The organism is Cellulophaga sp. BC115SP, from assembly GCF_009905545.1.
In the GTDB taxonomy this organism is placed as follows: domain Bacteria; phylum Bacteroidota; class Bacteroidia; order Cytophagales; family Spirosomataceae; genus Flectobacillus; species Flectobacillus rivi.
Genome location: NZ_JAAALB010000033.1, coordinates 1 through 57,671, shown reverse-complemented (window position 1 = coordinate 57,671; position 57,671 = coordinate 1). Strand labels below are relative to the sequence as shown.

At 37.2% G+C, this 57,671-nt stretch carries 35 protein-coding genes (1 of these 35 running past the window's edge); 18 read left to right on the top strand and 17 right to left on the bottom strand.

Annotated features, from left to right (window positions below; genetic code table 11):
- The 5 genes from GVN22_RS19650 to GVN22_RS19630 form a co-directional block, all read left to right on the top strand.
- Window positions 1-2,265, top strand: the 3' portion of a protein-coding gene (locus tag GVN22_RS19650) for an outer membrane beta-barrel family protein (protein ID WP_166552714.1). 153 nt of this gene lie to the left of the window's left edge; 2,265 of the gene's 2,418 nt are visible here — the last part of the coding sequence; its start codon lies off the left edge, out of view; it ends in the stop codon at window positions 2,263-2,265.
- Between the two features lie 69 nt (window positions 2,266-2,334).
- On the top strand, window positions 2,335-3,165 hold the full coding sequence (locus GVN22_RS19645) for an endonuclease/exonuclease/phosphatase family protein (RefSeq protein WP_166552713.1): 831 nt from the start codon (window positions 2,335-2,337) through the stop codon (window positions 3,163-3,165).
- 1,444 nt (window positions 3,166-4,609) lie between these two features.
- The gene (locus GVN22_RS19640; RefSeq protein ID WP_166552712.1) at window positions 4,610-6,070 is read left to right on the top strand and encodes a replication initiation protein; all 1,461 of its coding nucleotides are present in this window, start codon (window positions 4,610-4,612) and stop codon (window positions 6,068-6,070) included.
- Window positions 6,071-6,120: 50 nt separating this feature from the next.
- Window positions 6,121-7,098 (top strand): ParA family protein, encoded by a 978-nt coding sequence (locus GVN22_RS19635; protein WP_095163861.1) that lies wholly within the window; start codon window positions 6,121-6,123, stop codon window positions 7,096-7,098.
- Between the two features lie 8 nt (window positions 7,099-7,106).
- Entirely contained in the window at window positions 7,107-8,078 is a 972-nt protein-coding gene (locus GVN22_RS19630; RefSeq protein WP_166552711.1) for a hypothetical protein, read from the top strand.
- A 195-nt stretch (window positions 8,079-8,273) separates the two neighbouring features.
- On the opposite strand, the gene GVN22_RS19625 is transcribed toward GVN22_RS19630, so the two are convergent.
- Complete coding sequence (locus GVN22_RS19625) at window positions 8,274-9,902, bottom strand: carboxylesterase/lipase family protein (RefSeq protein WP_166552710.1); 1,629 nt, start codon at window positions 9,900-9,902, stop codon at window positions 8,274-8,276.
- 103 nt (window positions 9,903-10,005) lie between these two features.
- Here GVN22_RS19625 and GVN22_RS19620 point away from each other — a divergent pair, with 103 nt between their 5' ends.
- On the top strand, window positions 10,006-10,737 hold the full coding sequence (locus GVN22_RS19620) for an NUDIX domain-containing protein (protein WP_166552709.1): 732 nt from the start codon (window positions 10,006-10,008) through the stop codon (window positions 10,735-10,737).
- 866 nt (window positions 10,738-11,603) lie between these two features.
- On the opposite strand, the gene GVN22_RS19615 is transcribed toward GVN22_RS19620, so the two are convergent.
- The 4 genes from GVN22_RS19615 to GVN22_RS19600 all read right to left on the bottom strand — a co-directional run bounded on the left by GVN22_RS19615 (window position 11,604) and on the right by GVN22_RS19600 (window position 15,037).
- The gene (locus tag GVN22_RS19615; protein ID WP_166552708.1) at window positions 11,604-11,972 is read right to left on the bottom strand and encodes a hypothetical protein; all 369 of its coding nucleotides are present in this window, start codon (window positions 11,970-11,972) and stop codon (window positions 11,604-11,606) included.
- A gap of 92 nt (window positions 11,973-12,064) precedes the next feature.
- Entirely contained in the window at window positions 12,065-13,438 is a 1,374-nt protein-coding gene (locus GVN22_RS19610) for a HAMP domain-containing sensor histidine kinase (RefSeq protein WP_166552707.1), read from the bottom strand.
- A gap of 2 nt (window positions 13,439-13,440) precedes the next feature.
- Window positions 13,441-14,130 (bottom strand): response regulator transcription factor, encoded by a 690-nt coding sequence (locus tag GVN22_RS19605; RefSeq protein WP_166552706.1) that lies wholly within the window; start codon window positions 14,128-14,130, stop codon window positions 13,441-13,443.
- Between the two features lie 286 nt (window positions 14,131-14,416).
- Entirely contained in the window at window positions 14,417-15,037 is a 621-nt protein-coding gene (locus GVN22_RS19600) for a recombinase family protein (RefSeq protein WP_166552705.1), read from the bottom strand.
- 335 nt (window positions 15,038-15,372) lie between these two features.
- On the opposite strand from GVN22_RS19600, the gene GVN22_RS19595 reads away from it, so the two are divergent.
- The 7 genes from GVN22_RS19595 (at window position 15,373) to GVN22_RS19565 (ending at window position 24,125) form a co-directional block, all read left to right on the top strand.
- The gene (locus GVN22_RS19595) at window positions 15,373-16,623 is read left to right on the top strand and encodes an efflux RND transporter periplasmic adaptor subunit (protein ID WP_166552704.1); all 1,251 of its coding nucleotides are present in this window, start codon (window positions 15,373-15,375) and stop codon (window positions 16,621-16,623) included.
- A complete protein-coding gene (locus tag GVN22_RS19590) occupies window positions 16,620-18,059 on the top strand; it encodes a TolC family protein (protein WP_166552703.1) in 1,440 nt (479 codons plus the stop codon). The genes GVN22_RS19595 and GVN22_RS19590 overlap by 4 nt, the downstream gene beginning before the upstream one ends.
- Before the next feature lie 47 nt (window positions 18,060-18,106).
- Window positions 18,107-18,769, top strand: a complete 663-nt coding sequence (locus GVN22_RS19585; RefSeq protein ID WP_166552702.1) for an ABC transporter ATP-binding protein — start codon at window positions 18,107-18,109, stop codon at window positions 18,767-18,769.
- Window positions 18,770-18,892: 123 nt separating this feature from the next.
- The gene (locus GVN22_RS19580; protein ID WP_166552701.1) at window positions 18,893-20,137 is read left to right on the top strand and encodes an ABC transporter permease; all 1,245 of its coding nucleotides are present in this window, start codon (window positions 18,893-18,895) and stop codon (window positions 20,135-20,137) included.
- A 42-nt stretch (window positions 20,138-20,179) separates the two neighbouring features.
- Window positions 20,180-21,331 carry an ABC transporter permease gene (locus tag GVN22_RS19575; RefSeq protein WP_166552700.1) on the top strand — a complete coding sequence of 384 codons (1,152 nt, stop codon included), beginning with the start codon at window positions 20,180-20,182 and terminating at the stop codon, window positions 21,329-21,331.
- Window positions 21,332-21,436: 105 nt separating this feature from the next.
- A complete protein-coding gene (locus GVN22_RS19570; protein ID WP_166552699.1) occupies window positions 21,437-22,807 on the top strand; it encodes a sigma-54 dependent transcriptional regulator in 1,371 nt (456 codons plus the stop codon).
- A 40-nt stretch (window positions 22,808-22,847) separates the two neighbouring features.
- Window positions 22,848-24,125, top strand: a complete 1,278-nt coding sequence (locus GVN22_RS19565) for a PAS domain-containing sensor histidine kinase (protein ID WP_166552698.1) — start codon at window positions 22,848-22,850, stop codon at window positions 24,123-24,125.
- A 146-nt stretch (window positions 24,126-24,271) separates the two neighbouring features.
- On the opposite strand, the gene GVN22_RS19560 is transcribed toward GVN22_RS19565, so the two are convergent.
- The 4 genes from GVN22_RS19560 to GVN22_RS19545 form a co-directional block, all read right to left on the bottom strand.
- Window positions 24,272-26,836, bottom strand: a complete 2,565-nt coding sequence (locus GVN22_RS19560) for a TonB-dependent receptor (RefSeq protein WP_166552697.1) — start codon at window positions 26,834-26,836, stop codon at window positions 24,272-24,274.
- 325 nt (window positions 26,837-27,161) lie between these two features.
- Entirely contained in the window at window positions 27,162-28,037 is an 876-nt protein-coding gene (locus GVN22_RS19555; RefSeq protein ID WP_370520452.1) for a sulfite exporter TauE/SafE family protein, read from the bottom strand.
- A gap of 254 nt (window positions 28,038-28,291) precedes the next feature.
- Window positions 28,292-28,882: a redoxin domain-containing protein gene (locus tag GVN22_RS19550; RefSeq protein WP_166552696.1), complete on the bottom strand. Its 591-nt coding sequence runs from the start codon at window positions 28,880-28,882 to the stop codon at window positions 28,292-28,294.
- 354 nt (window positions 28,883-29,236) lie between these two features.
- Entirely contained in the window at window positions 29,237-31,690 is a 2,454-nt protein-coding gene (locus tag GVN22_RS19545) for a TonB-dependent receptor domain-containing protein (protein WP_166552695.1), read from the bottom strand.
- 258 nt (window positions 31,691-31,948) lie between these two features.
- Between GVN22_RS19545 and GVN22_RS19540 the strand changes: the two genes are divergently transcribed.
- The 4 genes from GVN22_RS19540 (at window position 31,949) to GVN22_RS19525 (ending at window position 36,780) form a co-directional block, all read left to right on the top strand.
- Window positions 31,949-32,686 carry a hypothetical protein gene (locus GVN22_RS19540; protein WP_370520451.1) on the top strand — a complete coding sequence of 246 codons (738 nt, stop codon included), beginning with the start codon at window positions 31,949-31,951 and terminating at the stop codon, window positions 32,684-32,686.
- Between the two features lie 106 nt (window positions 32,687-32,792).
- A complete protein-coding gene (gene ric / locus GVN22_RS19535) occupies window positions 32,793-33,524 on the top strand; it encodes an iron-sulfur cluster repair di-iron protein (protein ID WP_166552694.1) in 732 nt (243 codons plus the stop codon).
- A gap of 319 nt (window positions 33,525-33,843) precedes the next feature.
- Window positions 33,844-35,775: a family 43 glycosylhydrolase gene (locus GVN22_RS19530; protein WP_166552693.1), complete on the top strand. Its 1,932-nt coding sequence runs from the start codon at window positions 33,844-33,846 to the stop codon at window positions 35,773-35,775.
- 150 nt (window positions 35,776-35,925) lie between these two features.
- Window positions 35,926-36,780 (top strand): sialate O-acetylesterase, encoded by an 855-nt coding sequence (locus GVN22_RS19525; protein ID WP_166552692.1) that lies wholly within the window; start codon window positions 35,926-35,928, stop codon window positions 36,778-36,780.
- Between the two features lie 369 nt (window positions 36,781-37,149).
- Here GVN22_RS19525 and GVN22_RS19520 read toward each other — a convergent pair whose 3' ends face one another.
- The 8 genes from GVN22_RS19520 to GVN22_RS19485 all read right to left on the bottom strand — a co-directional run bounded on the left by GVN22_RS19520 (window position 37,150) and on the right by GVN22_RS19485 (window position 56,127).
- Complete coding sequence (locus tag GVN22_RS19520) at window positions 37,150-38,265, bottom strand: endo-1,4-beta-xylanase (protein WP_240915714.1); 1,116 nt, start codon at window positions 38,263-38,265, stop codon at window positions 37,150-37,152.
- Window positions 38,266-38,417: 152 nt separating this feature from the next.
- Window positions 38,418-42,506, bottom strand: coding sequence for a hybrid sensor histidine kinase/response regulator transcription factor (locus GVN22_RS19515; RefSeq protein WP_166552691.1), 4,089 nt, complete (start codon window positions 42,504-42,506; stop codon window positions 38,418-38,420).
- Between the two features lie 424 nt (window positions 42,507-42,930).
- Window positions 42,931-45,090 carry an endo-1,4-beta-xylanase gene (locus GVN22_RS19510; RefSeq protein ID WP_166552690.1) on the bottom strand — a complete coding sequence of 720 codons (2,160 nt, stop codon included), beginning with the start codon at window positions 45,088-45,090 and terminating at the stop codon, window positions 42,931-42,933.
- A 24-nt stretch (window positions 45,091-45,114) separates the two neighbouring features.
- Window positions 45,115-46,074, bottom strand: a complete 960-nt coding sequence (locus GVN22_RS19505) for a DUF5627 domain-containing protein (RefSeq protein WP_166552689.1) — start codon at window positions 46,072-46,074, stop codon at window positions 45,115-45,117.
- Window positions 46,075-46,193: 119 nt separating this feature from the next.
- The gene (locus GVN22_RS19500) at window positions 46,194-47,981 is read right to left on the bottom strand and encodes a RagB/SusD family nutrient uptake outer membrane protein (protein ID WP_166552688.1); all 1,788 of its coding nucleotides are present in this window, start codon (window positions 47,979-47,981) and stop codon (window positions 46,194-46,196) included.
- Between the two features lie 39 nt (window positions 47,982-48,020).
- Window positions 48,021-51,047, bottom strand: coding sequence for a SusC/RagA family TonB-linked outer membrane protein (locus GVN22_RS19495; protein ID WP_166552687.1), 3,027 nt, complete (start codon window positions 51,045-51,047; stop codon window positions 48,021-48,023).
- A 48-nt stretch (window positions 51,048-51,095) separates the two neighbouring features.
- On the bottom strand, window positions 51,096-52,985 hold the full coding sequence (locus tag GVN22_RS19490) for a RagB/SusD family nutrient uptake outer membrane protein (RefSeq protein ID WP_166552686.1): 1,890 nt from the start codon (window positions 52,983-52,985) through the stop codon (window positions 51,096-51,098).
- Between the two features lie 13 nt (window positions 52,986-52,998).
- Window positions 52,999-56,127 carry a SusC/RagA family TonB-linked outer membrane protein gene (locus tag GVN22_RS19485; protein ID WP_166552685.1) on the bottom strand — a complete coding sequence of 1,043 codons (3,129 nt, stop codon included), beginning with the start codon at window positions 56,125-56,127 and terminating at the stop codon, window positions 52,999-53,001.
- A gap of 518 nt (window positions 56,128-56,645) precedes the next feature.
- Here GVN22_RS19485 and GVN22_RS19480 point away from each other — a divergent pair.
- Window positions 56,646-57,569, top strand: a complete 924-nt coding sequence (locus GVN22_RS19480) for a LysR family transcriptional regulator (RefSeq protein ID WP_166552684.1) — start codon at window positions 56,646-56,648, stop codon at window positions 57,567-57,569.
- Window positions 57,570-57,671: the final 102 nt, after the last annotated feature.

The window sequence follows — 57,671 nt, the reverse complement described above, 5'->3', positions numbered from 1 at the left end:
AAAACTGATAAACTAATTACAGGAGGAATTACCACCGAAAAAGGCACATTCTCACTCCAAGTTCCCTATGGAATTTATGTTGTAGCTACTGAATTTATGGGCTACAAAATCTGGAAATCCGATATACTATCCCTTGATAAATCAAATGCAGCGATTAATCTTGGTACTATTCTTCTCCAAACACAAAGTCAACAACTTACGGAAGTCGAAGTCCGTGCAGAAAAAAGTACGATGGAAATGGCGCTAGATAAACGTGTATTCAACGTCGGAAAAGATTTAGCTAATGCAGGTGGTACAGCCAGTGACATTCTTACTAATATTCCTTCGGTATCTGTTGAGCCAGATGGCGGTATCAAACTTCGTGGAAGCGATAATGTCCGTATCTTGATTGATGGTAAACCATCAGGATTGGTAAGTTTCAAAGGTGGTGCGGGACTACAATCATTACAAGCAAGCATGATTGAGCGGGTAGAAGTAATCACGAATCCTTCGGCACGATATGAAGCAGAAGGTATGGCTGGCATTATTAATATTGTTTTGAAAAAAGATAAAAAACAGGGTTTCAATGGTTCTTTTGATGTGATTACGGGTTATCCTGTCAATGAAGGCTTAGGTATAAATATGAACTACCGTCATCAAAAGCTAAACTTTTTTCTCAATTATGGCATTGCTTATCGTATTACGCCCAATATTGCCCATAATTTTCAACAAGTATTTAATGGTGACACAACCGTTATTTCGGATCAAGATAGGAATGGTAACCTTAAGGGCTTTAACAACAACATTCAGGGAGGTTTGGATTATTTCTTTTCTGAAAAAAGCTATTTGACTGCATCCTATTTATTTCGTCGCTCAGATGCTCGTAGAATTACAGATTTAACTTACAGAGATTATTATAATTCATTAAGTAATCTCATCAGAACAACATATCGTCAACAAGACGAAAAAGAAACCGAACCAAACTCGGAATACGCATTAACCTATCGTCGAGATTTTGATAAGAAAAACCATAGCTTTTCTGCTGAAGTACGCTATATCGATAATTGGGAGCGCTCTGACCAATTATTTACTCAAAATGCGTTTATGCCAAATGGTTCAATTGATAAAGCCCAGACTTTGCTACAAAACTCCTTGAATGATGAATATGAAAAGCAATGGCTATTTCAAACGGATTACTCAAAACCAATCCACAAGGATGGAAAAGTTGAAGTAGGAGCAAGAGCCAATTTTAGAGATATGGTCAATGATTATGTGGTAAATCAACAAAATGAGAATGGTGTCTTTGTACCATTACCAGGGTTGAAAAACTATTTTATTTATACCGAGAACATCAATGCAGTGTATGGAATCGTAGGTGACAAATACAAAAAACTATCTTACCAGATTGGTTTGAGAGCTGAATGGACGAATGTAAAAACTACTCTACGAGAAACCAATGAAGTAAATCCTAGAAATTACTCAAATCTATTCCCAAGTGCCCATATTGCTTGGGAGATGCCCAACGAAAACTCTCTACAACTTAGCTTTAGTCGTAGGGTAAGAAGACCTTTTTATAATGATTTAAGTCCTTTTGCTACGTTCTCGGATAGTCGCAACTTTTTTGGAGGTAATCCAAATCTTAATCCAGAGTTTACAAATGCTTTTGAAATTGGTCATATCAAATACTTTAAATTTGGGTCTTTAAGTTCATCTTTGTTCTACAGAGATACCAAAGACAAAATTCAAACGATTAGAAGCGTGAATGATTTGGGGTTTGCTACAACAAGACCTGAAAACTTAACAGGAGAAAAATCATTTGGCTTAGACATCGCTTCACAAGTCAATTTTTACCAATGGTGGAAAAGCGATTTTAGTTTTAGTATTTTCAATGCCGACATGGATGGAAGTAATATCGACGAAAATTATAAACGAAATACGCAAAGCTGGTTTGCAAGACATACCTCAAAATTTAGCTTGCCCAACCGCCTAGATATTCAGGTAAGAGCCAATTATGAAGCGCCGCAAAAAACGGTACAAGGCCGACGACTCTCCATGTATTATATCGATTTTTCAGTAAGTAAGGAGGTCTTTCAAGGAAAAGGAACGCTTAATTTGAATATTATGGACATTTTCAACACAAGAGTTTCTCGCTTTGTGACGGAAGGAGCCAATTTTATCACCGACGGAAGCTCTCAATTTAGAAGACGACAAATTAATCTTACTCTCAATTATAGAATCAAAAATGCGAAAAAAGTAAAAAGTATCATCAGTGACGAAACCAACTAGGCAAAAGCTCATTGTGATACTTTGCCCCAAACACTCAATTTTTATATCAACTAAAACAAATCTCATCTTATGAAAAAAATCCTCGGACTTATCGCGGGCTTGCTTTTAATGCAAGAGGCTTCATCTCAAACACTCAATGTTGCCACTTATAATTTAAGACTCAACACGGCTGGTGATGGTATCAATGCTTGGCCAAACCGAAAAGAGGAAGTAAAAAAACTAATTCGTTATCATGAATTCGATATTTTCGGAACGCAAGAAGGCTTTGCAGGTCAATTAAAAGACTTGGTCGAAATGCCTGAATATACTTACACAGGCGTAGGACGTGATGATGGTAAAGAAGCGGGAGAGCATTCTGCCATCGTGTATAGAAAAGATAAATTTAAGCTATTAGAACATGGGGATTTTTGGTTGAGCCAAACACCAGATAAACCCTCAAAAGGCTGGGATGCTACCTGTTGCAATCGTATTTGTTCTTGGGGAAAATTTAAAGAAATTAAGTCAGGCAAAACATTTTATTTCTTCAGCGTGCATTTTGACCACCAAGGCGTTGAGGCTCGCCGTCAATCAGGTTTCTTGATGGTTCAGAAAATTAAGGAGATTGCTAAAAACACGCCTGCAATTTGTGTGGGGGACTTCAACTCTACTCCTGATACAGAGCAAATCAAAATCATGCAAGCTTCATTGGGCGATTCATACTTAGTGGCAAAAATGCCTCCTTATGGTCCTGTGGGTACGTTTAATGGTTTCAAACATGATGCTCCGCTCAAAGATAGAATCGATTATATTTTCGTAGATAAGCATTTTGAAGTATTAAAATATGCTGTATTAACAGATGCTTACGACAACAAATATCCCTCTGATCATCAACCTGTGGTGATAAAAACAGTGTTCAAATAATTTCAAATCCCATCAAAAATAGACCTTTGATGGGATTTTTTTTGACTAATGTCAGTACCAAAACCTTAGATAATTTAGCCATTTTGTTCCACAAAAATCAATCAAATTTTCTAAAATCACACTTCAAAAGTTATATTATTGAGGCTTCTAAATATAACTTTTGAAGTGTGAAAGAGGGGCAAAGTATCACTGTGACACTTTGCTTTTCTGCTTAATTTTCTTGAAAACGCACTTTTTATGAAGTATCCAATTTTGCTACTTTTGAAAATTTCAAAATAATTTATTATTAATTATACTTCATCTTACCAAGTTTTCTTATGCGCTTCAAAGCATAATTGTTTGAGAACCTATTTGTTAAATGTAATCCGTTCAAGACTAGAACATCAACAGCTGAAACTCTTACCTTTCAACTCGCTCATAAATTCAGTATTCTTTCCTAAATTTTCAAAGCATACACAAACAACCACCTAAAACCGACACAATAAGTTTACTCGTTTGTGCATTGACCAAGAACTCAACCTTGAATCCTTCACCAACACTCATCTTTTCACATTCATCAGGTTCGTTACGTTAGAGCAAAGTATCATCGTGATACTTTGCTCTAAGGAATGAGGATATTGATATGAAGATTAAAATCCTCAGAAAATTTTGATTCAACTTGCTTTCTAAGATTTTTATTCAAGTCATTTGAGTAAAACCTCCATAAACCACGTTTTTTAGCAACATTTTAAGTTTAAGTGAAGTATTTACACACAAGAACTATAAAAGTGTCTTAAATCGAAGATTTCAAGGCAAAAAAGCACTAATTATCTAGTGACTCTACAGACTAAACAAAATAGAGTACTTTTTAACCATAACTTTTAGAGTGTTGCCATAAAGGATTAAATTTCGCCAAAACATTTTAAATATAACTTTTGAAGTGTTGGCGCAAAAATTCTTATTTCACACAAAGTAGGAGTTTTACAAAAAAAAGTGGATTTTGACTTTAAAAGTATCCTTTATTTTTATCCAATTTTTTTTCTTCAAAAAACAATCAAAAAAATCTCACTTTTTACATTTGAGAGTATTTCTTTTTTATTTCCTTAAGTATTTCCTAATATTTCCTCCTGCGTAACTAATTGATTTTCAGTTTTTTACATAGTGTTAATATAACTTTTAGAGTGCTTAATATAACTTTTGAAGTGTCAAGTATAACTTTTAGAGTGTGTTAATATAACTTTTGGAGTGTGTTAATATAACTTTTGAAGTGCCAAGTATAACTTTTAGAGTGTTATTTGTAATATCGGAAAAATACAATTTCTAGGAGCATTTATAAATCTTACAATGATACAATTTTGAATCTATTTTACTTGCATTAATAAAATATTCTTGTAATTTTGATACAAAATTGAATCACTATTTTTGATATATATAAATTTTGAAAGAATATGATGAGAGATTAACTATGAAGCAAGGTATTAAAAAGAGAACTACCCAAGAAAACAAAGAAATAGAAGCATTGGAGCGAATCTCCAGTAGTTCTTACATGGTGGTGTTGGGAAATCCATTGCTCAATGCAAGGTTTGACTTAACAGCCTTTCAAATGAAGATTTTTCACTTTTTGGTTTTAAATACAGACCAGACTTCTTCTGGTTTTAAGGTGACCAAAGTGAAGGTTTCGGAAGTATCTCAGTTTCTAAAAACAAAAACTAGTGATTATCTCTACAACCTGTTGGAAAAGGAGTCACGGAAGTTGATGAAGAAAGAAATCTTCTTGGAAGATGAGCGAGGGTGGAAAGTGGCCAACATTTTAGCACAAATCGAATATCACAAAAAAGAGGGCGCGTTTAGTTTTTTGTTTCCGCCTATGTTGGATGCTTATTTGTTGCAACTCAAAAAGAATTTTACTTACATCGATGTGCGCAACATCGTGTCGATGGATAGTGTGTATGCTATTCGGTTTTATGGTTTTTGTAAAGAGTTTGAGCGTTTCGGCAAGTTTCAATTTACCGTAGAAGAAATGCGTCGGATGTTTAATCTCGAAAACAAATATGAGTTATACGGTTTGTTTAAGCAAAAAGTAGTTGTCAAAGCGCAAGACGAGCTGATTAAAAACTCTGATTTGATTTTTGATTTTAATGAAATCAAAGAAGGCAAAAAAGTAGTAGCTCTGCAATTTGTGATTCGGAAAAACCCTAACAAAACGCAAGCTCAGTTGGAAGTAGAGACTAATCCAACGAGTCAAGAAGCAGAAGATTCAAATTATGAAGTGGTCGAGTCAAATACCCAACCCAATTTTGAGTCAAGTACTTTGCAGAGACTTTCTGGAATTGTACAAGTTTGGGGGATAGACTCGTCGACGTTGCAGAATTGGCTTGAGCAATATCCTATCGAACAGGTGATTTTGGGTGTGGAATATGTACAAACAGAACTGGAGAAAGAGCCCAAGAAAATCAAGAATATTCCTGCATATCTCAAAACCATTGTTAGCTCATCGCAACTGGTAGAGCGCCAAAAGGCTGTAGAAGAAGAAAAGCGAGTACTGAAGGCGGTATTGAAGAAGTCGGAAAATGAAAAACTTCAACTTGAGCAACTTAAGCAACAGCAAGATGATTTTTTACATGAAGTGTACAAGCAAAAGAAAAAATTGGTGTTAGAGTCACTTCAACAGAATCATCAATTGTATCAAAGGGTTTTGAATTCGCTCAATACTTCTGCTTTTTCTGCGATTTATTATGACAGCTACGTATCCAAAGTAGGTACAGAAATTAGCCTTGATAGCTTTTTGGCCTATTTTAATGAAAACACGGGATTTGAAGCAATAGTCATTACAACGCTCGAACACTATCACGATTTGAATCTGTTTGAAGGTTTAGTGAAACATTACGGCGCCCAAGCCAAAGCATTAGGGTTAAATTATTTCTAGAAAATCAACACATTATTTGATCATAGTATCAAGTTTACGAAACAATATTTATGAGAAGCAACCTGACTTTAGAGAAAATAGTCTCTTTTTTTCGCCATAACCCATCCCTTAGTGTCAATGGAGTTAATGACGAAGCAGGATTACCCAAACGCAAATTAGATTTAGTTTTCAATTCGAATGGTTCTCGAAAACTCAGCGAAGATGATTTGGCCAAATTAGAACCTATTTTACGCAAGTATGGCTATAACGAATACCTCTATCAAAGTGCTCGCGTAATCTCGATTGTAAATCACAAAGGTGGAGTTGGAAAAACTACCACGACAGCCTGTTTGGGTGAAACATTAGTCAGAAAAGGCTTTAAAGTATTACTTATTGATTTTGACCCACAAGGTAATTTATCTCAAATTTTGGGCATAGAAAATCCTGAATTGCAAATTGCAGATTGCCTATTTACCGATATCCAATTACCTACAGTTCAGATTTTAGAAAACCTTTGGTTGGCACCATCCGATATTACTTTAGCAGAAATCGAGGTTGATTTGTTATCAAAAGTAGGTGGTGACGTTCGATTAAAGCATAAAATTGAGCCGCTTTTGGAGGAATACGACTATATTCTCATCGATTGCCCTCCAAGTTTGAGTAAGTTGACCGTATCAGCATTGAATGCATCCAACTCTACCCTCATTGCAATGCTTCCTGAGTCATCATCTTTGAAGGGACTAAACTCTTTGTTAAACCGTATCAGCGAAGTAAAAACACATACCAATCGTGACTTGACCTTGGATGGAATTGTTTTTACGATGGTCAAAAAGAATACCGTTCACGATGGCTTCAAAGAAGCGTTGAGAGCTAACATGGGAAGTGATTTTAGGGTGTTCAATACCGAAATTAGACACTTGATTGATTTTCAAAAATCTCAGGCTTTACAAGCTACCTTAGGAACATTGAATGCGTCGTCGGAAGCCTATAAATGTTACAAAGATTTTTGTGATGAATACGTTGAATATTTGCAAGTGATTAATAACTAACAAGGGGTATGAAAGGGATAGATTTTAAAAAACAGGTAGCTATTAATACTGCTAATACGCTCAAAAACAATAAGTTAATTTCATCTGAAAATGTAAAGAAGAACCTTTTGGTTTTACCAGAGCTCAAAGAATTTATTCCGAGTTTGAGCGCCGAAGAATATAAATCTTTAGAAGATAGCATTATTGCCAATGGCTGTCGTACACCATTGTTGGTTTGGGATACAACGCAAGGATTAATAAATCCAAGCCATCCTACGCCTAGTGAGCCTGCTTTCGTGTTGTTTGATGGCCATCACCGTTATGAAATTTGTCAGAAAAATAGAGTCGATTTTCAAATTGACTTGATGACTTTTCCTTCGATAGACGAAGTAAAAGATTTTATGATTGACTTTCAGGTAGGACGCCGAAATATGACTGTCGAGCAGCTTTCGTATTTTAGAGGTCTAAAGTATCAACGTATGAAAAACCGCCAAGGTGGTTTGCGTGGCACTTACACCGATATTGTAGATACAGCATCTGTGTTGGCTGAGGAATTTAAAGTAAGTCCTGCCACCATTAAACGTGATGCCGTTTTTGCGCAAGGAATTGACAAAATGCAAGGTGCCTTAAAACAGCAAGTTTTAGAAGGAAGCAAAAAAATTGAGAAAAAACTGATTCAACAATTAGCCAAGGCTACCGTAGAAAAACCCGTAGAATCACTAGAAGAGCTTCAGGCGGTAGTCTCAAATAAATCTCAAGAAATAGCTCAAACCAATTCTATTAAGCAAACAGAAGCATTGAAAAAAGTAAGTGCTAGCATGAAAAAAGCAAATGTAGCACACTTGAGTTTGATTGTAAGAGGTAGTTTTATACTAGAAAATGGACTAGAAGCGGAGTGGAGACATTTACGAGAACTAGGCGAAGGTGTTATTATTGAGCCAGATTTTCAAGATGAAATCTCTTTTCCTGAAGCAATAGCATTGGGTTTGATAAAATTGTAATAGAGTGAACAGGGACAAAGTGCTAGCGGCACAAAGTGAGTTTTATTCACTCACTTTGTGCCGCTAGCACTTTTTGGGGTTACTGGGTAAAATTCCAGCTTTAAGCTCTAGGCTTTGTACCGTATGCTAAAAACTTGTGGAGTATGGAAGCTTTTCTGCATAATGCCTACGGCCTAAAGCCAAATAATTAAGATATTATTTTTTCAGAAAATCTCTATCTAAAAAGAAATATCTCGCTTCATTTTCTGAACGAACTGCCTTGGTATTGGCATTAATGATTAACACTTCTGGCTTTTCTTCATTCTTGGCTGCTGGCCAATTCGGCAATTTTTCACCGTTTGGATTACCTGTTTTGATGAAATTTGCAAAATAGTTCATCATCGTTTCCGATACTTTATAATCGTCTTCTGTCCAAGCATATACCTTGTTGGTCGCTAAGTTTCCCATAGCATATTCAATTTCGGCAGAGTGAACAGCGCCTTTAGGCTTCGGAGCTTTTGGGGCATTTTTGTCTTTTTTGATTACGCCACCTGCTAAACCCGCTTCCAAATCGCTTTCACGCATATCTGGACGAGGTTGTGCGTAGAAATAACGATACACAGGCTGTTCGCTATTTTTTCTATGTAAATCAAACCATTTCCAAGTACTAAAACCAATAAAACGGTCACCAGCCAAATCTGTTGCAGATTGTTCAGTTACTTCTGGAGCTCCCGCTGGGTAAAGTCTTAAAACTTCTTCAGCTTTAGCACCGTATAATTCTTTTACACGCTGGGCATAATTTTCATTGTTCAACTCTTTGCCAGCCATAAGAGCACGGTAGTTCATTTCCTCCGAATTCCAGCCTAGCATCAATGGAACCATTGCTTGTTGTTTTGACTCAAAAATTTCGGTAAAAGTTTTTGGGAAAAAATACCCATCTAGCGTTGTTCTGAAACCAGCATTTTGTGCTCTATATTTTTGGTATAGCTCAAAAGTAGATAGCGCACGCAAATCTTTTAACGATTTAGCGCCTGCTTTTGTCGCAAAATCAACTCCGAGTTTTTCGGCATCAGCCAAAGGAGTTGCGGTTAATAACGAGCCACTTTCGCCAATAGCTCCTGCAATAAGGTTTTTGGATAGGGGAGAAGCCATTTGAGCACTTACCGATGCCGAACCAGCTGATTCGCCTGCAATAGTTACTCTTTTGGGATCGCCTCCAAATTTGGCAATATTAGCTTGTACCCATTTTAAGGCTGCGTTTTGGTCAAGCAAGCCATAATTACCTGAACCTTTATATGACGTTTCTTTACTTAATTCAGGGTGTGAGAAAAATCCGAAAATATTCAGACGATAATTGACAGTTACTGTTACAATTCCTTTTTTTGCCATATTTTCGCCATCATAACGATACTCTGAACCATCGCCAGCAGCGAAACCACCGCCATAGAAATATACCAAAACAGGTAATTTTTCGTCATTTGACTTGGCAGGTGACCATACATTTAGGTAAAGGCAGTCTTCGCTCATGCCGTCGCTGCGGAAACCCATGTCACCAAACAAAGCAGGTTGTACTGCTCTTGGACCAAATTTCTTAGTTTGGCGAACGCCCGACCATTTATCAGGTGCTTGTGGAGCTTTCCAGCGAAGGTCGCCAACAGGTGGTTTGGCAAAAGGAATACCTTTGTAGCTCTGAATATTGTTGCGAACGTCAAATTCGCCTTCAATGATTCCTTGTTCAACATTCACTTGAACAGGGAAAGCGTAAGCATTTTCGGCATGTTGTGCCATAGAGATGCTGGATGCGCACAAAGCAATCACAGCAATACTAGATTTGAGGATTTTCATTGGATATTGTTCTGAATGTTTTACTATTGTCTCATTCGCTGACAATAGTAGTTTGAAAAACTAAATAATACAATTATTTCATAGATTTTTTTTATATTCGACAATGGATAAAGTAAATATTACACAGGTGGTTTCGGCGAAGGAAGCGGGATATTTAGCACATATAGCTTATGATTCGGTAATTTTTGGCTTCGATGGCAAGCAATTAAAGATTCTTATTTCGGAGTATCATAATACTAAATTGTTTGCCTTACCAGGTGGTTTTGTCAAAATTAATGAGAGTCTCGACGATGCCGTTCGTCGTGGACTTCGAGAGCGTACAGGCCTAGACAATATCTATTTGGAGCAGTTTCATGTTTTTGGAAGCCTCGAAAGATATATTCCTGAGGCGATGGAAATGATTATGAATGGGGGTGGAAATAGCCCTGTAGAGGATTGCTGGTTATTAGATCGGTTTATTTCGGTGGGATATTATGCCTTGATCAATTACGAAGGTGTAAATCCACAGCCAGATGAATTATCTGACAGTTGTTGTTGGTATAATATTGACCAACTTCCTACACTTATGCAGGATCATAACATGATCGTCGCAAAGGCACTTGAGACATTGAGAGACAACTTAGATAAAAAGTTAGTGGGTATGAATCTTTTACCAGAAAGATTTACCATGAAAGAGTTGCAGACAGTATATGAGTTGATATTAGGTCAAAATATTCGACGAACGACTTTTCAGCGTTCTATGTTGGCAAAAGGAATTTTGAACAGGCATGAAAAACAATTTACAGGAAAATCCCACAAAGCACCATTTCTTTATAGTTTCAAGAAAGATATTTAAAGCTTTAGCATGCAGATACTTGAATTAATGTATAAATATTATTTATGATTAGCTTATAAAATATAAATAAAAATATATAAAAAGCATTGTACATCTTTGTAATGTCAAAGATAGGTTTATTAGGAACATGAAGTTCTCAATGAGAACAAATGCCTCAGAGTAATTCGTTAATATCGGGTTAGTAATTCCAGACTTCAGATGAAGTTGGAGAAAAAGGTGACTTAAGCAATTAGGTCACCTTATTTTTTTATCTTGAAAAATAATTAGCTGTGTTTCAATGAGTAATGATATGAGAGTTTTCCGTTTGCCAGAAAGCTATTCTAACTCCATTCCAGAAGCTCCAATATAATAGAAGGTAATAAAATAGTGGGCAAAATTAAAATAATTTTACTCGCATTAAGCTCTAGGCTTTAAGCTGTAAGATAAAAGTTGAAAAGAACTTCTCATGAAATAATTGAAGCTTTTTTGCCTAATGCATACGGCTTACTGCCTAAAGCATATTAATGCAATTTTATTTTGCATTAATACTAATCTTCCTCATATCAATTGCCGTAAAAAAAGATGCACTGTTTCGAGCCAAGTGGTCTAACAGTGCTTTTTACCAACAATTTAATATGAATATTTTTAGCTGCTCAATTCGTATCATGTCACCAATGTAGCTGATCATCGGCATTATGTTTTTTCAATAAAGTCATCTTATTTAAAATAGGAGCAGAACTACACTGAACAGGTTAATTAGCATTTTTAATGAGATAAAAATTCAATATTGCTAGCGGATTTGTACAGGTAATATTTAGGAAAAAGGCTTGTCGAAATACTTTTCAGCACCAACAAGCCTTTAAATCAACTAACTCTATACAATGATTTTAGTTTTTATCTACCCCCTCTGCTTTTACTGCAATCTCTTTCTCAACCGAAGCAGAGTTGGTAGTGTTTGTATGTGGCATTTTATAGTTTTTTACATTGGCTAATTCTTCTGGACTTTTACCATAATCAAGCAAAAGTTTTTTCTCAGTAGCTTCATTAGCAATTTTTTTGTAATCTCTGTTTGTTTTTCCAACTACCACAAAAGCTGTATTGTGATTCTTTTCGGCTTGTTTTTTTGCAGCCGCAGCTTTGTTGGGATGTTTGTAGTTGTGTGTACTGTAACCAGGGTCGCTGGTCCAATTATTTTGTGCTTCTGCTGCTAAGTTGGCAGTCAAAACTAAAGCGAGTGCATATATCCAAGTTTTCATGACGAGATTGTTTTATGGTTCTTTGTTTTTGTTTCTGTTACAAAGATGCAACCTCGACATTAGGACAACTTCAGACTCAGCTTAGAACGAAATTAGATTTTACTTTTTAATCTATAAGGTAAAGACACAGTGAATGTTGTGCCCTGACTTTCAGACGATTCTACCTGAATCTGACCCTGATGCAGTTCTACAATTTTCTTTACCAGAGATAACCCTACACCATGCCCTGGTGTATTTCGAGCGTTGGAACCACGCTTGAAAGGCTCAAAAATTTCTTGAATTTCTTTTTCAGGAATTACTTTACCTGTATTCTGAACAGAAACTTTTGCACCATCGTCTACACATTCAATTTTGACTGAAACGGTCTTATTATCTGAAAATTTTGCCCCATTTTCTATCAAATTAATCAAAGCCGTGTAAAGCAATGCTTCGTGAGCATATAGCTCGGGCATCATATCTTTTTCCTGTTCAAGAAATAATAAAACCTCATATTCGGGCTTTTTTTCGGTTAGTTCTTGACGCACACTCCAGAGCAACTCAGTTAGATTAACTAAGTTGTACTTGAGCGGAATCTGATTAGAATCCATGCTAGCAATATCTAAAAGACCGTTTGCCAGTTTGTTGAGCTGTTGAACATCCTCCAAAACTGACTGTATCATTGCCTTTAATTCTTCTGGAGAATCATCTGCTAATAAGGATACCTGAATTTGTCCTGTAATAGCAGTCAAAGGCGTTCTTAATTCATGTGAGGCGTGTGCCACGAATGATTTTTGTAGACGAAATGCTTTTTGTAAACGCTCTAACATCTGATTAAAACGTAGTGACAATTGGGCAATTTCATCAGTTCTATTTCCTTCATCCAATCGCAAATCCATGTTTGATGCCGTAATGGTATCGAGTTGTTTGATAATACGATTGATAGGCTGTAGTGCACGTCCAGCAAAAAACCACCCTGCAAAAAACACCACTAAAGTTGTCAATAGACAGCCCGTAATGAGCATAATGGCTAAATTTCGTTGTTTACTCAGACCATAGACATCTACTGCCGATGAAAAAATTAGTAACTCTTTTGTTCCTACATGGTATCTAAATCCAAATATTTCACCTTGACCTACTTGCCAATAGATTTCACCATTTTGAATAACTTCATCTAAGCGTTTGGTAGGAATATCGAAGTAGTCAGTACCACTTTCATAAAGGATTTTTTTATTTTTATCAAAAATGACTACCTCTTCTTTATCGAGTACAGTCATTTGGTTTTTATCTAAAAGTTTTAATAACTGAGGACTTAGTTTTTCGTTACCAAAAAGCGCTTCAGCAGAGGTAAGTCCTTCATGCTTTAGACGATTGCTGAATACTGTTTGTCGGTGTAGTTCTTCTTCCCAATACAAAAAAGTGCTAAAAAGAACCAACAAGGCCACCACGATGCTACTAAACATCAAGATGAGTCGAGTGCGAATCGTCATAGTTATTTTGCTTTTAGAACATATCCCATACCTACAACTGTGTGAATGAGCTTGTTTTCGAAGCCTTTGTCCACTTTATTTCTGAGGTAATTAATATATACCTCAATAAAGTTGGTACCTGTATCAAAATTGATGTCCCATACGTTTTCGGCAATATCAACTTTCGAGATTACACGACCACGATTACGCATTAGGTATTCAAGTAGACTATATTCCTTGGCAGTGAGTTCAATCTGTCTTCCACCTCTAAAGGCTAGTTTTTGTGCAAGATCTAACTCTAAGTCTGCTACTTTCAAAATTTCATTGGGTGATGTAGAAGAAGGGGTGCTGCGTTTGAGAAGTGCTTTGACTCTCACTAATAATTCCATGAAGTCGAAAGGTTTTACGAGATAATCGTCAGTGCCCACTTCGAATCCACTCAATTTGTCGGCCATACTTCCCAGTGCTGTAAGCATTAAAATGGGCACTTGGGTATTACTTTCACGTATTTTGGCACAAACGTCCAAACCACTCATATCGGGCAAACCAATGTCTAGAATTATTAAATCAAATGTATGCTTCGAAAATACGTCGATGGCTGTTTGACCATCTTCGGCGATTAATGCTTCAAAGGATTGGGTTTCAAGTCCTTTTTTGATGAAATTAGCTACCTTCTGCTCATCCTCTACAATCAAAATGTGCTGTTTCTCCATGATATAATTTTAATAAGTAATTGGTTTTGTTTCGTCTGTCTGTTTTGGTTTGAGGGTTTAGCAATAAAGATTAAACCCGTCAAATTTTTAATGAGTAAAAGACTTAAACCTGAATTGTCAAAGAAGTTTAGGAATTAAGCCATGAGTTTTGAGACTATAACTGATGCATGAAAATGTACTAATGGCTTAATTTCCTAAATCTTAATCCCAACCCTAATTACTTGAATACAAAAGTAAGACAGAGGTATTAATACATTGGTATAAAGTGCATTAGAACGAGATTAGATTATTGGGTATCATCTTTGCGTCGTGTTCGTTTTTTGGTAAATCCTTGAACCTTAACACCTGCATGCGCTAAGATTTTGTAAAAAGTGCGACGACTTCCAATTTTGAAGAACTTCATAATTTGCGTTGTCGAGAGTTTTTGAGCATCGTAAAGTTCTTTTACAGCTGGAGCAATATCTTGGTATTTAGGTAATAAACCTTTAGGACGACCACCCATGCGTCCACGGGCACGAGCCGAAGCCAAACCTGCCTTAGTTCTTTGCACAATGATATTTCTTTCATGTTCGGCCAACGCACAAAAAATTTGAAAGACCAGAATTCCACTTGGTGAGGTAGTATCAATAGGGTCGTTAAGAGAAACAAGGTTGATTTTACGCCTTTCTAATTCTGCAACCAAATCAATCAAATGCTTTGTTGAGCGACCCAAGCGGTCGAGTTTCCAGATAACAACAGTATCACCCTCTCTAACAAATTTCATCATTTCTTCAAATTCTGGTTTGTGAGCTTTCAAGCCAGAAACTTTGTCTGTAAAAATATTTTCACAGCCATATTTTTTTAATGCATCAATTTGTAGGTCGAGCGTTTGTTCTTGTGTACTTACACGTGCATAACCGATTTTCATATTGTATCAAGTATGTCGATAAAGCTCTGATTGAAAGAGGGTAATCTTTCAACAAAAATTTATCCAATGAGTTTTTGTTTGCTAAAGTTATCTGAAGTCAGATTTTTCTACCTAAATCAGGTAAATCATTTTGGTAAATATAGTCAATTTCTGTTCTGAATACTCAGCTTTCCTTTTTTTGTCCTGAACATATACTCACCTACGTTCATATCCGCACAAGGTGTTCGAAATCGCACAGTTTTTTAGGATACTATATTTTGTAAAACCCTGTAAATCATTTGGTTATCTTTTGGCATTGTGTTTGGAATTACTATATACAAATAATCATTACAATTATGGACAAAGAAATCTCTAAAAACCTAGTCAAGCAAAAGCAATACAAACGCTGGACTACCGTAGCGCTTATCGCTGGTGGTTTGGGTATTGCTGTTTACTTTTTAAACAACACTTTACAATCATCTATCAATACCAATAAAATTCGGGTGGCAACAACCGAAATAGGCTCCGTTGAAAATACACTGACTGCCACAGGTGAAGTAATTCCTGCTTTTGAGCAAATCATTACAACGCCTATTAAAGCTAGCGTCAAGCAAGTCTATTTTACGGTTGGTGCCAAAATTCAGAAAGGACAACCCATTGTAGAGCTAGACAAGTCGTTGACGATGATAGAGCTAGAAAAACTCAAAGACCAGTTGGCTCTCAAACAGAATAGTATTGAGAAACTGAAAATGGATTTGAATAAAAAAATTTTTGATTCAGATATCAACGACAAAGTAAAGCAGCTAAATATTAATCGACTAAAAGCTGAACTTGAAGATACCAAACGACTTCAGAAGGTAGGCGGAAGAACTCAAGAAGACATAACTAAAGCCGAAAATGCATTGAGAATTGCTGAACTTGAAAAATCTCAATTAGAAAATGAGTTGAGCTATAACAAAAAATCTGTTGGAGCAAATTTGAAAGATTATACGTTACAAGCTTCCATTGAAGAAAAGAATTTGAAAGAGTTGAGTCATAAAATTAAAATGGCAGACATCGTTGCCGACCGTGCAGGGGTATTGACTTGGGTAAATGATAAAATTGGTACTGCCGTGAATGAGGGTGAAATGCTAGCAAAATTGGCTGATTTGGGAAGCTTCAGAGTCGAAGGCTCATGCTCGGATGTTTATGCAGAACAATTGAAAGTAGGCTTGCCCGTAATTGTTAGGATTAATGACCAAGCTTTGAGAGGAATGGTTGTTCAGATTAAACCAGCAGTCTCAAATGGCGTAATACAGTTTGCGATAAGTTTGGATGACAATCGTAGTACCTTACTCAGACCCAATATGAAAGTGGAAGTATATGTCATTACGCAAAAAGTTGATAATGTTGTCAGAATAGCGAATGGTCCTGCTTTTAACGGAAAAAGAAAATTACCTGTTTTTGTTCTAGAAAATGGTAAAACAGCCAGACGTAGAGAAATAGAAACTGGACTAAGCAATTTTGATTTTGTAGAAATCAAGCAAGGGCTGAAACCTGGCGAGAAAGTGATTATAACCGATATGAGTCAATACAAACACCTAGACCAAATTCAGATTGAACCATGAGAAAGATACTTTTTTTATGGCTGATTAGTTGGCATAGTTGGGCTCAACAACCAGCCTTGAGTTTGGATGGCGCAATTTTATTAGCAAGAGAAAAATCCATTTCCGCCACTCAAGCTCATACGCAAAAAGCCACGAATTACTGGCAATACAAAACCTTTTTGGCAGATTATAAGCCACAGTTAAGTCTGGGAGGAACTTTGCCTAGTTTTACTCGCTCGTTTATTCAGGTACAGCAGCCCGATGGAGCAATTGCTTTTCAGTCTGTTTCTAACAATAACTCAACGCTGACTTTATCGTTGAGCCAAAGTATTGCCAAAACGGGAGGGGTAATTTATGTTCAGAATCAATTACAGCGATTTGATGATTTTCAAAATAAATTGACACTTTACAATGGCGTTCCTTTGGCGTTTGGATTGAATCAGCCACTTTTTAGGTTCAATCTGATGAAATGGGATAAGTTGATAGAACCTCTCAAATATGCCGAAAGCGAACAACAGTTGATTGAAAACATGGAGAAAATCTCCTTGGCTACAGCAGAGTATTATTTTGACTTGTTATTGGCGCAAGTAAATTTGCAGATTGCCCATAAAAACCTTGAGAATAACGAAGTTCTTTTGAAAATAGCTGAACAAAGATTGAGCCTAGGAAAAATATCTGAAAACGATTTATTACAAATCAAACTCTCCGTATTGAATGCTCAAAAGGATTTGGCTTCAGCCAAACAACAAGCTGAAGTAGCTCGATTGAAACTTAAAACTTTTATCGGCTACCGCGACGAAGCATCGTTTGATTTGTTGATTCCTGCTCAGATTCGCTTGTTTGAAGTGGATGAAAAAAAGGCATTGTCGGAGGCTTTGGGAAATCGTTCGGATGCTATTGCCTTTAGACGACGAATGCTAGAAGCTGAACGGGATATGGAAAAAGCTAAAAAAGAAAACGGTCTAAATGCCAATTTGAATTTGGCTTTGGGTTTGTCAAATCGTGGAGATACGCCTTTGGATGTTTACAAAAAACCACAAGATAGACAATTCGTGGAAATACAGTTTACTCTTCCGATTATGGATTGGGGACGCTCCAAAGCAAGAGTAGAAACCGCAAAGGCTAATTTGCAATATGCCCAACAAAGTGTAGAACAAGATAAGCTTACTTTTCAACAAGAAATTTATACCCAAGTAACCTTGTTTGAAATGCTCCAAAAGCAAGTAAATCTGACGAAGGAAACCGATGATATTGCAACAAATCGTTACCAGATTGCTCAAGATCGATTTATCCTTAGTGACCTCAGTATCACAGATTTGGGAATTGCTTTGCAAGAAAAAGACCGTGCTAAAAGAGACTATATTCAGGCTTTGAGAGACTATTGGCAAGCCTATTTCAAGCTAAGACTTTACACATTGTATGACTTTGAACTCAATCAAAAATTATTAATCAAATAACCGACCTAAGCCTATTTACTCTTAGGACATTAAACAACAAATCCTCTATGATTACATTAAATAACATCGAGAAAGTGTACCAGACTAGCACTATCGAAACATTGGCATTAAATAATATCAACATAGACATTAAGAAGGGCGAATTTGTGTCCATCATGGGACCCTCTGGATGTGGGAAAAGTACTTTGCTCAATATCATGGGACTACTGGACGAGCCTACCAAAGGAGAAATTCTTATCGATCAAAAGCATGTTGAACAATATACAGACAAAGCTTTGGCGTTGCTTCGAAATCAAAAAATTGGTTTTATTTTCCAAAGCTTCCATTTGATTAATGATTTGTCGGTGTTGGATAATGTTGAAATTCCGCTTTTATATCGTAATTCTTCGGCACAATCTCGTAGAGATGCCGCTCGTGAAGCATTAGAAAAAGTGGGTTTGAGCAATCGTATGAAGCATTTTCCCAATCAACTTTCGGGGGGACAAAAACAGCGTGTTGCCATTGCACGTGCCATTGTAGGCAAGCCAGATATTATCTTGGCCGATGAACCTACAGGTAATTTGGATAGTGCGATGGGTAACGAAATTTTGAATATTCTACTCCAACTCAATGCCGAAGGTTGCACTATTGTAATGGTAACGCATGATGAAAGTATGGCAAAGAAGACCCACCGCCTGATTCGTTTGTTTGATGGAACACAAGTCTATTAGACCAATATCGGATGTCGGATTTTTGATTTCAGATTTGTATAAATCATCAATAGTATTGTCAAAAACCACTTTTCGAAAACTCGGTACTAATACTTAAGTTATACTTTTTAAAACGCAAAAAATATGTTACTCAACTATATCAAAATTGCATGGAAAGTGTTGTTAAGGCATCCTTTCTATACTTTCATTACCTTGTTTGGGATAAGCATTACCCTTACCGTATTGATGATGATTACTTCATTTCTTGATCACTTGGTAGGAAGTCACTATCCAGAGCAAAACAGAGACAAATCTTTATATGTCATGAACTTGTTTTTGGAAGATTCTGCGCGAACTTCTCAGATGGGAGGGCCTATCTCTTATGATTTTTACAAAAAATACATAGAAACACTCAAAACCCCTAAGCGAACAAGTGTTTCTTCCATGATTACCTCTGCCAATTCCTACATCAATGGCAAGCGGATAAAGGTTAGTACAAAATATTGCGATACTAATTTTTGGGAAATAACGAATTATGAATTTTTGGAAGGAAAGCCCTTCAATCAAACCAATATTGCCAATGGCGACCATGTGGTTGTTATTACGGATGCAATGAGAGAACAATTTTTTGATAGCTCATCTGAGTCGGTTATTGGAAAAATGGTTGAAGTTGATAATGAAAAATATAAGGTTATTGGCGTGGTGAAAGCTGGTCCAGTAACTCGTATTCTGACGTTTTCGGATATGTTTTTCCCTTATAATTTACCCAAAAGCAATTATCAAAGAACAGGCTTGCAAGGCACTTTTGTGGCAATTATAGAGGCAAATAGCTCTTCTGATTTTCCAGAAATAAAATCTGAGTTTGAGAATAATGTATCCAAAATTCCCGTACCCATAAAAATGGGTGGTACGAAGTATTCCATTATTGATACACACGCACAAACCTATACGGATACGATGTTGTATGGTGTTTTTCATAAGGAAATCGGTAGTAAATTTTATCTAGTAGTGGGTTTGGTGTTATTGATGCTCATGGGGTTACCTGCTATCAATTTGGTTAATCTCAATGTAAGTAGAATTTTGGAAAGAGCTTCCGAAATAGGTGTGCGTAAGGCTTTTGGTGCACCAACTCGTACGTTAGCGTTTCAGTTTATCGTCGAAAATATCTTCATTACTTTTATTGGGGGGGCTATTGCTTTGATTCTGACGAGTGTAGGCATTTACATATTTAATAGAAGTGGCCTGATTCTCTACTCAGATTTGACCATCAATTTGCCTGTTTTTGGCGTAAGTCTATTAGTGTGTTTGGTGTTTGGTTTACTTTCTGGCGTAGCTCCTGCTTTCAGAATGGCCAAAATGAAAGTCATTGATGCACTCAAAAGACAGTAGAATTTTCAGGAAAAACAAAATCATCCTCAAAACCCAACAATCATGTTACAGCATTTAATTAAACTAATATGGAATCGAAAAGGAAGTCACCTCCTTTTGATCATAGAAATATGGGCATCTTTTATGGTGCTATTCGGGGTAATGTCTTTGGTAACCTTCAATCTTGATAATTATAGAGAATCTCTAGGATTTGAATATGAGCAAGTGTGGGCAATAGATTTGTCTCGCAATCAGGATACAGTACAAACTGCCGATAAAATTGCTAAAGTTTTGCAAAGAATTAAATCTTATCCTGAGGTAGAAAAAGTAAGTCAAATGTCTTCAAATTCTCCTTTTTCTTTCAGTCAAATGAATAGTTCGATTAGTCGTAAAAAAACGAGTACACTGTCGGATATATATTATGCTGATGAAAATTTCGATGAGGTTTTTGACATAAAAATGAAGTCAGGACGCTGGTATCAATCCTCTGATTCTGTAGCAAAAAATAAGCCCGTTGTGATTAACCAAAAGACAGCTGATGCACTTTTTGGCACTGAAAATCCAATTGGAAAAACACTGGATGATAATAAAATTGTCGTTGGGGTAATTGATAATTTCAAAGCAAAAGGTGAGTTTACCAAAAATGAGCCTGCCTTCTTTCAACTGATGTGGCCACGCTCTGAAGAAGGAAAAATAATAATTAAACTTAAGTCAGGAACAGATGCCAATTTTGAGGCAAAATTGGTAAAAGACCTCGGTAATATGCTGGTAGGCTGGACTGTTGAAGTGAGCTATTTGACCGACCAACGACAAAATCAACATAATATGGCATTGGTTCCAATGATAGTCTTTGCCATTATTGCAGGCTTTTTGTTGCTCAATGTTGCCATGGGGCTTTTTGGAATATTAAAAGTAAATATTGCCAAACGTCGTGAAGAAATTGGTGTGCGTCGTGCTATGGGCGCTACCGAAGCAGATATTCAAAAGCAGTTTGTTGCTGAGATGTGGGTTATTGCTACCTTTGCTGTACTTATAGGATTACTTTTTGCGGTACAATTCCCAATTTTGAAAGTATTTGATTTGGCTTCAGGAGTATATTGGGTGGCGATTGTTTTGGCGATTTTAATTATCTACGGATTAGTCACGATTTGTGCTTTTTATCCAAGTCGACAGGCTGCCAAAATCCAACCAGCCATCGTATTGCACGAATCGTAATAGCAATAGGCTATCAGCTGTGGGCTTTAAGCAAAATATATTAAAACAATTTAATACTATTTACCTAGTGCCTAACAACTTAAATACTAATTTTTTACCTTTTCAATGAACAAAATACTCATCATCGACGACGACTTTGCTGTTCAAACCTCTTTACAACTTCTTCTACAGCAGGCAGGATTTCAGGTAAAAACCTGTGATTCTCCTGCTGCGGCAAGGGAGCTTATCCCTGCCTATAAACCTACATTAATTATTCTTGATCTTAATTTTTCTATTGAAACTTCTGGCGAGGAAGGGATGAAGGCTTTAAAAATGCTTCGTTCTGAATTCCCAGAAGTTTTGATTATTTTATTAACTGGCTGGGGGACAATTAATTTGGCGGTAGAGGGGATGAAATTAGGGGCAAAAGACTTTTTGACCAAGCCTTGGAAAAACGATCATTTACTGCAATCTATCCGAACCATTTTGGATTTAGAAGAAAAGACAGAAAGCGTTTCTACTAGAAAAAAACTAGATCAAAAGTTTGATTTTGAACATATAGTGGGCGAAGACTCCAAACTTCTATCTATTCTCGAAACCATCGGAAGAGTAGCGCCAACCGACGCTCCTGTACTGATAACGGGTGAAAGTGGTACAGGAAAAGAGTTGATTGCTGAGGCTATTCACCAAAATAGTAAAAGAAGAATTCGTCCATTTGTCAAAGTAAATTTGGGGGGAATTTCTGCGACCTTATTCGAAAGCGAATTATTTGGGCATGTTCGTGGCGCATTTACCGATGCCAAATCAGATAGAATTGGACGTTTTGAACTAGCCAATCGTGGTACTTTATTTTTGGATGAAATTGGAGATTTAGATTTATCAAGTCAGGTAAAGCTACTCCGAGTATTACAAGATAGAACCTTCGAACCTTTGGGAAGTAGCAAATCCAAAACCGTAGATGTGCGTGTGATTTGCGCAACCAATCGCAATTTGGAGGAAATGGTATCTCAGGGTACTTTCCGAGAAGATTTATTTTATCGGATTAATTTAATCTCAGTCAAACTTCCAGCCCTGCGAGAGCGTCCTATTGATATTGCTTCATTAGCTACATACTTTGTTGATAATCTGAAGGTTATTTACGAAAGACCACAGCTAAAAATTTCATCCAAAGCCTTACAATGGTTGCAAACTTTGGTTTTGCCTGGCAATATTCGTCAGTTGAAGAACTTGGTTGAGAAAACAATTCTTTTGAGTCCCAACGACCAATTGGAAATAACTGATTTTCAGAAAAATATTTCACAGGTTAGTACAGCACCCAAAAGTGCATTTCCAGAAGTAGGAACGCTTACCCTTGAAGAAATGGAACTTTTGATGATTCGAAAAGCGATGTCTTTTCATCAAAATAACATTAGTCGAGTTGCTCGGTCGTTGGGTATTACACGGTTTGCGTTATATCGTAGGTTAGAAAAATTTGGTATTCCTTATTCGGAAGAGTAATTTAAAAAATCTATTACAGCCTTTTCAACTTCTTTAGCTGATGCGTATTTCTTTACGAGTAAGATATTTGCTTTACTTGGGCTTTCTTCATGCCATTATCATGTTGTTAGCCTTTAAGGTTTTATCTGCCAACAAATTGTACTTTATCATTTCGGAAGTGCTTGTGTTACTTTCATTGATAATTTCTGTAGTACTTTACCAAGCTATCGACCGCCCGTTTAAACTACTTTTGATGGGAGCCGAAGCTATGCGTGACCAAGATTTTTCCATTAAACTTCGTCCAGTTGGAACAACCGAGCTTGACCAACTGATAGAGGTTTATAATCAAATGATAGAACAGCTTCGTACGGAGCGAATACAGTTGACAGAACAGCATTTCTTTCTGGAAAAGCTTATTCAGGCGTCACCGATTGCCATATTAGTATTGGATTTTGATGAAAACTTATTGAAAATCAATCCTAAAGCACAAGATTTATTTGGTATCGTAGAAGGTCAATTTCTCCATCAACCACTTTCGGTACTTGGTCATCCGATTGTGAATGCATTACAAAAATTACAAGATGGTGAATCAAAAACTGTTCAGATTAATGGCCTATCTACTTTCAAAATTCAGCGTTCTTTTTTTATGGATAAAGGTTTTGCAAGACCTTTTCTGATGATAGAAGAACTTACTTCAGAAATTTTGGCGACAGAAAAGAAAGCCTATGGGAAAGTAATTAGAATGATGGCACATGAGGTAAATAATTCGATAGGAGCAGTAAACTCGATTTTGAATGTAGCGCAACAGATGGTTGAAGAGCCACATTTGCTACATGCCTTAGAAGTAGCTTCTGACCGTAACGAGCGACTGTGTGTATTTATGCGAAGATTTGCAGATGTAGTTCGTTTGCCAGAACCCCATCTTGAAAAACAATCTTTGAATGAAGTCTTAGCCAATATGGTAGAACTTTGGAGAGGTCGTGCTACAGAAAAAGGAATAGCATTAATTTGGGAGGAGCAAGTTCAGCAAAAATTTGCGATGATTGACCGAGGGCAGATAGAGCAAGTATTAATCAATGTGCTAAAAAATGCCATAGAATCTTGTGATATAGGAAACCAAATTGTCGTAATATTATCAGAAAAAGGAATTCAAATCAAAAATAATGGTAGACCGATTCCTGAAGAACAAGCCCATTTGTTATTTACGCCTTTTTTTAGTAATAAGCCTGATGGTCAAGGGATTGGACTCATGTTGTGTCGTGAAATATTAATGAATCATAATTTTCAGTTCTCCTTAAAAACCCAAGAAGACGGCTGGACGTGTTTTAGTATTGAGTGATTTTGTGAGTTGTGAATGAGTGATTTAGTGAGTTGTGAATGAGTGAATTGTGAGTTAGTGAATGATGATTTTCCATTATCTGTAGAGACACAATGCTTTGCGTCTCCATCAATCAATGATTCACAATTCACTAACTCACTAAATACCTAAAATGAGTATCTCATTGTTACGCCATACGTACGAGGGTCACCAAGGATACCTGCGTATTGACCTGCACTTCCTGGTGCCGCTAACAATTGCTCGTAATAGTCAGTGTTTGCAATGTTTCTTCCCCAAACATAGATAGAGATACCATTTGATGCTCTAAATCCAAAACGACCATTCAATAATGAATAACCATCAATATTCAAATACTGAGAAGGAGATGGGCTTGAAGAGAATTTCGAACGGAAATAAATATCTGCGGCTACGAAATAGTTACCTTTCAATCCAAAGAATACACCTTTAGTTGTAGCTTCAGCACCGAATGAACCTGTCCATTTTGAAATACCTGGAAGCTCTCCACCCGATACATCTTTAAATGCCTGAGCACCGCCTACCTCTTCCAAAGGTACAGGAGCGTTAGTGAATGACACATATTTACCATCAGTATAAGCAATCGATCCATTGAAAGTAAAGTGTGTTAATCTCACGTTTCCTTCTACTTCAACACCTCTCACTTGAACTTTTTCAGCATTAGCCAAATAACCTCTGTTTACACCTGGTTCTGGTGTTTGCACTTGAGTTTGGTAATCCTTAATATCGTCATTAAATACAACAACGTTCAAGAATGAGTTGGCTGTAGGACGAGTCTTAACCCCTAATTCATAGTGAGTTACACCTTCTGGTTTTACTTTTGCTAAATCGATTAATACTTGACCATTAGCTGTTGGCAAACCGCCAATATTGATACCTACAGGTTTGTAACTGATGGCATAAGTACCATAGGCATTTACATTTTTCGAAGCTTTATATTGTAAAGTCAACTGACCTGAAACATTACTTTCGCTTACATCTGTGTCAAATGCTTGGTTGGTATATACAGCATTTTTTAAGGCTAATAAAGCAGCATCTGTCGTTTGCAAACCACCATACGTTTCTCTTTTGTAGTTGGCTACTTTTTTGTCATAGTTATAACGCAAACCTGGTAATACGTGAATTTTATCGTTTACAGCCCAGTCTACTTGAGCAAATGCCGCTAAACTTGTGCTTTGGATACGGTTAGTTGTACGGATACCGAAGTTATCAAACAAACCTGGTGTTTTCCAAAGCGCACTTGTCGAACTTTGCGCAAAACGCCATTGTGCCGAACCCGCTTCCTCTGTTTGTACAGGGTCTGATTTCAAATCTTGCCACAAACCAAATACACCAATTACACCACTCAAATTGTCAGCAACTTTTCCTGAATAACGCAATTCTTGTGACCATTGATCGTGTACTGAATTACCTGAAGAAATGGTGAAAATTGGCAAACCTGTATAATCACGGTCATTCAAAGGAGTCCATTTCCAGAAACGCCAAGCAGTTGTCGAAGTCAAAGTACCATTACCAATTTTAATATCTGCATTGGCAGATACACCACCCAAACTATTATCTGCTTTGGAAGGCGTATCCAAATCTACCACTCTTTCAAATGCACTTGAATAAGGTAATTTGTAGTTCAAATCAGCAATAATTGCGTTGAATTGACGATAGGCAGCACGTTTTGTCGTAACTACACCAGCCACAGGCCAACCATATCCGTTAGGCTTTTGAGCTGTATAATCACCAATAAACGTAATTTTTACTTTTTCTGAAGGCGTATATAACAACTGGCCTCTCGTACCCAAGTTGTTAATATCGTTCATATTTTGTTGTGTCTTCGTATTGTAAAGAAGACCATCTCTTTGTGTACCTGAAAAAGAGATTCTTGCAGCCAATTGTTTATTGATAGGGCCAGAAATCGAGCCTTTAGCTTGGATGTAACCGTAGTTACCATAGCTCAATTCAAAACTTGCACTTGGTGTAAAACTCGCTTCACGAGTAGTGATATTGAATGCACCAGCAGTGGTGTTTTTACCAAATAGTGTTCCTTGTGGTCCACGTAAAACTTCAACACGCTCAATATCAACGAAGTCTAATGCTGTAGCTGCTGGACGTGCATAATATACCCCGTCTACATAAAAACCAACACCTGGGTCGATACCATCGTTTGTTAGACCAAAAGTAGAGCCTAACCCTCTGATATTCAAGGTTGTGTTACGAGCATTCGAAGCATATAACTGTACTGTTGGTACTAATTCTTTCAAACGGTTTACGTTGAATGCACCTGCATCTTCAGCCGCTGCTCCACGAATTACTGCAATAGGAATTGGAATATCTTGAACAGCCTCTTGGCGACGACGAGACGATACTACAACATCGGCTAATTGACTTACGTCTTCATCTAATTTGATTTCAGCTTTATCTGCTGTAATAACTACTTCTTTTTTCAAGTAACCTACAAAGGAAATAATCACTGAAAACGGAAGTTTTTGACCTGTAATCAATGAGAAATCACCGTTTACATCAGTTGTCGAACCGTTGGTAGTTCCTTTAATTTGAACAGCAGCACCAATCAGTGGTTCATTCGTTTTTGAATCTACGATTTTACCAGATACTGTAGCATTGATAATAGGTTTGTTTTGTGCTGTGGCGATATTTGAAATGCTGACCGCCATCACGGCGATAATGACAAATAAAAGTTTTTTCATTAATTTTAATTGTTTAATTGAAAATATCTCGACAGCTCGGTTCCAAGCTCGCTGTCAAAATCTAACGATAGATATTACTTTAGTTGAACTAGACCAATGAGGTTGTTACCTCTTGGTCTTTTTTATGCTTCAACAGAATAAATACTGCCTTTCTACTTGATTCAAATGGATTGATAAACAAGTATTTGAATGTGATACATTTGGTTTAGAATACATAGATAATTTAGATTTTATAAGTCTATTTAGTATATGATTTTTATATACTTTTATGGTAAAATAAAAGGAGTATTCTAGTGAACTACTCCTAAGCCTACACCGAGTAAAATTAAATTAAATGAAAGCTTTTAATAATCGTTCTTAAACTAATGATGATAACTAGCGTTCCGACTAAAATCATCATAGGTTTACGTTTTACTTTGTTGACAAAAATAGCCCCCAAAGGTGAAGCTACCGTACCGCCAACAATCAAGCCCAACACCACTTGCCAAGAATTGACGCCTTCAAAAAGTAAAAATGTAATACCACTGGCAAATGAGACGGCAAACTCCGCTGCGTTGACCGAACCAATGGTATAGCGTGGGTCACGACCTCTGCCTAACAACGACGACGTTACGATTGGTCCCCAACCACCACCACCGATTGAATCCATAAAGCCTCCGAAGACAGCCAATAATCCCAAACGCTTGGTGCGTTGTTTAACAATATTTTTTTGAAGCGCTTTTCTGATAATGATTATTCCCAAAATAATCATGTAAATAGAAATGTAAGGTTTTATGACATTTCCATCAATGAAATCCGCAAGCAGGTAAGCGCCTGTAATAGAGCCTAATACCCCAGGGATTAATAGATTGCGAAACAATTTTTTATTGATGTTACCAAACTTAAAATGCGAAATGGCAGAAGCGCCTGTCGTAAACATTTCGGCTACGTGTACACTTGTACTACTTACCGCAGGTGGCACGCCCAAACTCAATAAAAATGAGGTGGAAGTTACGCCATAAGCCATTCCTAGAGTTCCATCTACTAGTTGTGCCCCTAATCCCACCAATACATAGAACCCGAAATCACTGTTAAAACCATCTTGAATGGCAGACCATGAAAAATGGACATTTCCACTATATATCAATACAATAAAACTACTGAATAGTAATACTGTAGGTGCGATATACCAAACGGCGCGATTTGAAAGAATTTTTTGCACGATTGTTTTTGGGGTAAAGTGTCAGAATAATAAACTCCAAAGAATTCAATTTTATATGTCGAGAGTCATTTAAGCATTTATGAGCTTTAAAGAAAGAGTGAAAGCAACGCTTTCACCCTTAGCTGCATTAGATTGATTAAATAGACTACCATTAGTTCAAACAACAGACTCCATGTTAGAGCCGATTGAAAAATCTGTTTGGTTTTGCAAAAGTAATAATAAATATTAAATCTATATACTTTATAGACTAATATTTATGAAAAAATTTTCGAATTCTTATAATTGTTTACAAAAACCTCGATTTCTTTATATGATAAGTAGGATTGTAATTCTGTATCAATAAAATGGTGGATAATTAAACCATTGGCTAATACCAAGAAACTTGCCGATAGCGGAATATTTTCAGGAATTCCTACATAAAACTGTGTACAGGGAGTATGCTCTGATAATAGCCCGATACTTTTTGCAATATCTTGATTATCATCATGATAGATAGAAAATGTAAGCTTTTCGTTCTGTTTTAGTTCCTTTATTTTAGGGAGACTCAAGTTAGTAATTGTAAGTATTTGAACGCCAAGCTCTGACAATCGTCGGATAGATTTTTGTAATAACCAAAGTTGTTGATCTGCATATTCTTTCCACTCTGGTACATAATAAGTAATCAAGACAGGCTTGCCTTGAGCGATTTCTTCTAGACTTAATTGTTGTTTGTCTTCAGGAAAATCGAAATTCCACTCTCCATTTTCTTTTGCAAAATTGATTGATGGAAACTGTTTTCCTGCCCCTAATATTTTTGATAGTAGTTTGTTGAGTTGTGTTTTCCGTGTTTTGATGAAATAAATCATGATAATATTTAGTCTATAGTTTTAATAGACAAATATAGGGGATTTTTATTCGCAAAAACTACACAATTTTGTTTTTCTTATGATTTTATATTCTAGGAATTCTACAAAATGAAAAATTGGCGGTTGGTGCATGATAGAAACATGGTCAGCGAGGTGTGTAGTATTTGGCGAGGTTTTAATCCTAATTAAAAAGGGATAAACTGTTATGATATAGTTTGTACTTTTCCAATAGTATACAGCGTAATAACGCAAAATAATATTACCTTATTACGTCGTAGGCATTAGACAAAAAAGATTAGAAAACCACATAAAATTATGACCTAAAGCTTAATGCCTAAAGCAGGTAAAATTACTTTAATTACTAAAATCAATATCAGGTTTGTTTACATTCTGAGATTTCTTCTTGAAAAATGAATTAGCTTGTCCGATAGGTAATTGAATGGTGAGTTTGTAAAATCTTACCTCTCTACGGTTCATCGTACTTTGCATAATATTGCCTTGATCATACACCGTAATATATTGGCGAGAATTAAAAATATCATTAACCGCAAAAGCGATGCTTGCTCGATTGTTCATAAACATCTTCTTGATGGCAAAATCTGCTGCTTCTATTGGCTTGCGATATCCTTGCAAAGTGGGCGATTTGGCGTCTCTATTCAAGTTAATTTGAGCGACAATATCTTTTGGAAACTTGTACGAAATATTCAATTTGGCACGATACGTAAACATTTCGTTTTGCTGCGTCACAGATTGTATCAAAAAATGATAAGCATTGATGTTGCCTAACACCGATAAATTTCCAAGATTTAGTTTTAAGGTATTATCAATTCCGTACTGAATATCGGCTTTTGTATTGATAAATGTTGTTACCAAAATGGTAGAATCTGTGCTCGAAGCCTGCGTAAATGGCTTAATGGTATGGTCTTCATAAATGTAATAGCCAGTGGCTAACCACGACAAATGTCCCCAAGAGGTATTGTAAGAAAGTTCCGCAGAATTGACAAATTCAGGTTGTACTTTTGGGTTTCCAACAGTAATATTTTGCTTATCGTTGGCTTGAATACCTACAAAAAGATGGCGGAAATTGGGTCTACCAACTTTTCTTCCTAGACTTAAACCTAATTCTGAATCATTACCAAGTTTTTTAGAAATAGAGAAAGAAGGGAAAAATGCTTTTATCCAGTCTCCATTTTGTGCACTTGGGTAATCATACCCAAAGGTTGCGCCATCAAATCTTGAATTACCATGCAAAAATGATTCTTCAAATCGTAAGCCACCTTGAATACTATAATTACGTTTGAGCTTGGTGCTATACATAAAATAGGCAGCATTAACAGATTCTTTGATTACGCCATCTTGCGAATATCCTTCCAATAAAGTATAAGTATCGTTGTTTTTCTTGTTGAACAAATACTGAATGTCGCGGGTGTAATTAAATGAGCGAATACCCATTTCTATTTTGGTAGAATCATTAATTGGTTTGGTATAATCTAACTGAAAAAGATATTGCGAACCAGCCTGACTTCCTGTGATTTTATCTATTTCTGGATACCCATCCATGCTAGTATTATCAGCATTTAAGCTTGTTGTAAGCCAGTCAGCAGCATTAGAAATGGTATTTTTCGTAAAAGAAGTCATCAAACTCAACTCTTTTCCTTTTTGAGCAAAGCTTTTTTTCCAGTCGAATTCAATACCAAAATTGGTGTAATTATTGGCAGGTACGGTTGTTCGAGTTCCCGAACTCAAAACCTTGTTTTGAGCATCTTTATAGGCATAAGACTGATTGGTGAAAGTATTATAGGAGCCACCTACAAGATTACCTGCAAGCGTGAAGGTGTTATATTTATTGGGTGAAAATTCAGTGGAAATACGCCCATTCTGGAAAGTATTATCTTGGTTAATATCAGTGTTTTGCTGAAAATAACTCATGATACCACGATTAGTTGTAGTTCTGTCCACATATCCAGTGAGCGGATTTTTGGTAGCGTTGAGGTTGTATAGTACATTAAAAGTCCACTTATTTTGATGATAATCTAAGTTCAATGACGCATCATATCTACCGTTGTTACCAATACCAACACTTGCCATACCATTATATCCTGCTTCTCGATTTTTTTTCAAAACCAAATTGATAATACCTCCCGAAGTTGACGCATCGTATCGTGCCGAAGGGTTTGAAACTACCTCAACCGACTCTATTTGATTGGCTGGAATTTGTGCTAAAGTTAGTTGAGTTGGTTTACCATTGATATAAATAGTGGTAGCGAGGTTGCGAATACTAGCGCTTCCTGTTTCGTCAATGCTTACCGAAGGTACGCTTTTTAGTAGGGCTTCAGCCGTTCCGCCGATGCTTGTTAGGTTTTTCCCAACACTAAACACACGTTTATCCATGTTGAATGAAGCGGCATCTTTTTCGCCCTTCACCTGTACTTCTTGCAGTACATTAGCGTCTGGTGAAAGGAGAATCGTTTCAATATTTTGATGGCTCTGCTCTACTTTGATTGCCTTTTCAAAAGTTTTATAAGAGATAAAAGACACTCTTAACACAAACTCTCCCAATGGGACATTTGAAAGTTTGAAATTGCCATTTTCATCGGCAGTAGCACCAGCTGTAAGTTGCGTTTTTTCGCCTTCTTTTTTCAAAAGAGTGACCGAAGCAAAGCTCAAACCTTTATTGTTGGAAATATCTAAAACCTGTCCCGTTAATTCGGAAGTATTTTTTGGAGATACTTTCTGTCCCAAAACAGCTGATAGTGAGGTAAGTAATAAAAGTAGGGTTAATATGGGACTTTTGATGAAATAATTCATTCTTATAAAATTTGTTAAATGCATGATTATCAATTGTATAGATATATTTATCTGTTTGTTGGAAATAGAATACCACAATATTATAGCTCAATTTTGGAGAAAATCTGTAGAAATAAATTAAATGTAAGATTTATGAATTTTTTAGGTATAAAGTTCAAGGTTATTTGTTCTATTTGTGTTTTGGTTTGTTAAAACCCTTTAAACAAATGGCAGTTTCTCTATTCTAATCGATAGAACAATTTTAAATTTTGATTACCAGTGCTGAAAAAAATCATAATAGATAGCCAGCTTTATGTGGCTTTGATGGGAACTTTACTTGCTACATTTTTTATGTTAGAAGAAGGTAGTTTTCGATTTCCTACTTTCTTCCTCATTTTTGTAACGTACTTCAACGGGTATATTTATACCAAATATCAAGGCGTATCTTTTTTTAATAAAATATTGATTATCAATAGTATAATAGCCTTAATTAGTATTTCACTGATTTTTCACAATCATAATGCCCATCGATTTTATAAATGGGTTACTATCTCGTTTTTAGGGCTTCTGTACAATAGCCAGTTTTTGAGTACTACTATTCGTAAAATTCCACTGCTGAAAGGGCTGTATGTTGGTATTGTGTGGGGACTGGTCAACGGATGGCTTTCTTTTCACTATTTTAGTTTTTCTATTTTTTTGATGACCTTATTGTTTATCACAGCCTTGATTCTTCCGTTTGATATTCGAGATGTTGATACTGATTCAATTATTACTTTTCCGCAATTAATAGGTATCCAAAAGTCTAAATATTTGGCTTATGGTATGCTTGTGTTGGCGGCTGGATTGAGCATGATTTATCTAAAAGAACAATACGCCATTGCATTTGTGCTAACCTGTTTTATATCGATGATTTTTGTGTTTTTTACCGAAAAAGATAATTCAGATCTTTACTTTTCGTTCGGTGTCGAAACCTGCTCATGCCTCCCTTTTGTCATTTGGAGTATTTTTCTGAAATGACTTTCATTTATCTTCCTGATTTTTACGAGTTCTAGTTTTGATATTAGTCATAATAAAAGACAAAAAAGTCTTTTATTTTTGTTCAAAAATTTAACTCAAATATTTTATGGAAACGATAAACTTTGATACTAAGACCGTAGGCGAAATAGTCGCACATAATCCCAAAGCAGCAAGTGTGTTTAGAAAGTTGAATATTGATTTTTGCTGTGGGGGCAATAAGAGCTTTACTGAAGAATGTAAGAAGAAGAAACAAGATCCAGCAGAAATTTGGGAAGAAATAGAGTTGCTGTCAAAAACGGGCGACAAGTCTTTGGATTTTAATAGCCTAAAGCTCGACTTCTTGATTGACTATATCTATCAAGTACATCATCAATTTTTGTATAAAAACTTACCCGAAATCAGATATTTTGTAGAGAAGGTTTGTACCAAGCACAAGGATAAATATGCTTATCTAACGGAATTAGCTACCGTTTATACGATTCTTGAAGAAGACTTGTTAGGGCACCTGCCTAAAGAGGAAAATGTAATATTTCCTTATGGAAAGTCTCTTGTAACAGCATCTGAGGAACATGCACAAGTAGCACCTCCATTTTTTCGGACAGTCAAAAATCCAATCAGTATGATGAATAGCGAGCACGAAGAGGCTGGAGAGTTACTGTTTAGACTTCGAGAAATTACTAATAATTATACTCCTCCTGTGGACGCCTGTAATTCCCACATTGTAATGTTATCTAAATTAGAGGAATTAGATACTGATTTGACACAACATGTGCATTTGGAAAACAACATTTTATTTCCCAAGTTAGCAGCGCTCGAAATGGAAATAATGACCCATTAGGATTCTTTTGTTATAAAGCTCAATACCCAAATTCTGCCCTTTTGTATGTCTTATGGTAGAATTTGGGTATTTTTTTTAGGTGTTAAACATTAAGTACACAAAACGAGTAAAATGTGCTAATCAAATTTTTAGTCATCAACTTATTTTACATTTTCAAGCGATGAACTTTTAACTGAAAATTACATACCTATTTCTATGAAAATGAATAGAGACAAAGCCTTTTGACTAAGCATCCTTACGAGGTTATGGCAAAACTTTGTCAGTTGTGAAAAATGTTGATGAAGCTCGCTTGCTATAACGTATTTAATAAAAACAACAGATGAAAAAATTAAGCTTTGTTACATTACTCATCGGATTAATTCTTGGAGGTATTACACCTACTTTTTCACAAAAAGACAACACCTTTTATCATGAAGTAAAAACCTACGTCAACCCCGTTTTGCCTGGCGATCACCCCGATCCAACACTATTGAAAGTAGGGGATGACTTTTATCACTGCGGTTCAAGCTTTCATTTTACGCCCTATATGCCCATTTATCATTCTAAAGACTTGGTACATTGGAGCATTATTAGTAGGGTTTTGCCCCCACAAAAAGCACATTGGGTAACCGACCGCCCTTCGGCAGGTACTTGGCAAGGTGCGATTACGTATTTTTACGGTTCTTACTGGATTTATTTCTCTGCTAATGGTCAGTGGTTTAGCAAGGCAGATTCGCCTTTGGGTCCTTGGTCAGAGCCTGTTCAGGTAAAGTCAAATCCCAAAACTGGACCATTGGGTTATGATAATTCTATTTTTGTGGACGATGATGGAAAGCCCTACATGGTTATTAAAAACGGACAAAAAACGAACCGTTTGCAGGAGTTAGGAAAAGATGGACAACTCACCTCTTCGGTGATTGACCTTGATTGGGTCAATGCCAAACTACAATATAGTTGGGCCGAGGGTCCAGTAATGTGTAAGCGCAATGGTTATTACTATTATTTTCCTGCTGGCGATGTTTCAGGAGGGCAATATGTGCTTAGAGGGAAGTCGCTAACAAGTGATTCGACGCAGTGGGAGCGTCTTGGCGAATTTTTTAAGCCTATCACCGACGATAAAGTAGGCTTTAGAAGACCTAACCATATTGCCGCACCAGTACAACTGGCCGATGGGACTTGGTGGACTATTGGGCAGAGCTATGAAAAATATAACCAAGATGATTGGTCTGGTACGGGGCGCCAAACCGCACTATATCCTGTGATTTGGGAGGGTGACCGTCCGTGGGGTATGGCGCCTACTACCCAACCTGTGGTTAAGCCCAATTTACCAAAATCGGGTATTGCATGGCGTAGTGTGGCTTCTGATGATTTTGAGTCAAAGGAGCTTTCGCTGAATTGGCACTTTTTGAAAAAGAAGCATGCAGATTTGTATGATTTATCTGCTAGAAAAGGCTGGTTGAGACTTTCACCTGATTCCTTGCGTACAAGTATTGTGCAAAAAGAAACAGATCATTATTACTCAGCGGTCACAAAACTCGATTTTAAAGCACAAAACGAAAATGAAAAAGCAGGATTATACCTGAGCAATGGTGCACAAACAGTTGTGGTTAGATTATACAGTGGATATGAGAACGGCAAGAAGATTATCTTTAGTTTTGAAAATAATATACAAAGTATTCCAAACAATTTCGGAGAGATAGTCTGGCTAAAAATTGAGAGGAACCTTCATGAATTAAAGGCTTATGCCAGTGGTGATGGAAACAGTTGGACAGCTGTTGGAAATGTCATTCAGGTACAGAATTTGGATAAAGTACAACCTAATTATAATTCATGGGTTGGAACTAGTATTGGCTTGTTTACCGAGCGTAAAAGTGCTGATTTTGATTGGTTTATCTGTAAAGATGGTTTTTCAAAATTACCTGTGGTAGGTATGAGTAATTTTTATGGAGTCGAAAAAATCAATCCAGAATCTGTGACTAATACCTCTGAAAATGGAGGCTGGCTAATGATTTCAGGAGTGGATTTAGGTATCCAGAAAAAATACGCAAAAGGCATAGAAATCCAATACAAAGCAAAAACAGATGGCGTATTAGAACTTTGGGTAGATGATTTGAAAAATGGTAAATTAGTAGCAAAAATTCCATATTCAGCGAGCAAAAATAGTGTACGTAAAAGCCTTAAATCGATAGAGGGACACCATGATATTTTTGTCAAATTTCCTGTAGGAAAATCCAACGACTTGCAGATAAATTCGCTTCAGTTTTTACCATAGCGTTTTACTAAACAAACTTGAAATCACTAGTCTAGGGCAATGTCTCGGACTAGTGATTGGTCAATTATCTTACTAGTTCAGGACTTTGTCTTGAACTTATTTTTTAAACAGTTTAGCAACTGAAGCATTAACAATTAACGACTTATCACTATGAAAAAGAAAATTGCCATTGTCTTACTGTGTTTGACTTGTTTTTGGGGTAAAACCTTTGCCCAAAATCCTAATTTTCATATTTACCTAAGCTTAGGACAATCAAATATGGAAGGAAATGCCAAGTTTGAGCCTCAAGATACCGTTGGTGTCAATCCAAGATTTAAGGTATTGGAAGCTTTGAATTGTCCAAATTTGAATAGAAAAATGGGACAATGGTACACTGCTGTGCCACCACTTTGTCGTTGCAATACAGGTCTGACTCCCGTGGACTATTTTGGAAGAACCATGTTAGAATACTTACCATCATCAGTCAATGTTGGGGTAATAAATGTATCTATTGGAGGCTGTAGAATAGAGCTTTTTGATAAAGAAAAAACCGATTCTTACGTAGCAACTGTTGCGCCAAATTGGATGAAAAATATGATAAAAGAGTATGACGGGAATCCTTACAAACGACTAGTAGAAATGGCAAAATTGGCGCAAAAGGAAGGTGTTATCAAAGGGATTTTACTCCATCAAGGGGAATCGAATACGAATGATACTACTTGGACAAAGAAGGTTAAAGTAGTGTATGACAACCTTCTACAAGATTTGAATTTACCTCCAAATTCTGTCCCATTGCTGGCTGGTGAAACGGTTCATGCAGAGCAAGGAGGTATTTGTGCTAGCATGAATACGATTATTGCTACGCTTCCTAAAACGATACCGACTGCTCGTATTATCTCGTCCAAAGGCTGTACTGACGCCGCAGATAATTTACATTTTGATGCAGCAGGTTATCGCGAGTTAGGCAAAAGATATGCTCTTACGATGCTCGACGTACTGGGATATAAAACAGCTGTGTCTAAATAGTTAGGTAATAATGCAAAATAAGATTGCATTATTACGCTCTAGGCTGTAAGCCGTAGGCATTAGGCAAAAAAGCCTCAATTATTTCATGAGAAATACTATTTAACTTTTAGCCTACCGCATAAAGCCTAGAGCTTAAGGCGGGTAAAATTATTTTAATTTTGCCCACTAACTTAAGTTAGTGGGCAAAATAAGCTTGAATAAACGAAGATTTTCTTGTTCTCCTTTGTACAAGCTCCGTAGGAGCTGTTAAAAAGATTGGGTTCTGCAAAAAATCCTAATAAACAGGCTTATCAATTGAAGATGTAACATGTTGATAATTAAAATTTTACATTCACAATTCACAACGCATAATTCAGCACTAATTCATTATTACTTACTCTCTTTGAGGCTCATTAGACTTTGATAGGCTCTTTTTGGTTCTAAAGCTCTGTCGAATAGGAGAGGATAATTTGTACGATTAGGGATAGGGAAACCGTTGAGCCAAGAGTGGCGGTCATCTACACCCCAGAAAGTGACTCTGCTAATTTTGTCTTTATGTTTCAAGAATAATTTGAAAAGCTCAGAATAGCGATTTGCCAAGGCAGTCTGTACAGAATCTGGAAGTGAGTCTTTGTAAGGATTCATTTTTGGATCTTCTTGAAAACGCTGATTGACGTCGGCACCACGCAAATCCCAAGGATTAGGCAGTACGGTCAAGTCCAATTCGGTAAAAGCTACCTTTAATCCCATTTGTGAAAACTCCAAAATTGAATCTTCGATGTCTTTTAGGTTATTTGAATTGATACTCCAATGACCTTGAATCCCAACACCATTTATTTTTACACCGCTTTCTTGCAATTTTTTAATTAGTGCAATCGCTCCTTTTCGTTTGGCTGGCTGTTCGATATTGTAATCGTTGTAGTATAACTCCGCTTTGGGGTCTACTTGAGCGGCTAATTCAAAAGCTTCTTTGATATAGGAATCTCCTAGTTTATTAAAGAAAATAGATTTGCGGTAGGTTCCATCTTCGTTGAGCGCTTCGTTCACTACGTCCCAGCTATTAATCTTGCCTGCATAGCGCCCCATTACGGTTTTGATGTGCTCTTTCATAAATATACGTAGCGAGTCAGCACTACTTATTTTATGAACAAAACTTGGTAATTGTGAATGCCATACCAAAGTGTGTCCAACAATATACATTTGGTTTTTGAGTCCATAATCTACAAACTTGTCAGACAAGTTGAAGTTATATCTGTTGACTTCTGGGTGAATCAACTGAGACTTCATGATATTTTCTGGAGTAATGGCATTAAACTCTTTCTTTATCAGTTGATTAGCTTTTTCGTTTCTTTCCAAAATATGATCTGTACCAAGGGCTGTTCCTATCAGGAAATCTTCTTGATAAGCAGATTTTAGAGAGCTAACCTGTGCTTGTGCTTGCAAGTTTTGTAGACAGGCTATCGAAGCCCCAAGCGTTAAAAGTGTTTTGATTTTCGTGTTCATCATACGTGTTTGTTGTGTACTACAAGTACATTTTTGTAAGGGATAGGTAAAAGGATAGACCTAGCAAAGAATTTTTCTTTGCCATATCTTTCGACAGAAATTTGTTTATAAATACACTAATTAGCACCTTAAATGAGTGCTAATTAGCGTGAAATTTATACGGGTGTTTTGCGCGTTTGTGTGATATATTCTGTTGGTGAAACATTGTATTTTGCTTTGAATGCTCTTGCAAAGTAGTTAGGATTAGAAAATCCGACGGCATAAGCGATTTGCGAAATTTTCATATCATTCTTTTGTAAAAGTGCAATTGATTTTTTCAATTTTACCGAGCGCACATATTCCACAGGGGTTTCACCTGTCAGACTCAATACACGATTATAAAGTGTACCACGGCTCACAAACATTACTTTACTGAGTTCTTCTACGGTCAAATCAGGATCTTCGATATTTTCTTCTACATATTTTGACAGCTTCAACAAGAACTTCTCATCTTCTGACTCTATTTCTATTTCAGGGGTTTCGAGCTGAATATGTTTACTGTAAGTGCTTTTTAATAAGCTATTTAAGCTGAGCAAGTTTTCTATTTTGATACTTAGCAAATGAAAACTAAAAGGCTTACTCAAGTAATCACTGGCTCCAGATTCTAAGCCTTTGAGTTGGTCTACTTCTTCCGATAATACCGTAAGCATAATCACAGGAATATGCTTGGTACGGGTATCATTTTTAATTTTTCGAACCATTTCTATTCCGTCCACCACAGGCATATTGACATCGCTCACAATGAGTTGCGGGTGATAAGATAGCGCTTTTTGCCAGCCTTGTCGACCGTCAGATGCTTCAATGACTTTGTATTTTGATTTTAAGCTTTCTACCAAATAAGCTCTCAAATCGTCGTCGTCGTCCACAATCAAAATAATAGGAAGCTCTATTTTGGGTGGTTCTGATTTGGCAAAATCCGAAATCGGTGTTACCTCAGGTTCTGTGGCTATTAGAGGCGACTGAGTTGCGTCTAAACTAGGCAGGGGTAAAGAGATAATAAAGGCACTTCCAACGCCTTCTTCGCTTTCAACTTTGATGGTTCCTCCATGAAGTTTGACAAACTCTTGGGCAATAGACAAGCCAATTCCGCTACCTTGGTTAAGAATATCGACATTGTTATTTATCTGAAAAAACCTTTCAAAAACTTTATCAGTACTATCTTTTGACAAGCCAATTCCTGTATCTCTGACAATCAATCGAATGCCTGATACCCCTTCCTGAGCTATTTGAAAGCTGACATTGCCGCCCTCGTTGGTAAATTTTATCGCATTTGAGAGTAAATTGATGAGGATTCTCTCCATTTTATCCTTGTCAAAAGACGTGTGATAATGGCTATAAACACTCACAAAGTGCAAATGAATGCTTTTGCGAACAGCGATGTACTTAAATGAATCCACGATTTCTTGGCAAAAAGATACCAAATCTCCCTCGGTGGCATTCAAGTTTAACTCATTGGCTTCAATTTTTCTAAAATCTAATAATTGATTGACAAGATTGAGTAATCGTTTGGCATTTCGACTAATCAAATTGAGCATTTCTAGTTTTTCAGTACTATTTTCTTGAAACATCAAATTCTCAATCGGGTTGAGCACCAAGGTAAGAGGCGTTTTTAGTTCGTGACTCAAATTGGTCAAAAACTTAACTTTCACCTTTTCAAGTTCTGTTTTTTGCTCTGCATCGTGGCGTTCTTTTTCAATCAAATGTTTCATTTCAAGTCGCTCTTGTTCAAGAACAAATTCACGTTTGAGTTTTTGAATTGAACTTCTTCGAATTCCCCACACAGTGAGCGCAATAGCAATAGCATAAAACAAATAGGCGTAATAGGTCATCCAAAAAGGCGGTTCAACGACAATTTTAATCACCTTTTCGGGGGTTTCCCATGAGCCATCTTCACTATATGCCTTTAAATGAAAGGTATAACTGCCAGGGTCGAGATTGGTATAAACCGCTGTGGTGGAAGTCCCCACTTGATTCCATTCCTTATCAAATCCTTCGAGTTTATAAGTATATCTACTTTCGTGAGGTACGGTATAATTGAGCGCCATAAAATCGAGCGAAAAGTTCTGTTTGTAACTCAAAATAATTTCTTTGGCAACAGATATGTGCTCTTGTATTTCTGAATTCTCTATTGGATTTACTTGTTTGTTGTTGATTTTCAGGCTTGTTATAACTAATGGAGGTACACTTTTCTTTTGTAATATTTCAGATGGATTAAAGTAGTTTAGCCCGTCTAACCCTCCAAAGAATAGCTGTCCATTAGATGTTTTTAGACCTGCTCCAATATTGAAGGTACTTTGAATAACACCATTATAGAAGGTGAAATTTCGAAATACTTTTTTATCATAATCAAAAGAGCTAATACCCTTGTTGGTACTTAACCAAAGTTTACCTCTTGAGTCCTCAAGTATTTTGTAAATAAAGTCATTGGCTAGTGAGTAGGATTCGTCAAATATCTCGAAGCTATTAGTTTGGGGCTTGTACAAACACAGACCGCCTCCTTGTGCACCTACCCAAATTCGACCTGCATGGTCACAATAAATACTCTGAACTTTATCGATTGGTAATTTACTATTGCCAGAATTTAACACCGTAAATTGCTTTCTTTTGGGATTAAATACTGCAATACCTGTACCATTCGAGCCAAACCATAAGTTCCCTTGATGGTCTTCTTCGATGGTGGTAATAAATCCATTTAATGGTATTTTCTGAGAAGGCTTCAAAGCAAAAGCATTCTCGAAAGTTTTTATAGACTGGGTAATTGGGTCAAATAAATAGACGCCTATTCCATTTGTGCCAAGCCAAGAATTTCCTTGGTTATCTGTTTTGATACAATTGATAGGCATATCTCTAGAGTCTGTAGCACCATAGGGTAAATAGTAGTATTTTGAAGTACCTGTAATCATATCAACACTATAGAAACCTCGCTGATAGGTACCTACCAAAAGCATTTTTCCTGAAACTCCCAAAGCAATAATCGAAGCTGTATTAGCTCTTTCTTCTTTAAGTTTAAGCAGTCGAATTTGCCCAGTTTTACGGTTAAAAATATTAAGTCCATTACCTTCGGTACCGATATAAATCTCCCCTGTAGGACTTTCAGCAAAGGATACAACTGAACTTCCTGTAAGTCCGTTGGGATCAAATACATTATAGTGTTTATGATTGAAAAAAGTTAGGTTAGAATCGTACTTGTTTACGCCACCTTGATGAATCGCTACCCAATAAATACCTGCATCATCTATGTAGATATTACGGATAGAGCGTCCTCCATTATAGATAAAAAAGCTACTAGGTTCAACGGGAGAGCTTTTTACAAGTGTAATTACACCCGTAGTAGGATTCATAATATTAATATCGGTATCTGTGCCAACCCAGAGCAGTCCAGTTTTATCAAATACCAGTGTATTGATGGTATTACCAGTTCTTGTTTTTAGGTTGGTTGGAAACTGAAGATAATGGCGGATGGAGCGTCGATTTTTATCTAAAACATTGATTCCCCCTTGGTCTGTTCCAATCCATAACTCCCCATTCTTACTTTCAACAATACAATTAATATAGTTTCGGCTGATACTTTGAGGATTTTCGTTGCTGTGAAGGTATCTGTTAAACTGCTTGTTTTGAGGATTATACTGATGAAGTCCATCGGCAGTACCTACCCAAATGTAGTTTTGAGCATCTTCATAAATACAGTTGATGATATTTGAGTTTAGTTGAGTGGCATCCTTAGGATTGGCTCTAAAAGCAATTGTTTTTTGCGTTTTTGGGTCAAAAAGGAATAAGCCAGAGTAAGTTCCCACCCAAATTTTACCATTATGGTCGGCATACAAAGAAGTAATCCAACCATAATTAGTAAAATCATAATTAATAAAAGAATCAAGATTTAGATTATAAACAGATAAGGTAAAATTCGTTGCAAGCCAGATTTGCCCGTTTTTATCTTGTATCAAGTCATTGACAGGGCCTCTACCAATACTGGTTTTGTCGGTTTCTTTATGACGATATACTTTAAAATTTTGTCCATCAAACTTGTTCAGACCATCTTCGGTTCCAAACCACATAAATCCGTTTTTGTCCTTGATAATAGCATTGATAGAATTGGAGGAAAGCCCATTTTTACTACTAAAATTGATAAATTTATACTCCTTCTGTTGTGTGAAACCACAGAAATGAAATAGAATTAAGAATAAAAAAATAATGCTTTTCCTCATAGTAATCATAAAATTTCTTCACAGGATTTTGGACTAAATCAACAACTGGAAATTACCAATAGTTATTTCTAAAAGTAAAAATACCTATATTCTACCTTGAATAAGTTAGTGGGCAAAATTAAAAGTATTTTACCCGCATTAAGCTCTAGGCTTTATGCTGTAAGCTAAAACGCATGGTTCATAAAAGCCTTGAAGCATTGGATTGCTAAATCCCAAAGCAACCCAATGTCCAAAAGCTATAGGTATAAGGTTATGTGATATCTTTGGAGAGTACGAGGACTCTTAAACAATTTCGGATATCGGATGTTGGATATCGGAAGTTTAAGTTTCTTTTTTGTAAAAAATAAAGACATCTTGTTACATATCCGAAATCAGCAATCCCAAATCTGAAATAGTTTGAAATCCATGACCCACAGTGTAATCTCTATTTACTTGTATTAGCTTTAATTGCATCAGCTACATACGAGTAAGCTAGTTTACGAACATATTGCCCATTCCAAAGACCGATTGGCTCATCAGCTCTCCAACTCGAATTGGCAGGACTATCAAGCGGGCTCCAAATAGTAATACCATATCTTTGAGCTGCTGGAATTAGTTCAAAGTATTTATCAATCACATACTTATACATTTCGGCTTGTGCTTGATATTGTTCTTTGGTAGCTTTAGCAGTTTTGACACCACCCAAGCCTATATCCAATTCAGAGATTTTAATTAACTTACCACTAGCTGCTAATAGTTTGAACATCTCAGCAATTTTGGTTTTGTCCGAAGTGATACTAATATGCATTTGTGTGCCAATACCATCTACTTTTGCACCTTTACTCTCGATATAATTTACGTAAGAAATGATTCCTTTGCATTTGTCAAGACTATATTCAAGATTATAGTCATTAATGAATAGCTTATCGTCTGGATTACCGTATTTTCTGGCCAATTGGAATGCTGTTACTGCGTAGTCTTTACCAAGATAATCTTGCCAGAAAAACTCATCTGAAGCAATTGTTGTGCGACCTACCGCAGTTTTTAGCTCGTAAGGTTTTCCATCGTCCATAGGCTCATTCACAACGTCCCAAGCTTTTACATACGATTTACTAACGCCCATAATACCTGACATCCATGTGTCTAAAGCACTACCTATCAAACTAGTCTTCTCGGTTGCTGTTTTTTCTGCCAACGTAACTGCACCACCTGAAGCTTTGGTACTTTTGAGAACTACATTATCTATATATACTGTTCCACCAAACTCTCCATAGCTGAATACCAATCTGGATTTATCAGTGCCCGAAACGGTAGTTGTTAACTCTATTAGTTTCCATTCTTTGGTAACTGGAACTTGACCATAGCCATTTGATGTGTAAGAAGGACTTTGTAATTCTGGTCTAATGATTCCTTCAGCAGTACCTTTTACCCAAAATGAAAGTACATACGATTCGCCATTGTTAAGGTTTTTTCCTAAATCATATAGTGTTTGAACATCCCAATAATTGGCTGATTTTGTGGGATTTGTGACAAAAAAGGCTTTTCCTTTATTGTTATACCCTTGACCATCAGCCGTTACACCTCTCGACGAGCTACCGCCCCAGCCTCCCCAACCTGAGCCTGACTCAAAATCGCCATTGGCTACAAGGTTGGTTACCACTGGAGTTCCTTGGGTATCGTACACGTATAGATTGTTGATGTCGATGTAATAATTCACATTAGGTTTATAGCCCAAATCAAAGTTAAGCTTAATACTAGATCCAGTAAAATCACTAATCTGGAATCTAATTTCTTTCCAAGAAATACCTGTTGTAAAAGTAGTAGAAGCCTTTCCAGATTTGGTCCAATCAATTGAAGGGGTATTATTGCTAAGTCCTTCAAAAGAGATACGTCCTTCACCTGCTACGTCCGATTTGATATAACATACCACTTCATATTTATGTCCTGGCACAACAGTAATCGAAGGGCTTGTCAGTTGTAACGAAGTCGCCGAGGATGAAGTAGCTGATGCACTCAGTTTTATCGCTTTTGTACCTGCTCCCATACCTGCGTTATTGGCAATCGAAATACCTGCCCCGCTATTGGCTTGATTCCAACCTGTAAAAAGATTGTTGTTTAAAGGATTAGTGTTTAGGTCATTAGGAAAAGATGGCGCTGTTACGAGCATAGGTGCAATAAGGCTATTGAGATAGCTCGCATTTTGATTAGCATGCCAGCAAAGGGTATGTCCGTATACGGTAGTACCTGCTTCTTTGGCGGCAGCCAGTAGTTTGGATACGTTGTCTAAAGCCAAAGAGCCATTAGACTGTACCACAGCGCCATGCTTCATTTCATATCCTAGGGCAATTTCATCGAAGTTTTTATTGGCTAGGCGATACATTACCCCTTTGTTGACGTAGTCGTTGAGAGAAAGCGCTACGCCAAATTTAAAATTAGGATTAGAGGTGCGGTTGATATAGGATTTGAGCGCGGGATAGGCGTCAATATTTTCTTGTAAAGCAACACTTTCGGGTTTGGTTGTGGCAAACTCCAATGGCTCATATTTGGTACACGAAGCCAATACAATACTCGTGAACCCTAAAGCTATTTGATATAATTTATTCATAGTAAAACAGTTCTAAAGATGAGTTTACTTAGCTACAGGAGTAAAAGTTTCCATTGTTACAGCACGATCACGCATGACCAAAGTATCCGAAGTGACTACTTTCATACCAGTAAGGTTTACTTCGTAGTTGAGATAAAGCGCATCACGGTCCTTATTACCCCAGCTATTTTTTTCACCTTTCTTGACAAAAGCACCTGTACCCGTAGCCGTAATACCCGAGGTAGCCGATGAAATTGTACATTTTCCGTTATTGTCAAATTTCAGTAGTAAAGAGGTACTGATATTTTTTCCGTCTTTATCTTTAAAAACAACTGGAAAAGTAAGCTCTGTTAAAGATTTTGTCGAAAGCATATTCACTTCATCTTTTTCTACATATTGAGCATGTCTTACAATTGTTTGATTGAAGGATCCTGAAACGACATCTTTTCCTCTTCTCAAATAGTTACCATGCCAAGAATTCACAAATTTCAAAGCATAAAGCACAAAATGCTTTCCATAAAGAATAGAATCCGCATCGGTGACCTTCGTCATGGTTAATGGAATAACATACGTATTCTTAATTGCCTTAGGATCAGCAAAAAAAGCGTCTGTAAGTTGTACATCAACACTCCCCGCAATAGTCCCAGATGGGATAATGATTTTGTCAGAGGCTAGCTTGAAATAGCTGCTTGGCATCGGTAGAATTTCGTCTTTACCAGAGCCAAATCGCATCCCACTTCCTAGTATTGAGTTATCTACAGCCACCGTTACTGCTACATCTTTTTTGCTGTAATACGCACCACCCAACGCTGCATAAATTTGACATTTATACTGATTATCGAGTTCGTTGTTTACCGTCAAATCTTCTCCTAAAGTGATGGTTCTTACAGGATATTGATAAGCAAAATAGACAGTTTGGTACTTGTAGTCTGGAAACTCCTTTTCGGTATTACACGAAATGAGTCCCATCATGAATATTACTAATATGAAAATCGAATTCTTCATAAGAATAAAGATGTTGTTTGTCAGAATTTCAGCCTAGCTTAAAATATGCTCAGCCAAGCTGAAATTCGACTTTTGAAAAATTTTATATACTTAATTGTTGCGCTAATTTCAAGAGCTTCTTAGTTCCAACCCTGATTTTGCTCTAGTGCTGAATATTTCAACACTTCCGAATATGGAATTGGGCCGTACTTCATATAGTTTTGGAATACCCTTGATTCAACGCTTGGAAGAACGGTGTACGCACCACTACGAATACTAACTCCCTTGGCTGTTTCGGTGAGGTTGGCATCCCAACGGCGTAAATCCCAAAATCTGAATCCTTCAAAACATAGTTCCAAACGACGCTCATTACGAATCAATTGACGCATTTGCTCTTTATTGTTTTTGATACTTTCGAGATAGGCATCATTGTTGGCTAAGCCAATTCCTGCACGACGACGAATCGCTCTTAGGATATCGTATGCCGAATAAGCATTTGTTCCTGTACCTGTAGGACCCCACGCTTCGTTGGCTGCTTCTGCATAACTCAAAGCAATTTCTGTATAACGAATATGCGGCTTGTAATGACGCTGGTTCGTTGAAGACGTTGGATTTAGGTTCACATCTTGACGTAATAGCTTACGCATATAATAGCCCGTTCTAGTCGAGGTAGCTACCTTATTGAGTCCATCGTTAGTTGTACCATCAGCTGCGGTATTGATAGCAGTGTTGTTGACACCAGCCGTAGCACCATTGACCAAAATGAACATTTTCAAACGAGGGTCACGATTTGAATAGGGGTCATTGGGATTAAATCCGCTGTTGGAGTCGTTAATAGGGTATCCATTGACTGTCGGAAAAGCATCTACCAAGTTTTGTGTTGGATTGATTCTACCATTTCCAAAAAGTGTTGGTGGAAAATTAGCTTGTTCCAAATCACGGTTTTCACCCCAGTTATTGCGCCAAAGTATTTCTGGAGGATTAGCACCATCTTTCAAAGCCGCAATTTCTGCAGTGTTGGAATACCATGTAAGTCCGCTAGCTACATTGCTGGTAATAGCATTGATTCCGCCATTCAGATTTAATACTTGAGCAGAATAGTTTGCCGCATCTACCCATTTGTTAGCATTGTTTGGGTTAAAAGCTGGACTTGCTGCCAATAATGCCACTTTTGCACGAATAGCTTTAGCAATACGACCACTCAATAAACCACTAAATGTTACCCCAAAAGCACGGTTGTACTGTTCTATCGTAACGGTACCATATTTAGTAGGAATTTGTGATTCTTGTCCCGAAACCAAGTTCAGATAATCAAGCGGCAAACGAACATCTGCACTATCTAAGTCTGTATAGATCTGCTTGATACAATCGTCAAAACTCGCTCTTGGCAGATTATAATTGTCAGAGGTTGTTTGAGTTTTTGTCAAAATTGGAACTCCTAACATATTACCCCCTTTACCTACGCCTGCATGAGCTTGTAACAAATTATACATTAGCAACGCTCTAATACCAAATGCTTCCCCTTTGATACGCATAGCAAACAACTTGCTAGCAATAGGATCTGCTACCCATTTTACCTTATCTACCTCTCCAAGCATAATGTTCATGTACTGAATCCCAGCGTAACAGTTGGTCCATTGGTTGGCAGGATTGTTATTGGCAGTCCACTGCCCTGTTGCCATTTTCAAATAGCCATTTGTTTGGTCGTTGCTCACGGCATCGTCGGTAGCTACATCATTAAATGACCACGAGTTACTTGGAATTCGGTTATATCCATTTAATAAAATACCAAATGGAAATCTGGAATCGCTTGGTAAATAGGCATTTGGGTCTAGTTGCCTGTTGTTTTCCTGCGCAGGCTCTATCAAGTCTTGGCAACTTGTGAGCAAGAGGATACAGGCTAAAAATTTTAATATACCCTTATTCATATTCATCATAGTATAAGTTTCTAAGTATTAGTAAAAAACCTAAAACAACGCTTTTACGCCTAGGTTAAAGAATCGTGTTTGTGGTGAGCTACCGACATTCAACTCAAGGGTTTCTCTATTTTCTGAGAAAGTCCAAAGATTAAATCCATTAACATACACGCCCAATTCACGCACAAAAGATTTCATTTTTAGTAAATCCGTTAAGTCATAAGTAATTTGAACTTTCGACAAGTCAAAACGGCTAGTGCTGTACATCCAAAAATCAGATGAACGGAAATTGTTGTCACTGCTGAGGGTAGTTAAGCGAGGATAAGTAGCCGTCAACTTTGTAGCTTCTGTCCAGCGATTTCGTACCACTTCCGAATATTTATTTTCACCATATACCCAGAAATAAGAGTTATTACGCATAGCATTTCCTCCGAAACGACCCACGCCCAAAGCTAGGAAAGTTAACTTTTTCCATTGTGCCGAAAGTGTTACGCCCATCGTAAACGGCGCACCAAACCAACCTCCTTTTCCTAAAAACACCTCATCACGTGAATCGATAATGCCATCACCATTTTGGTCTTTGTACTTAATATCGCCAGGTTTTACTTGACCAAATGTTTGTGATGGTGAGTTTTTGATGTCATTGTCATCTTGGAAAAAGCCTAAATTTTGTAATCCCCAGATGCCATCCAAAGGCTTACCTTGTCTATTCTGATAGGCATTTTCGTAAAGCTCAGCTCTTTTTACCGCTGTAGTTTGGTAGTAAGTACCATTGATACCCAAATTCCAGTTTACTTCTCCAATTTTCTTGTTCAAATTGGCTGAGAAATCAAACCCTACACGCTTATCTTCATTGTAATTCACATAAGGAATAAATGACGATACTGGCCAGCCTGTTGTGAAATATGAAGGGAACAATACAGAGGCTTGAATGATGTTTCCTGTAATTTTATTCATAAAGAAAGTACCATTCACATTCAATAAACGATTAAAGAAGGTACCTTCTAAACCAATATTAATTTCTTCTCTTCTTGGAAATTTCATATTAGGGTTATCACCTCTTCTAGATTCTGTCGCCTGAATACCTGTTCCATCTTTCCAACCATACCATGAACCTGCACCTGTATAAAATCCTTGGTAGAGATAATAATCATTGATATCCAAATCGGTATTTAGGATACTTGCCGAAGCAGTAAGTTTTAGGTCATTCACGATATGTGAGTTTTTCAAGAACTCCTCACGGCTCAATCTCCAACCTAGAGAAACTGAAGGCGAGAATGCCTGACGGTTACTTGGTGGCAACTTAGCAGAATGAATATACGCCGTACTCAAATCTACGTAATACTTATGATTGTAATTATAGCTCGCTAATAGGCCGAGGTTTGCATTACTAGTTCGGTGATAAACCGCTGATTCAGATTGTTGAAATCCATTTGCCAACAAAATCGCAGAGAAGTTGTGGTTAGTGCCAAAGGTTCTGTCATAGTTCAATTGACCTGAAAATGCAATCGTTTGACGATACCAGTTACCACTAACATTTTGTGTTCCAGATTTGGCATCTTGGTTGTAGACCGTCAAACTACTAATCAAATCTGTTCCGCTATAGTTGTTCCATGTAGGCGAGTACGTAGCATACGAGTAATTGTATGACAACGAATAAGCCGTAGCATAGTCTACCGCAAAACCTGTACGGAACGACAACCCTTTTAATACATTACGTAAATCGGCCTTCAGACCAGTATTAAACTGAAATTGACGGTTTGAATACTGATTATTTCCACCTGCATAAATCGTTGCGATAGGGTTGGTTTGGTCAAGCTGAGTACCGCCTAGTAAATATTTTCCATCGATTAGGTTGTTACTATTTTGAATCCAAATTTGTGAAGCTGCATCTTCTTTTTCGATTAAATCTATCGGAATTAAAGGTGCAAAACGGTTGGGACGTACCGTAGCGGCATTGCCCCAGTAATCAGTATTGACGCCTCTTCCTGTATAAAAAATCGCTGTAGCATCAGCATTCATCGAGATATATTCGTTGAGCTGAATATCAAGATTTCCTCTAAAATTAAGACGGTCCGAATTGTTATTGTTTTTTGCTTCGCCAAAGTTCAATAATGAACCAGTTGTTGAATATCCCAAGTTGGTATAATATCTTACACGCTCGTTTCCTCCCGAAATCTCGGCTGTAGCATCATAGCGAGTAAACACATTTTTGAGATAATCAGAAGAATAAAAATCTACATTCGGGAATCGGTATTTATTTCGTCCTGAACCATAATTATAGATATCTAATTCTGAATATAAATCTGTCAAACCATCATTTCTACGAGCTTCATTATACATGGTCATGTATTCTGCCGAACCCAAATATTTCGGATAGCTTTTAGGAATATTGATACCACTGTTTACTCTTAAATCAAAGCGACGTTTTCCTACCTCGCCACGCTTCGTAATAACATTGACAACACCTTTGGCAGCACGGCTACCATAAAGTGCTACTGCGTTGGCACCTTTCAAGAAAACAATTTCTTCTATCTCGGTAGGAGCCACATTACCAGTTTCGCGAGGTACACCATCAATCATAAACAGATAGTTTCCCATACCCCAGTTGCTATTTCCGTTGAATCCAGAAGCGAAAGCCTCCATACCATCGAGGGTATTGGTAAAATAGTTTTTATTTAAAAGCTCTTTTACATTTACCGAAGCAACTCCCCCCAATAAGTCTTGTTTCTCTACCTCACGAAAAGCAGCATGAATCAAATCACGCGTTTTTTCTGGTGTAAGACTAATTTGAGAAATCGCTTTTGTAATGGTAATATACTTTGTTTCAAATCCTTTAGCCGAAATAGACAACACATCATTTTTAGCTACTTCATATTCAAAAGTGCCGAAAGCATCTGTTGTAACAGCTTTGCTATTTTCGGCAGCGCTTGTTACAACCGCCCCTTTCAAAGGCTGGTTGTTTACCCCAAATACAGTAGCCTTTATCTGTATGGTTGGGGTGTCTTGTGCCCTCGATGTTACAGCCTGTAACATCATGAGCGTACACAAGAAGAGGAGTATTTTTATGAACTTCATTTGCTTTACATTAATCTTTTCAAGGTATGATTATAGTATTAGCTCTGATTACCAACCAGGGTTTTGAGCAAATTCTAAATAGAGGTTAGCATCGTTGTTTTTGAGTGGTAACCAATAATGCTTGTCGGTAAACTTACGTTCCAAAATGGTGGTCTCACGAATGTTCAACACTCTGTTTTCTTTAGGGTCTTTGTTAGGGTCGAGCGTGCTAGCACGGTCAAACTCTAGTGATTTTTTCAAGGTATAAGGACTTTGTGCTAGCAACAACCAACGACGTAAGTCATTGAATCTGTGCCCTTCAAAGGATAATTCAACGGCTCTCTCACGACGCACCTCTTCCATAAACAAATCTAATGACCCTAAGAATTTGGTTGCCACTCGTCCAACACTTGCTCTATCGCGAATGACATTGATAGCATCTACCGCAGTTTTACTGTAACTAGCTGATTTACCAGTTGGCGAACCATAACCTTGCGCAGCAGCCTCGGCATACATCAAATAAACATCTGCCAAACGCATATAAGGTAGGTGGATATTTAAACTTTTATCGTAGCTATATCCTTGATCATACTTGTTAGCCGTTCTTGGTACAAACTTAAACAATAGATACCCTGTACGACTTCCAGTCGCAATATCACGATACGAACCACCCGTATGAAGGTTAGCATAGCGGTTGTTAGCTTCGCTGGCATTTGGAATACTTCCTGCCACCATTTTTACCCCATCAAACACAATGTCATTATAAAAACGAGGGTCACGACCTTTCCAAGGATACTCAGGGTTATAACCTGATTCGCTATCCGCTTGAGTAACATCTTTGATTGGCAAACCATTGGCCATACCGTAGTAATTAACGTAGTTAGATGTTGGTAAAAACTTCACATCACCTTCGCTAATAATTAATGGCGAATACTGCTTACTTGTACCCCAGTTAGAGTTGTTGGCACCATAATAAGGACCTCTAAAAATGGCTTCAGTACCCCCTGGAATGTTCCAGTTTTGACCCGTTGTATAAAAATTAGTGTAGTATTGAGCAAAAGGAACTAGGCTATATGGTGCTTCGCCACTTTCACATAAGGATAATAATTCAGCAAAAGCGTCTGCTGCTTTTTTACAGTATTCGGCATTATAAGTACGGCTACCACCAGACACTGAGTTCATCAATGGACTCCCTGCCCAAAGGTAGTTTTTACCTAAATATCCCAACGCCATAATCTTATTGATACGGAGTTGGTTTTTACCTAGGGTTCTCTTTCCTGCTGTGGTATTATCCCAGTTTGATGGCAAAAGATTTGCAGCTTCTCTAAAATCAGCGGCAGCTTTGTCGGCACATTCACTGTATTTGAGTCGAGGCAAGGTAAGTTTTTGGTCACCCGGAAGTACTTTATCAATGTAAGGTAGCCCACCAAAGTATTGCATAAACATAAAGTGGTACCAGCCTCTAAAGAATAATAGTTGTCCTTTGATAAGGTTTTTTTCTTCCTGAGTTGCATCGGTTAATTTATCGATATTAGCCAAGCCCATATTAGCTTTACGAATCGCATACCAACCTAAGCCCCAAAGTGATTTTGCAAAGCGGTCGTCGTTGGTTTGGTTATTATTACGATCCATCCAACCTGCTTGCCAGCCGTCAAAGTTACGTTGCCATCCCCAAAAATCACCGTTGTCGATTTTTACACAAAAGTGAAAAGTTTGAGCTGTAGATTGAATTTCATCCTCTCCCCAGTTCCATGAGTTTGTCCAATAGGCATTTGAAAAGTCTGGTACACAATGATATAACTCTTCAGTAAAGCCTTGAAAGTTAACAAAATTTTTAAAGGCATCTTTGTCTGAAACCAATGACTGAGGGTCACGGTCGAGGAAATCCTTGCAGGAGGTAATTCCAAAAGTCATGGAAAGACCCACCGCCACAAACAAGAGTTTAATTTTCTTAATCATGCTTTTGTTTTAATTAAAAGGTAAGATTTAGACCTAAATTGAATCGTTTAACGGTAGGATATGCTCCTTGTGAAGCCCAGCCTGTACCTGCAAAGTTCGATTCGCGGTCATCTGGCATCTTGCTCCAAGCAATAAGGTTGTTACCGTTGAGATAAATTCTGAGTCCTGAAACACCCAACTTTCTACTAAATTCTGGGGTAAAGTTGTAGGCAATTTCAGCATTCTTTAAGCGTACATACGAACCATCATACATATATTGTGTGCCTCTATAATAGCCTTGTGGTGTTGTCAACCAGCGTGGCATTGGATTAGCATTTGGGTTACTAGGCGACCAATAATCACCCTCTTGGTACACGGTATGACTTTGTGAACTCAAGCTTCTAAATTCTACCTGACGTGTTACGTTGTTTACTGCGTAGAATTGTACAAAAGCCGAGAATCCTTTCCAGTCTATACCAAAAGTGGCATTGTAAGTATTGGCTGGCCAGCCTGTATAGCCGTAAGGAATATTGTCACGAGAATCAATCAAACCATCACCATTGTAATCTACTAAATAGTAGTTGCCTGGGAGTTTTTGGTTATCATTGGCATTCTGAATAGCACTTCCATATAATTGATCCCATGTGCTATAGGTACCACGACTTACATACGAATAAGCTTGGTTGATTTGCATGCCTTCTGACTTCTGATAGTCAGGTAATAATTCAGGATTGGCAGCTTCAATAATCTTATTTTGCGTATGTGTCATGTTAAGGTCTGTCCATAATCTAAAGTTTCTCAAGGATTTATTGAGATGTAACTCTAGTTCATAACCACTTGATTTTACGGCTCCTAAGTTTGCTACAGGAGGAGTTGCACCAAAATAAGTAGGAACGTCAGAACGGTTTGCTAACAAAATTTTACTTCTATTATCTGTAAAAAAGTCTGCTTTCCCTTTGACAAAACCTTTCAAAAATTCGAAATCAACCCCAACATTGTACTTCTCAGATTGTTCCCATTGTACATTTGGGTTACCAACTACCGTTTGACTATACCATGTGTAAGGGCTTTGTTCGGCGGCCTCACCACTGATTCCTAATCTTGATTTTCCATTATAATTCCATTGTTCCAAATACGGCCATCTTACCCCAAGGTTATCAAAACCAGTTTGTCCATAAGAGGCTCTTACTTTAAATTGGTCTACAAATTTTAAAGACTTCATAAAGTTTTCATTCGAAACAATCCAGTTTAAACCACCCGATTGGAAAAATGCAAAACGATAAGCTGCTGCAAATTGCTCTGAACCGTTGTAAGCTCCGTTATATTCTACCGTATACTTGTTGTTGTAAGTATAAGTTGTTCTAAATACCCAGTCTTCACGATACGATGGAATCATACTACCATTAGCATAGACGTTGCGGTTCATCAAGCCCATTCCTGTTACATAATGCTTTCCAGCAATATTTTTGGCATAATTGAGCTGTAACTGATAAAACAACCTTCTTTGACTAGCACCAATTGTACCTGCCGCTGGATTCCATTTGATACCCTCTTGAAAATCAAATCCTGTGATACCGTCAATGGCTTGGCGATACGTAACGGCTCCTGTTTCTGGGTTAATCCATTTACGTTGTGTGTCATTGTAAAGGTCATTAATACCTCTATCACTTTCCACAAAAGTATTATCAAGTGAGATAGTACCCGTAAATCTCAAGCCTTTAGTAATCATATCCAACTCTTGGTCAAGCGTAAAGTCGGTCGTGATTCTGGCTGTTGTTTGATAAGAAACCCCACCAATGGCTAAACTTCTTGCTGAGTTTTCAGCTCTAGCTTCGTTGGGCGCATAATATCCCCAAGAGCCATCTGAGTACACTGGCAAAAACAAATCTGGTGCTGCGTTGTAGGCGTCAATCCAAGCGCCATATTCAGAACCTGTAAAACCCCAAGGGCTTTTGCGTACACCATACGAGCCCGATAAATTGGTTTTGAATAAAGTAGTTGGCGTTAACTGAAAGTCCAAATTACTTCTTACATTCAAGCGATCAAAACCGAAACCTTGCTCATATCCACGATTGTTAGGGTAAGTTTTAAACAAATCGGCTTCATGCAAAAAGTCGGCACTGGTAAAATACTTAACGGTATTTGTACCACCACTAATGTTCAAGTTGGCGTTGTTTGACCAAGCGTGAGATTTAAACAATGTTTCTTCCCAGTTGACATTCGGATAACGCTCAGCTTCTGCTAAGTTCGCTGGATTGCGGTACTTGTTCAGAATATCAAATGGCAAATAATCTCTCCAACCATCTGGCTTCGTAGCAAGCTCATATTCGATAACGTCGTTTCTTATACGTAAGGCATCAAATGAGTCATACTTCCCTGGTAGTTTTGAAGGTGACTTCAAAATTGTATTCACCGTGGCACGGATAGATGCCTTCCCTGTTTTACCTCTTTTTGTCGTAATCAAGATTACACCATTGGCACCTCTCGATCCAAATACGGCTGTAGCAGAAGCATCTTTCAATACTGTTACGGTTTCTACAGAACTGATGTCGACGCTATTCATGGGACGCTCCACACCATCTACCAAAATCAAAGGGTCTGAGTTGTTCCATGTGCTACGTCCACGAATAATAATTTGTGGATCTTCAGCTCCTGGCAAACCCGTACTGGCATTGGTAATCAAACCTGGCACGTTACCTGTGAGGGCAGCACCAATACTCGATACACCACCAGCACGCTCAAGAACTTTTCCTGTGGTTTGGGTTACCGAAGCTACTACGCCTTCTTTCTTTTGCTTACCATAGCCAACAACAACGACTTCGTCTAGGGCAGTTTGAAACTCTTCCAAAACGACATCAATTGTTGTTTTTTTGCCGACTAAAATCTCTTGTGGTTTAAAGCCGATTGAACTAATCAGTAATATCTCTTTAGGAGAACAATTGATACTAAAAGCACCATCCTTATTGGCATTGGTTCCTTTGGTTGTTCCCTTCACTGCAATGGTCGCTCCGGGTATCGGTTCGCCCGATGAAGACTTTACAGTTCCTCTTACTGTTTGAGCTTTTGAGGTGAAGCTCATAACCCCAATCATAAGCGAGACAAACCAAGCTACTAAGTGAAGTTTATTTCGAATAGTTGAAATAGGTAGGTTAAAGTGTTTCATACATTAGAATAAAATATGATTCATTTAATAATTAATATAAAATTACGATGCAAAATAAGGTCATGTAGGTAGAATACATTAGCACAAATCTTCAAATATGTATTCATTATGTTTACTACAACCAGAAAAGTGTCATTATGACACTTTATCGAGAAGATTTATGAAATATTGAAGATTCGATTAGTGGTTCGAATTCAAAGTTTAGGGTTGGGTGATTTTAGACCTAAATAGTTTTTCATGTAGAAACTGTCAACATCTCTACACCTGTTGTATTCCTATTTATTGATTAAAACAATCTCTAAAATGTGACATCTACAGCTTGAAAATCGACAGCTGATATACTGATTGGATCATGGATAGGTGGGTAATTCTTCTGTGATTATCTTCCCCAAAAATTATGTTCAATATTTAACAATGGGAGATTATGGGTAGGATTTTAGATTGACTATTACTTTTACTAAATTTGATTTTATGTCCTTACTCATCTAGGATTTTTTTGAATCATTATAGCTATCTCTATGAACTATACATTACATCAATTGCAGGTATTCCTGATGATTAGTAAAACCAAAAGTGTTACGAAAGCCGCTGAGGAATTGCACTTGAGTCAACCTGCCGTTTCTATACAGTTAAAAAACTTGCAAGACCAATTCGCCATCCCTCTTACCGAGGTCGTTGGACGTAAGTTATTCATTACAGATTTTGGAAAAGAAATTGCTATTGCCGCCGAACGAATCTTATCTGAAGTATACGCCATCAATCATAAGACGGCCGCTTTTAAAGGGCAATTGGTGGGTCAACTCAAAATTTCAGTAGTATCGACAGGTAAATATGTGATTCCTTATTTCCTGAATGACTTCATGAGTCAACATGATGGAATAGAATTGAAATTAGATGTAACTAATAAAGTTAAAGTTGTAGAAAGTCTCGAACAAAACGATGTAGACTTTTCGCTAGTATCAGTATTACCCGACCATCTCCAAATTGAGAAGGTGGAACTGATGCCCAATAAACTATTTTTGGTAGGTAATTCACTTCAAACTTTCCCGAAAAAACTCTACGATACTTCTGTGTTGGAGACATTACCGCTTATTTATCGCGAGCAAGGTTCTGGAACAAGACATGTGATGGAGAAATTTGTGCAAGCCAATATGCTTCCTATTCATAAAAAAATGGAACTGACTTCCAATGAGGCTGTAAAGCAGGCTGTTTTGGCAGGTTTGGGGTATTCGGTAATGCCGCTGATTGGTCTCAAAAATGAATTATCGATGGGCGACGTTCAAATTATCCCTGTCAAAGGATTTCCTATTCAAAGTATATGGCACTTAATTTGGATGAAAGGCAAGAATTTTTCACCAGTAGCAAAAGCTTTCTTAGAATTTATCCATCAAGAAAAAGATCGAATTATTCAGGAAAAATTTGATTGGTGCAATAAGTATTAGTTTTGAATGATGAGTTGTGAATAAAGTTGTCCTTGCCTAAAATAGGTTGCCCTGAGTTTTAGCCAAGTTAAAGTAATCAAAATAGTAAAATAGTTTGATTTG

Coding starts and splice junctions, on each gene's coding strand:
- GVN22_RS19500 (WP_166552688.1), bottom strand. CDS start 47,981: ATGAATAAGGGTATATTAAAATTTTTAGCCTGTATCCTCTTGCTCACA.
- GVN22_RS19620 (WP_166552709.1), top strand. CDS start 10,006: ATGGATAAAGTAAATATTACACAGGTGGTTTCGGCGAAGGAAGCGGGA.
- GVN22_RS19490 (WP_166552686.1), bottom strand. CDS start 52,985: ATGATTAAGAAAATTAAACTCTTGTTTGTGGCGGTGGGTCTTTCCATG.
- GVN22_RS19550 (WP_166552696.1), bottom strand. CDS start 28,882: ATGATTTATTTCATCAAAACACGGAAAACACAACTCAACAAACTACTA.
- GVN22_RS19495 (WP_166552687.1), bottom strand. CDS start 51,047: ATGAAGTTCATAAAAATACTCCTCTTCTTGTGTACGCTCATGATGTTA.
- GVN22_RS19610 (WP_166552707.1), bottom strand. CDS start 13,438: ATGACGATTCGCACTCGACTCATCTTGATGTTTAGTAGCATCGTGGTG.
- GVN22_RS19585 (WP_166552702.1), top strand. CDS start 18,107: ATGATTACATTAAATAACATCGAGAAAGTGTACCAGACTAGCACTATC.
- GVN22_RS19640 (WP_166552712.1), top strand. CDS start 4,610: ATGAAGCAAGGTATTAAAAAGAGAACTACCCAAGAAAACAAAGAAATA.
- GVN22_RS19520 (WP_240915714.1), bottom strand. CDS start 38,265: ATGATGAACACGAAAATCAAAACACTTTTAACGCTTGGGGCTTCGATA.
- GVN22_RS19510 (WP_166552690.1), bottom strand. CDS start 45,090: ATGAATAAATTATATCAAATAGCTTTAGGGTTCACGAGTATTGTATTG.
- GVN22_RS19570 (WP_166552699.1), top strand. CDS start 21,437: ATGAACAAAATACTCATCATCGACGACGACTTTGCTGTTCAAACCTCT.
- GVN22_RS19600 (WP_166552705.1), bottom strand. CDS start 15,037: ATGAAAATCGGTTATGCACGTGTAAGTACACAAGAACAAACGCTCGAC.
- GVN22_RS19575 (WP_166552700.1), top strand. CDS start 20,180: ATGTTACAGCATTTAATTAAACTAATATGGAATCGAAAAGGAAGTCAC.
- GVN22_RS19625 (WP_166552710.1), bottom strand. CDS start 9,902: ATGAAAATCCTCAAATCTAGTATTGCTGTGATTGCTTTGTGCGCATCC.
- GVN22_RS19580 (WP_166552701.1), top strand. CDS start 18,893: ATGTTACTCAACTATATCAAAATTGCATGGAAAGTGTTGTTAAGGCAT.
- ric (WP_166552694.1), top strand. CDS start 32,793: ATGGAAACGATAAACTTTGATACTAAGACCGTAGGCGAAATAGTCGCA.
- GVN22_RS19525 (WP_166552692.1), top strand. CDS start 35,926: ATGAAAAAGAAAATTGCCATTGTCTTACTGTGTTTGACTTGTTTTTGG.
- GVN22_RS19485 (WP_166552685.1), bottom strand. CDS start 56,127: ATGAAACACTTTAACCTACCTATTTCAACTATTCGAAATAAACTTCAC.
- GVN22_RS19595 (WP_166552704.1), top strand. CDS start 15,373: ATGGACAAAGAAATCTCTAAAAACCTAGTCAAGCAAAAGCAATACAAA.
- GVN22_RS19615 (WP_166552708.1), bottom strand. CDS start 11,972: ATGAAAACTTGGATATATGCACTCGCTTTAGTTTTGACTGCCAACTTA.
- GVN22_RS19590 (WP_166552703.1), top strand. CDS start 16,620: ATGAGAAAGATACTTTTTTTATGGCTGATTAGTTGGCATAGTTGGGCT.
- GVN22_RS19480 (WP_166552684.1), top strand. CDS start 56,646: ATGAACTATACATTACATCAATTGCAGGTATTCCTGATGATTAGTAAA.
- GVN22_RS19505 (WP_166552689.1), bottom strand. CDS start 46,074: ATGAAGAATTCGATTTTCATATTAGTAATATTCATGATGGGACTCATT.
- GVN22_RS19605 (WP_166552706.1), bottom strand. CDS start 14,130: ATGGAGAAACAGCACATTTTGATTGTAGAGGATGAGCAGAAGGTAGCT.
- GVN22_RS19635 (WP_095163861.1), top strand. CDS start 6,121: ATGAGAAGCAACCTGACTTTAGAGAAAATAGTCTCTTTTTTTCGCCAT.
- GVN22_RS19530 (WP_166552693.1), top strand. CDS start 33,844: ATGAAAAAATTAAGCTTTGTTACATTACTCATCGGATTAATTCTTGGA.
- GVN22_RS19545 (WP_166552695.1), bottom strand. CDS start 31,690: ATGAATTATTTCATCAAAAGTCCCATATTAACCCTACTTTTATTACTT.
- GVN22_RS19560 (WP_166552697.1), bottom strand. CDS start 26,836: ATGAAAAAACTTTTATTTGTCATTATCGCCGTGATGGCGGTCAGCATT.
- GVN22_RS19630 (WP_166552711.1), top strand. CDS start 7,107: ATGAAAGGGATAGATTTTAAAAAACAGGTAGCTATTAATACTGCTAAT.
- GVN22_RS19645 (WP_166552713.1), top strand. CDS start 2,335: ATGAAAAAAATCCTCGGACTTATCGCGGGCTTGCTTTTAATGCAAGAG.
- GVN22_RS19565 (WP_166552698.1), top strand. CDS start 22,848: ATGCGTATTTCTTTACGAGTAAGATATTTGCTTTACTTGGGCTTTCTT.
- GVN22_RS19515 (WP_166552691.1), bottom strand. CDS start 42,506: ATGAGGAAAAGCATTATTTTTTTATTCTTAATTCTATTTCATTTCTGT.